At 62.6% G+C, this 56,776-nt stretch carries 54 protein-coding genes and 1 pseudogene (1 of these 55 running past the window's edge); 29 read left to right on the top strand and 26 right to left on the bottom strand.

The window, feature by feature from the left end:
• The 5 genes from F6X42_RS11985 to F6X42_RS11965 form a co-directional block, all read left to right on the top strand.
• Positions 1-785: the 3' portion of a tetratricopeptide repeat protein gene (locus F6X42_RS11985; RefSeq protein ID WP_187634417.1), read on the top strand. The gene continues 691 nt to the left of window position 1, outside the view; 785 of the gene's 1,476 nt are visible here — the last part of the coding sequence; its start codon lies beyond the left edge, outside the window; the stop codon is at positions 783-785.
• Positions 786-839: 54 nt separating this feature from the next.
• On the top strand, positions 840-1,322 hold the full coding sequence (locus F6X42_RS11980; RefSeq protein ID WP_187634416.1) for a glycoside hydrolase family 108 protein: 483 nt from the start codon (positions 840-842) through the stop codon (positions 1,320-1,322).
• Entirely contained in the window at positions 1,322-2,014 is a 693-nt protein-coding gene (locus tag F6X42_RS11975) for a hypothetical protein (protein ID WP_187634415.1), read from the top strand. Before F6X42_RS11980 ends, F6X42_RS11975 begins: the two co-directional genes overlap by 1 nt.
• Before the next feature lie 150 nt (positions 2,015-2,164).
• Positions 2,165-3,709 (top strand): alkaline phosphatase family protein, encoded by a 1,545-nt coding sequence (locus F6X42_RS11970; protein ID WP_187634414.1) that lies wholly within the window; start codon positions 2,165-2,167, stop codon positions 3,707-3,709.
• 973 nt (positions 3,710-4,682) lie between these two features.
• Positions 4,683-4,997 (top strand): DUF4148 domain-containing protein, encoded by a 315-nt coding sequence (locus F6X42_RS11965; RefSeq protein ID WP_187634413.1) that lies wholly within the window; start codon positions 4,683-4,685, stop codon positions 4,995-4,997.
• A gap of 281 nt (positions 4,998-5,278) precedes the next feature.
• Here the strand turns inward: F6X42_RS11965 and F6X42_RS11960 are convergent, their stop codons facing one another.
• A complete protein-coding gene (locus F6X42_RS11960) occupies positions 5,279-5,527 on the bottom strand; it encodes a hypothetical protein (RefSeq protein WP_187634412.1) in 249 nt (82 codons plus the stop codon).
• A 184-nt stretch (positions 5,528-5,711) separates the two neighbouring features.
• Complete coding sequence (locus tag F6X42_RS11955; protein ID WP_187634411.1) at positions 5,712-6,758, bottom strand: phytoene/squalene synthase family protein; 1,047 nt, start codon at positions 6,756-6,758, stop codon at positions 5,712-5,714.
• A 316-nt stretch (positions 6,759-7,074) separates the two neighbouring features.
• Between F6X42_RS11955 and F6X42_RS11950 the strand changes: the two are divergent.
• Positions 7,075-7,729, top strand: a pseudogene (locus tag F6X42_RS11950) (SLAC1 family transporter).
• Between the two features lie 51 nt (positions 7,730-7,780).
• Here F6X42_RS11950 and F6X42_RS11945 read toward each other — a convergent pair.
• The gene (locus tag F6X42_RS11945) at positions 7,781-8,272 is read right to left on the bottom strand and encodes a DUF4126 domain-containing protein (protein ID WP_187634410.1); all 492 of its coding nucleotides are present in this window, start codon (positions 8,270-8,272) and stop codon (positions 7,781-7,783) included.
• A gap of 340 nt (positions 8,273-8,612) precedes the next feature.
• On the opposite strand from F6X42_RS11945, the gene F6X42_RS11940 reads away from it, so the two are divergent.
• Positions 8,613-9,491, top strand: coding sequence for a LysR family transcriptional regulator (locus tag F6X42_RS11940; RefSeq protein ID WP_187634409.1), 879 nt, complete (start codon positions 8,613-8,615; stop codon positions 9,489-9,491).
• Between the two features lie 4 nt (positions 9,492-9,495).
• Here the strand turns inward: F6X42_RS11940 and F6X42_RS11935 are convergent, their stop codons facing one another.
• Both F6X42_RS11935 and F6X42_RS11930 read right to left on the bottom strand, forming a co-directional pair.
• Positions 9,496-9,747 carry a hypothetical protein gene (locus F6X42_RS11935; protein WP_187634408.1) on the bottom strand — a complete coding sequence of 84 codons (252 nt, stop codon included), beginning with the start codon at positions 9,745-9,747 and terminating at the stop codon, positions 9,496-9,498.
• Positions 9,748-9,788: 41 nt separating this feature from the next.
• Complete coding sequence (locus F6X42_RS11930; protein WP_187634407.1) at positions 9,789-10,310, bottom strand: lecithin retinol acyltransferase family protein; 522 nt, start codon at positions 10,308-10,310, stop codon at positions 9,789-9,791.
• Positions 10,311-10,761: 451 nt separating this feature from the next.
• Here F6X42_RS11930 and F6X42_RS11925 point away from each other — a divergent pair, with 451 nt between their 5' ends.
• Entirely contained in the window at positions 10,762-11,049 is a 288-nt protein-coding gene (locus tag F6X42_RS11925) for a hypothetical protein (RefSeq protein WP_187634406.1), read from the top strand.
• A 5-nt stretch (positions 11,050-11,054) separates the two neighbouring features.
• Positions 11,055-11,825, top strand: coding sequence for a PP2C family protein-serine/threonine phosphatase (locus F6X42_RS11920; protein ID WP_187634405.1), 771 nt, complete (start codon positions 11,055-11,057; stop codon positions 11,823-11,825).
• 23 nt (positions 11,826-11,848) lie between these two features.
• Here F6X42_RS11920 and F6X42_RS11915 read toward each other — a convergent pair whose 3' ends face one another.
• The 9 genes from F6X42_RS11915 to F6X42_RS11875 all read right to left on the bottom strand — a co-directional run bounded on the left by F6X42_RS11915 (position 11,849) and on the right by F6X42_RS11875 (position 24,549).
• On the bottom strand, positions 11,849-13,201 hold the full coding sequence (locus F6X42_RS11915; protein WP_187634404.1) for a sigma-54 interaction domain-containing protein: 1,353 nt from the start codon (positions 13,199-13,201) through the stop codon (positions 11,849-11,851).
• On the bottom strand, positions 13,198-16,266 hold the full coding sequence (locus F6X42_RS11910) for a peptidase domain-containing ABC transporter (protein ID WP_187634403.1): 3,069 nt from the start codon (positions 16,264-16,266) through the stop codon (positions 13,198-13,200). Before F6X42_RS11910 ends, F6X42_RS11915 begins: the two co-directional genes overlap by 4 nt.
• Before the next feature lie 39 nt (positions 16,267-16,305).
• On the bottom strand, positions 16,306-17,058 hold the full coding sequence (locus F6X42_RS11905) for a peptidylprolyl isomerase (RefSeq protein ID WP_187634402.1): 753 nt from the start codon (positions 17,056-17,058) through the stop codon (positions 16,306-16,308).
• 37 nt (positions 17,059-17,095) lie between these two features.
• Complete coding sequence (locus tag F6X42_RS11900; protein ID WP_187634401.1) at positions 17,096-18,469, bottom strand: beta-barrel domain-containing protein; 1,374 nt, start codon at positions 18,467-18,469, stop codon at positions 17,096-17,098.
• Complete coding sequence (locus tag F6X42_RS11895; RefSeq protein WP_187634400.1) at positions 18,447-21,053, bottom strand: FHA domain-containing protein; 2,607 nt, start codon at positions 21,051-21,053, stop codon at positions 18,447-18,449. Before F6X42_RS11895 ends, F6X42_RS11900 begins: the two co-directional genes overlap by 23 nt.
• Positions 21,054-21,296: 243 nt before the next feature.
• Positions 21,297-22,673, bottom strand: coding sequence for an efflux transporter outer membrane subunit (locus F6X42_RS11890; protein WP_222945572.1), 1,377 nt, complete (start codon positions 22,671-22,673; stop codon positions 21,297-21,299).
• A gap of 350 nt (positions 22,674-23,023) precedes the next feature.
• Positions 23,024-23,311 carry a hypothetical protein gene (locus F6X42_RS11885; protein WP_187634399.1) on the bottom strand — a complete coding sequence of 96 codons (288 nt, stop codon included), beginning with the start codon at positions 23,309-23,311 and terminating at the stop codon, positions 23,024-23,026.
• 250 nt (positions 23,312-23,561) lie between these two features.
• The gene (locus F6X42_RS11880) at positions 23,562-23,999 is read right to left on the bottom strand and encodes a DUF4399 domain-containing protein (RefSeq protein WP_187634398.1); all 438 of its coding nucleotides are present in this window, start codon (positions 23,997-23,999) and stop codon (positions 23,562-23,564) included.
• Between the two features lie 46 nt (positions 24,000-24,045).
• Positions 24,046-24,549, bottom strand: a complete 504-nt coding sequence (locus tag F6X42_RS11875) for a DUF4399 domain-containing protein (protein ID WP_187634397.1) — start codon at positions 24,547-24,549, stop codon at positions 24,046-24,048.
• Between the two features lie 312 nt (positions 24,550-24,861).
• Here F6X42_RS11875 and F6X42_RS11870 point away from each other — a divergent pair, with 312 nt between their 5' ends.
• On the top strand, positions 24,862-26,853 hold the full coding sequence (locus F6X42_RS11870) for an SUMF1/EgtB/PvdO family nonheme iron enzyme (protein ID WP_187634396.1): 1,992 nt from the start codon (positions 24,862-24,864) through the stop codon (positions 26,851-26,853).
• A gap of 27 nt (positions 26,854-26,880) precedes the next feature.
• On the opposite strand, the gene F6X42_RS11865 is transcribed toward F6X42_RS11870, so the two are convergent.
• Entirely contained in the window at positions 26,881-28,929 is a 2,049-nt protein-coding gene (locus tag F6X42_RS11865; protein WP_187634395.1) for a serine/threonine-protein kinase, read from the bottom strand.
• A 433-nt stretch (positions 28,930-29,362) separates the two neighbouring features.
• Here F6X42_RS11865 and F6X42_RS11860 point away from each other — a divergent pair, with 433 nt between their 5' ends.
• From F6X42_RS11860 to F6X42_RS11835, 6 genes are all read left to right on the top strand, one after another.
• Positions 29,363-29,629, top strand: coding sequence for a hypothetical protein (locus F6X42_RS11860; protein ID WP_187634394.1), 267 nt, complete (start codon positions 29,363-29,365; stop codon positions 29,627-29,629).
• Positions 29,630-29,717: 88 nt separating this feature from the next.
• Entirely contained in the window at positions 29,718-30,014 is a 297-nt protein-coding gene (locus F6X42_RS11855) for a hypothetical protein (protein ID WP_187634393.1), read from the top strand.
• A 194-nt stretch (positions 30,015-30,208) separates the two neighbouring features.
• Positions 30,209-30,427, top strand: coding sequence for a hypothetical protein (locus F6X42_RS11850; RefSeq protein WP_187634392.1), 219 nt, complete (start codon positions 30,209-30,211; stop codon positions 30,425-30,427).
• Positions 30,428-30,781: 354 nt separating this feature from the next.
• Complete coding sequence (locus F6X42_RS11845; RefSeq protein ID WP_187634391.1) at positions 30,782-30,988, top strand: hypothetical protein; 207 nt, start codon at positions 30,782-30,784, stop codon at positions 30,986-30,988.
• A gap of 225 nt (positions 30,989-31,213) precedes the next feature.
• Positions 31,214-31,369, top strand: a complete 156-nt coding sequence (locus tag F6X42_RS11840) for a DUF3309 family protein (RefSeq protein WP_018423731.1) — start codon at positions 31,214-31,216, stop codon at positions 31,367-31,369.
• A gap of 105 nt (positions 31,370-31,474) precedes the next feature.
• Positions 31,475-32,275 carry an SDR family oxidoreductase gene (locus F6X42_RS11835; RefSeq protein WP_187634390.1) on the top strand — a complete coding sequence of 267 codons (801 nt, stop codon included), beginning with the start codon at positions 31,475-31,477 and terminating at the stop codon, positions 32,273-32,275.
• Positions 32,276-32,498: 223 nt separating this feature from the next.
• Here the strand turns inward: F6X42_RS11835 and F6X42_RS11830 are convergent, their stop codons facing one another.
• Positions 32,499-32,846, bottom strand: a complete 348-nt coding sequence (locus F6X42_RS11830; protein WP_187634389.1) for a DUF4148 domain-containing protein — start codon at positions 32,844-32,846, stop codon at positions 32,499-32,501.
• Between the two features lie 277 nt (positions 32,847-33,123).
• Complete coding sequence (locus tag F6X42_RS11825) at positions 33,124-34,167, bottom strand: alpha/beta fold hydrolase (RefSeq protein ID WP_187634388.1); 1,044 nt, start codon at positions 34,165-34,167, stop codon at positions 33,124-33,126.
• A gap of 101 nt (positions 34,168-34,268) precedes the next feature.
• Between F6X42_RS11825 and F6X42_RS11820 the strand changes: the two genes are divergently transcribed.
• The 3 genes from F6X42_RS11820 to F6X42_RS11810 all read left to right on the top strand — a co-directional run bounded on the left by F6X42_RS11820 (position 34,269) and on the right by F6X42_RS11810 (position 36,636).
• Positions 34,269-35,198 (top strand): LysR family transcriptional regulator, encoded by a 930-nt coding sequence (locus F6X42_RS11820; protein WP_187634387.1) that lies wholly within the window; start codon positions 34,269-34,271, stop codon positions 35,196-35,198.
• 180 nt (positions 35,199-35,378) lie between these two features.
• A complete protein-coding gene (locus F6X42_RS11815; RefSeq protein ID WP_187634386.1) occupies positions 35,379-36,095 on the top strand; it encodes a cytochrome c biogenesis CcdA family protein in 717 nt (238 codons plus the stop codon).
• 1 nt (position 36,096) lies between these two features.
• Entirely contained in the window at positions 36,097-36,636 is a 540-nt protein-coding gene (locus F6X42_RS11810; protein WP_187634385.1) for a thioredoxin family protein, read from the top strand.
• Positions 36,637-36,664: 28 nt separating this feature from the next.
• On the opposite strand, the gene F6X42_RS11805 is transcribed toward F6X42_RS11810, so the two are convergent.
• Positions 36,665-37,531: a MipA/OmpV family protein gene (locus F6X42_RS11805; RefSeq protein ID WP_187634384.1), complete on the bottom strand. Its 867-nt coding sequence runs from the start codon at positions 37,529-37,531 to the stop codon at positions 36,665-36,667.
• A gap of 646 nt (positions 37,532-38,177) precedes the next feature.
• On the opposite strand from F6X42_RS11805, the gene F6X42_RS11800 reads away from it, so the two are divergent.
• A complete protein-coding gene (locus F6X42_RS11800; RefSeq protein WP_187634511.1) occupies positions 38,178-39,500 on the top strand; it encodes a metal-dependent hydrolase family protein in 1,323 nt (440 codons plus the stop codon).
• A gap of 60 nt (positions 39,501-39,560) precedes the next feature.
• On the opposite strand, the gene F6X42_RS11795 is transcribed toward F6X42_RS11800, so the two are convergent.
• Positions 39,561-41,777, bottom strand: a complete 2,217-nt coding sequence (locus F6X42_RS11795) for a beta-glucosidase family protein (RefSeq protein ID WP_187634383.1) — start codon at positions 41,775-41,777, stop codon at positions 39,561-39,563.
• Positions 41,778-42,500: 723 nt separating this feature from the next.
• A complete protein-coding gene (locus F6X42_RS43975) occupies positions 42,501-42,731 on the bottom strand; it encodes a hypothetical protein (protein WP_246530060.1) in 231 nt (76 codons plus the stop codon).
• Between F6X42_RS43975 and F6X42_RS11790 the strand changes: the two genes are divergently transcribed.
• The 5 genes from F6X42_RS11790 (at position 42,730) to F6X42_RS11770 (ending at position 46,112) form a co-directional block, all read left to right on the top strand.
• Positions 42,730-43,614: a M23 family metallopeptidase gene (locus F6X42_RS11790; RefSeq protein ID WP_246530059.1), complete on the top strand. Its 885-nt coding sequence runs from the start codon at positions 42,730-42,732 to the stop codon at positions 43,612-43,614. The genes F6X42_RS43975 and F6X42_RS11790 overlap by 2 nt on opposite strands.
• Before the next feature lie 104 nt (positions 43,615-43,718).
• Entirely contained in the window at positions 43,719-44,306 is a 588-nt protein-coding gene (locus F6X42_RS11785; RefSeq protein ID WP_187634381.1) for a helix-turn-helix domain-containing protein, read from the top strand.
• Positions 44,303-44,830: a GNAT family N-acetyltransferase gene (locus F6X42_RS11780; protein ID WP_187634380.1), complete on the top strand. Its 528-nt coding sequence runs from the start codon at positions 44,303-44,305 to the stop codon at positions 44,828-44,830. The genes F6X42_RS11785 and F6X42_RS11780 overlap by 4 nt, the downstream gene beginning before the upstream one ends.
• A gap of 97 nt (positions 44,831-44,927) precedes the next feature.
• Complete coding sequence (locus F6X42_RS11775) at positions 44,928-45,383, top strand: MarR family winged helix-turn-helix transcriptional regulator (protein ID WP_187634379.1); 456 nt, start codon at positions 44,928-44,930, stop codon at positions 45,381-45,383.
• Between the two features lie 84 nt (positions 45,384-45,467).
• Positions 45,468-46,112 carry a trimeric intracellular cation channel family protein gene (locus F6X42_RS11770; RefSeq protein ID WP_187634378.1) on the top strand — a complete coding sequence of 215 codons (645 nt, stop codon included), beginning with the start codon at positions 45,468-45,470 and terminating at the stop codon, positions 46,110-46,112.
• A 133-nt stretch (positions 46,113-46,245) separates the two neighbouring features.
• Here the strand turns inward: F6X42_RS11770 and F6X42_RS11765 are convergent, their stop codons facing one another.
• The 3 genes from F6X42_RS11765 to F6X42_RS11755 all read right to left on the bottom strand — a co-directional run bounded on the left by F6X42_RS11765 (position 46,246) and on the right by F6X42_RS11755 (position 49,125).
• Positions 46,246-47,109: a MurR/RpiR family transcriptional regulator gene (locus F6X42_RS11765; protein ID WP_187634377.1), complete on the bottom strand. Its 864-nt coding sequence runs from the start codon at positions 47,107-47,109 to the stop codon at positions 46,246-46,248.
• Between the two features lie 95 nt (positions 47,110-47,204).
• The gene (locus tag F6X42_RS11760; protein WP_187634376.1) at positions 47,205-48,287 is read right to left on the bottom strand and encodes an ABC transporter ATP-binding protein; all 1,083 of its coding nucleotides are present in this window, start codon (positions 48,285-48,287) and stop codon (positions 47,205-47,207) included.
• A 64-nt stretch (positions 48,288-48,351) separates the two neighbouring features.
• Positions 48,352-49,125, bottom strand: a complete 774-nt coding sequence (locus F6X42_RS11755; protein WP_187634375.1) for an SDR family oxidoreductase — start codon at positions 49,123-49,125, stop codon at positions 48,352-48,354.
• A 319-nt stretch (positions 49,126-49,444) separates the two neighbouring features.
• Here F6X42_RS11755 and F6X42_RS11750 point away from each other — a divergent pair, with 319 nt between their 5' ends.
• From F6X42_RS11750 to F6X42_RS11740, 3 genes are all read left to right on the top strand, one after another.
• Positions 49,445-50,677 (top strand): ABC transporter substrate-binding protein, encoded by a 1,233-nt coding sequence (locus F6X42_RS11750; RefSeq protein ID WP_187634374.1) that lies wholly within the window; start codon positions 49,445-49,447, stop codon positions 50,675-50,677.
• Between the two features lie 174 nt (positions 50,678-50,851).
• On the top strand, positions 50,852-51,742 hold the full coding sequence (locus tag F6X42_RS11745) for a carbohydrate ABC transporter permease (RefSeq protein WP_187634373.1): 891 nt from the start codon (positions 50,852-50,854) through the stop codon (positions 51,740-51,742).
• Positions 51,739-52,590, top strand: coding sequence for a carbohydrate ABC transporter permease (locus tag F6X42_RS11740; RefSeq protein ID WP_187634372.1), 852 nt, complete (start codon positions 51,739-51,741; stop codon positions 52,588-52,590). Before F6X42_RS11745 ends, F6X42_RS11740 begins: the two co-directional genes overlap by 4 nt.
• A 47-nt stretch (positions 52,591-52,637) precedes the next feature.
• Here the strand turns inward: F6X42_RS11740 and F6X42_RS11735 are convergent, their stop codons facing one another.
• The gene (locus F6X42_RS11735) at positions 52,638-52,931 is read right to left on the bottom strand and encodes a DUF1330 domain-containing protein (RefSeq protein WP_187634371.1); all 294 of its coding nucleotides are present in this window, start codon (positions 52,929-52,931) and stop codon (positions 52,638-52,640) included.
• 166 nt (positions 52,932-53,097) lie between these two features.
• Between F6X42_RS11735 and F6X42_RS11730 the strand changes: the two genes are divergently transcribed.
• Positions 53,098-54,249: a peptidyl-alpha-hydroxyglycine alpha-amidating lyase family protein gene (locus tag F6X42_RS11730; RefSeq protein WP_187634370.1), complete on the top strand. Its 1,152-nt coding sequence runs from the start codon at positions 53,098-53,100 to the stop codon at positions 54,247-54,249.
• A 91-nt stretch (positions 54,250-54,340) separates the two neighbouring features.
• Here F6X42_RS11730 and F6X42_RS11725 read toward each other — a convergent pair whose 3' ends face one another.
• On the bottom strand, positions 54,341-54,781 hold the full coding sequence (locus F6X42_RS11725) for a hypothetical protein (protein WP_187634369.1): 441 nt from the start codon (positions 54,779-54,781) through the stop codon (positions 54,341-54,343).
• 203 nt (positions 54,782-54,984) lie between these two features.
• Positions 54,985-56,691 carry a fibronectin type III domain-containing protein gene (locus tag F6X42_RS11720; RefSeq protein ID WP_187634368.1) on the bottom strand — a complete coding sequence of 569 codons (1,707 nt, stop codon included), beginning with the start codon at positions 56,689-56,691 and terminating at the stop codon, positions 54,985-54,987.
• Positions 56,692-56,776 lie beyond the last annotated feature (85 nt).

Genomic DNA, 56,776 nt, shown 5'->3' with positions numbered 1-56,776 from the left:
AGACCAAATGCTCGGTCGCGCATTGCGACTATCGCGAGATCGTCGGCATCTATGACGAAGTCCTCGCGCTGCCCGCCTCGGAGCAAGCCGAATGGGCGCTCGCGGGCAAGGCGTGGTTGCTTAACAGTCAGCGGCGGTCGAAAGAAGCCGAGCAGCAGATCCGCGAAGCGTTGACCCAGCACAAGCACTCGGCGGTGCTGCGCGCGAGTCTGGGCATTGCGCTCGAACAGCAGAACCGCATCGACGATGCACTGAAGGAACTGCGGGCCGGCGCGAACGAAAAGTCGCGCACCGCCGAAAACCTGCGGCTACTCGGCGATGTGTTGTTGCATGCGAACCGCGATCGCGAAGCACTCGACGCATTCAGCAAGGCCGCCGACCTGAAGCCCGACTCCGTCGACACGCTGCACGACTGGGCCGAGGCGCTGGTCAAAACCGGCCACGACGACGATGCGATCGACAAGCTCTCGCACGCTGTCGCGTTGCGTCCCGATCTCGCTCCGTCCTTTGTGGAATGGGGCCGCGCGCTGGAACACAAGGGCGCGCTGCCCGAGGCGGCGCGCAAATACGCGCAGGCATTGCAGCTCGACGCCAGCACGCTGTCGGCGCACGAACGCGAGCTCGCGCGCTCGGCGGGCGCATCGCCGGACGCAGACGACACGCAGACCTCGAGGCCCGACCTGCGCGTCGAGCCCGTTTCGAATCCAATGATGACGCCGTATCCGCTCCGGGCATCGCTCGATACGGTGCGCGACGCCGGAGGGCAAGCGATGCAAGCGGCTTGAGCCGCGCGCATTGCCGATTTCAGTTGTCGGCACAGCCGAAGAGGAGACAGATCGATGGACAGCTTCGAAGACGCATTCAAAGCCTTGATCGGAAACGAAGGCGGATACGGCTTCAATCCGGCCGATCCGGGCGGCGAAACGATGTGGGGCGTGACGGCGCGCGTCGCGCGCAGCGAGGGCTATAACGGCGCGCTGAAAGACCTGCCGCTCGATACCGCCCATCAGATCGCCAAGCGCAGGTACTGGGACCCGTTGCATCTCGACGAACTCGATCCGCGCGTGGCCTTCCAGATTTTCGATGCGAACTACAACGGCGGCCTCGTCGTGCTGTGGATGCAGAAAGCTTCCGGCGCGAGGGAAGACGGCAAGTTCGGCCCCGACACGCTCGATGCGGTCAAGAACGTCGATCCGATGAAGTTCGTGATGCGCTTCGCCGCGTATCGCCTGCGGTACCTGCGCAACCTGCATTCGTGGCCGAATTTCAGCCGCGGCTGGACCGAACGCATGGCAGCCGATCTTCTCCTGGGAGCAGCATGATGGACTGGTCTAAAGTAGCGACGAACATCAACAGCACCGCCCCGCTTCTCGCCGGGCTCGTGGGTGGTCCGGTCGGCCTCGGCGTGACCGCTGCCGCCGCGATCATCTCGCACGCACTCGGCACGCCGAGTGATCCGACCTATGTGGAACGCGCGTTGAACGACCCCGGCGCGCTCGAAAAGATTCGCCAGGCCGAAAACGCCAACTCGCTGCAATTGCAGCAGTTGATGGTGACGGCGGCGCAGTCGAGCCTCGCGCACGAAAGCGACATGGCCCGCATCGCCACGAGCGACATCGCAAGCGCACGCGCGATGGCTGTTGCCAATCGCGACTGGGTGCCGAAGGTACTCGCGATGGCGGTCACCACCGGCTTCTTCGGCATTCTGCTGCTGATGGCGTTCCAGCCTCTGCCGGGCACCAACAAGGATCTCGTCAATGTGATCGTCGGCGCGTTGGGAACCGCGTGGATCAGCATCATCGGCTATTACTTCGGCACGTCGGTCGGCTCGAAGCGCAAGACCGAGCTGCTCGCGAAGCCGAGTGTGCCGGTCACGGCCGATAGCGCGTTGACGCTGCGCGAACCGGCGTCGCAGTCGGGTTCGCCCGCACCGGCGGCGGCAGCGCCGTCCGGCGACACGTTCCCGTCGTTCGCGCCGGGCGCTCAAGGTCCGATCTTCTCGGGCGGCAGTTGAGTCGATCCTACGTTAAGCGAATCAAGCACGTGACGAAATACGCTGAGCGTCGCGCGCAGGGTCGTCTGGAAGCGAGGCTCTTTCGCAAGCGCGCGTTTTACGCTAACTTTGCAACGCGAAGTCCATCCCGTCCCGAGTGGAGCAATAAAAATGAGTGGCGTCGAGCAGAACGCGCAGAACGATGCGATCGAACACGTCGTACTGCTGCTGATGGAGAATCACTCCTTCGACCAGATGCTCGGCTGCCTCGACGCCGTGCACGACAAGCTGGACGGCGTGCGCAACGCGGCCGGCAAATTGAACGCCGACGGTCAAGGCAACGCCTTCTATCCGCGTGAGACGCGCGAGCGGCAGATGAAGCACGATCCGAATCACGAGCACAAGGCCGTGATGGAACAGATCGCCGCGGACAACAGCGGCTTCGTGCGTTCGTTCGTGAACGGCTATCCGAAGAGCAGCCTCGCCGCCCGGCAAGACGTGATGGGCTATTACCCGCTCGGCTTTCTGCCCGCGCTGCACACGCTCGGTTCGCAATTCACCGTGTGCGACCGGTGGTTCTCGTCATTGCCGGGGCCGACGTGGCCGAACCGTTTCTTCGCGCTGACAGGTACGTCGAAAGGCGAGATAGAAATGCCCGCGGGACTCGCCGGGCTCAACCCGCGCTGGTACACCGAGCAGGATCAGGACACCATCTTCGATCGGCTGAATGTCGCGCACAAAACATGGAGCGTCTACTTCTACGACTTCCCCGCTTCGCTGCTGCTGAAAAACCAGCGAAGCGCGGAAAACCTCGCGAATTACCGCTCTTTCGACAGGTTCTTCGAGGACGCAGCGGGACCCGCCGATCGATTTCCGCACTTCGTACTGATCGAGCCGAAGTACTTCGGCGAAGCGCAGAACGACGATCATCCGCCGCATAACATCATGAAGGCGGAGAAGCTGATCGCGGATACCTACAACGCGCTGCGCTCGAATCAGGCGCTGTGGGAGCGCACCTTATTGGTGATTCTCTACGATGAGCACGGCGGTTTCTACGATCACGTATCGCCTCCGGCCGACGCCGTCGCACCCGACGAGCACACTGCAAGCTTCGATTTCAAGCGACTCGGCGTACGCGTTCCCGCGATCCTGGTGTCGCCGTGGTGCGAAGCTGGCGTGTGCAACGAACGATTCGATCATTGCAGCTTGCTGAAGCACCTGTGCGACAAGTGGCAAATGCCGCCGCTCGGCAAGCGCACCGAGGCGTCCGCCAACATCGGTGTGGCGATTCGCCGTGGCGGCGGCGCGCGAACCGATACGCCGGCGTTTATTCGCGTGCCCAATCAATCGCTGATTGCGGAGCACGTCGAGCTGGAGCGCAAATCGTCGAACGGCAATCAGCATGGCCTGCATCATTTCGCCGACTATCTGCACGCGGAGCTGGACCGGCTCGCCGCGGAGTCGGTCGAGGCGGCCGCGCAACTGGCGCGCACCGGCAACGCTTGGGTGCGCTTCAAGAGCGCGCTGGGCTCGCTGATGATGAGTGTCGGCCAGTGGCTCAGCAAAGACTTCTACGACGCACGCGACCAGCGCGATGCACGCACGAGTCAGGCGTTCACACGCTTGCGGCAATCGGTTCGCGGCGCGACGCCGGGCATCGCCAGAAACGATGCGCAAGCAACGGCCTCGTCCGTCAGTCCGGTGTCGGAGAAATAGCACTCGGCAAAGCCGCTGGCAGCGCAAAGCGTTGTCGGATGCCGGAGTTCATGAAATCGGGACTCTGGATTTCTTCGACTATTCCAATAGCTCTGACGCAGTGCACGGTTGGCCGTCACGGTATTGGTGAAACCGAAAATTTCGGGTGGGGACCGCCGCAGCGCAGCGCCGCCGGCTATTTTCCCGGCGACAAGCTTCATCGGCGGACAACGGCCAGCTACGGTCGTTCGCGTCAAGTGTCCAGATCGTTGCCAATCGCTGTTTGACCGCACAGGACCGGTCAGTGTCGGCAATTCCCGAGATCACTTCTCTGTATGCCACTCTTCATTCTCGATGGGCGAGCGCGCCTATCTTGCTTGTTAGGGCGGGAGAGGTTTTGAAAATCTGAGCAACAGATTGCAGCCGGCTTCCGCCTTTGCCAGACGCGAACGGCTGGTCTGGTCTCGGAAGGCCTGATTGGGCGGGTTCACCGCGCCTCCGGTCATGCAGTGCGTTTAAGCGCACCGAGTGCGGCCCCCATAAGCCTTGGCAACTTTGAATCGACCTTACCAAGGCAGCCCTTCCACACGGTTGCGAACGCTCGCATCCCATTGCCTCCCAGAACCTTCGCGACTTCAGCGGACTGTCTCGATTGTTCAATCTTTCCAAGGCGGCGGTTGAATAGAGAGGGGTTTCAGTTGTAGCGTCCTTGAACTTCATGCAACCAACGGCGACTTGACTCTCCGAAGAATCGTTGAGGTTTCGGTATTCCGACTGACCGCTGGGGGTCGATTTGAGGCAATCGCGGACCACCTTACTCCCGCAAGGGATGTCAGTATTAACCCTAAAGGTTCCGCGCTTTTATATCAAATATCGCAATAAACATTGCCTATATCGCCAGTTACTCTGTCCAGCTCACCAATCTACAATGCAATCACTGACTACGAACAAGCAAGTTCGCAGCAACAAAAACCCTGAACTGGAGGTAAGTATCATGAAATCGCTAATTCAAGCCGTTGTCATCGCCGTCGCTATCGCCGCTCCGGTCGCTGCGTTTGCGCAAGCCAACCAGCCCGTGACCCGCGCTCAGGTACGCGCCGAACTGGTCCAACTCGAACAGGCCGGCTATCAACCTGGTCACGCCGACCCGCACTACCCGGCTGACATCCAGGCTGCGCAAGCCCGCGTCGACGCGCAAAACGGCGTCGGCCAGGCCGCTACCGGCTTCGGTGGTGTGGAGAGCGGTACGTCGCAATCGAGCCATGCGGCTCCGACGGTTGGCCCGAAGTCGGTCTACTTCGGTCATTAAGCGGCAGGCAGCAAGCGGCTCGTTAAGCTCAGCAGTTGTGTCGCCCGAAGCCGTACGGCGGCGACCCGAACCGCCAGCGCTTCCGAACGGCGCGTCCTTGCGACGCGCACCCCCGATTCAAAATGAACTGGCCCGCAGCTCGGGTATCTCCGAGCGCGGGCCAGTTCATATGTGGTTACCTCCGTCATCGGGCTCCCGATGACTTCGCCCGGACCTTCACGGTCTGGGCGCTTTTTCGCGGCGCTCCACGTGCGCCGCGACGAATCTGTAGCTGCCGGCGCTCAGTCGCGCGCGATCAGATTGCCGACCTGGCCGCGCCCGGTCACGAGGCAACTCGACAGGAAGCTCTCGCTCTGCGCGCTCGCGCCAGCGTCACCAAAGCCCTTTTTCAATGCATCGGATTTGACGAGCGCCGCGCCCTGGTGACACGTCATCGTGCCGACCTCGCCCGCCTGCGCACGCATCAACGCCCGATCCGCCATCAAATAGCCAAGCAAAAGCACCAACGCAATATTGAACGCCTGTCGCATGGGTCGTCTCCTTTTCGAAGAGACTAACGCGAAGCGCGAATGCAGTGGCCTAGGGCTTTCCCGATTGCTGACTATTCAATGATCAAGCACAAACCGCGGGCGCTGCGTGCGATTCGTAGTGCGTTGAAGCGATTCGGTTTTATTCGATGCGCGTAGCCGTGCGTGCAACCGTAGGCGTTTACGCCTACAGCCGCGCCGCGATTCGCGCGATGCGGCTATTGATCGCATTTCGCATGAGCACATTCGACGGCACCAGCAGCAGCGACGACGCGATGATCCGATACACGCGATGGCGCGTCACCTTCGACACTTTCGCCGGATCGAGCCATGCGTCGTTGTCCGCGAGCAGCAGCAAGGTGTCCAGGCCGATCAGGATCGGCCACAGGCAGGCGAGCCGCAAGCGCACCGCGCTCGCCGGAATCGCGAGCGTATAGTCGAGCGCCGCGCGGAAATGATCGAGGGTCTTGCGCAGAAGCTCGGCGAGCAGCGGCCGCGCGCGCAACGAATTGGCCGATTGCAGCAGATCGCGCGCGTTCAGACCGTGGCGCTCGAGCATGCTCTGCGGCAGATAGCAGCGGCCGATGCGCAAGTCTTTGCCGCAATCGCGCAGCACGTTGGTCATTTGCAATGCCTTGCCGAAACGCACGCCACGCTGCTTCATCGTGTCGGGCTGTTCTTTCAGCGTGCCCGGCATGTGCGCGTAAGTCATCGTGGTCCAGAACTCGCCGACGCACCCCGCGACCAGATACGTATAGCGATCGAGTTCGTCGTATTCGCGCAGCGCCGCGATCTGGCCGGAGCGTTCGTCGGGGTACGTGCGCAAATCGAATTCCATGCCTTCGGTCAGTGTGGTGACGATCGCGCGCACCGCGTGGCGGTCGGACTCGCTCAGTTGTGCGAGCGCGTCGAGTGCGGGGCTCAACGATTCGAGCAGCAGCTTTTCATCCGACTGTGCCTGTTGATCCGCGAGTTCCGTGGCGATGCGCTGGAACGGCGCGCTGTCGACGGCCACACCATTGACCTGATCGCGCAGCGCGAGCAGCAATTCGAGGCGTTGACCCGGAGCAATCAGCGAGGTGTCCGCAATCGTATCGGCCGCACGCGCGAGCAGATACGCGAGGCCGATCGGATCGCGCATGCCGATGGGCAGCACGCGCAGCGTCAGATAGAAGGAGCGTGAAACGCCTTTCAGGAGCGGGCCGAGAAGGAAGGCCCGGGTCGGTTCCGGCATGGGTTGGGTTGGATTGGTTGGCAAATAGGCGGGGAAAAGCCCGCGGTGATCAGGCGCTGCCGTATTGTATACGGCCAGGCGCGGCTGATAACAGGACACTGCCGGGACTCTTGCGCGACATCCAGCGATGCGGGTGCGCATGGGCGCTCGACGGCCGCGTTCCTGCCCGTTTCCCCGCTGAAAACACAGCTTGAGACGCTCGCGCCATTGATCGAGCGTTTGCAGCGTTCTGCGATTGTCCGCGGCCTTTTACGGTAAGCCATCGATCGCGCCAAGCCAACACACCGGGAGCGCGTCGCAACGTTCGGAGGTCGTCATGAACAGCAATCGTGGTGCGGTTCCCGCTGGCTTCCTGGGGATCGCGGTGGGCACGTTGGCGCTTGCCAACCTGTGGCGTGTGGCAATCCGCCTGTGGCATCTGCCAGCCGTCGCGGGCAGCGTGGTGACGGTCGCGGCACTCGCCGTCTGGGTCATCGTGGCTCGCGCTCGAATCGATGATCCTGCATCGCGCCGCCGTGCATGAACCGCTGCCCGAAGCTCTGCGCCCGACCCTCGGCGTGCAACTCGCGCCGCCGGTCGTCGGTGGCGTCGCGTACATGAGCCTGACCACCGGCACGCCCGATCTGTTCGCCTACGCGCTGCTCGGCTAAGGCCTCTATCAGGCGCTGCTGTTACTGCGTTTGCTGCCGTGGATTCGCCGGCAGGCGTTCGTGCCCGGCTACTGGGCGTTCAGCTTCGGTGCGGCCGCATTGCCGACGATGGCACTGCGTCTGGTCGAACGTGGCCCGACGGGTCCGATCGAATTCGCGGCACCGGTTCTGTTCCTGGCGGCGAATGCGATCATCGCGATGCTGGTGGCGAAGACGCTTCAGCTACTGGTGCAAGGCAAGCTGATCCCGCCCGTAGCGGCGAGTTCGACGGCGGCTGCGGCGCCGGTCAAGACGGCCGCCCGAATCGCCCGGGTTCAATAAGCGGCCGCGTTTGCGCTTGTGTCCGTGTTTGTGTTCGTGTTTGCGGTCGTGTCAGAACCCATGCATCGACACGACGATCAACGCCGCGGCGACGATCCCGACCACGTCCTCGATCAACGCGGCGGGCGCATCGCGTCCGAACATGTTGGCAAGCGAGCTGCGCACTTTCGCGCCGCCGAGCGTGCCGATCACCGCGCCGACGGCGCCAACCACCGCGCCGAGCACCCCGACGATCGAGCCTCCCGCGAGGCCGCCATGCGCGCCGCTGATCGCCGCGCCGCTCAGCGCACCGAGCACGATGCGCGCGCCGAATTGCAGCGGCACCTTGCGGCTCGGCGTTTCGGGCAATTGATCCGTGACCAGTTCGATGACCGCCAGCACGGTGAAGATATACGGCGTGGCCGTGAAGCCGAAGAATGCGAGCGGGGTGCCTTGCAGCGGCAGCCATCCCAGACGCGCGGCCCAACTGACGGCGGCGGGGGCGATCATCGCGCGCAGGCCGGCGACGACGCCAATGAACAAGGCCAGAACATACACGGACATAGCGGACTCCCGATCGAGGGCAATGATGCAAGGTTGCACAAGCCGACGGCTTATCAGGACGAACGTCGGCAGAACATGTCGAGCATTCCATCTGGACAGTCAACTTCTCACCACCTACATCGAGGCAATTCGCAGTGGCCGTTCACGATTGCTCACGATTGCCAGGTCTTTGCCACCGACCCGCTGCCGCGCGTGTCGCGCGGCGCCGGGCGGGCGGTTGCCCCCGTCGATGTGGCCCTAGTGTCGCACAATTCGACAGACGGATAACACACGGGGAGTCCGCGAAGTGGGCCGAGGATGATAAGTTAGCCCACTCACAAGAAAATCTATTATCTGCACCATGAGACCGTATCTCCCGCTGAACGCGCTGCGCGCGTTCGAATCGTCCGCGCGACATCTGAGCTTCACACGCGCCGCGCAAGAGCTGAACGTGACTCAGGCCGCGGTCAGCCAGCAGGTCCGTTCGCTGGAGGAGCGGCTCGGCACGGCGCTGTTCAAGCGTTTGCCGCGCGGCCTCGCGATGACCGACGAAGGGCTCGCGCTGCGCCCCGTGCTGTCCGACGCGTTCGATCGCATCGAGGCGGCGCTCCGGCAGTTCGACGGCGGACATTTGCACGAGGTGCTGACGGTCGGTGTGGTCGGCACGTTCGCGGTCGGCTGGCTGATGCCGCGCGTGACATCGTTTCGGGACGCGCATCCGTTCGTCGAACTGCGGCTGCTGACCCACAACAACGTCGTCGACCTCGCGACCGAATGCCTCGATTTCGCGATCCGTTTCGGCGACGGCACGTGGCCCGGCTCGCTCGCCACCAAACTGCTCGACGCGCCGCTCGCGCTACTCTGCACGCCCGAGATCGCCGCGCGCCTGGCGCGGCCCGACGATCTCGCCGACGAAACGCTGCTGCGCTCGTACCGCGTGGACGACTGGATGAACTGGTTCGCGGCCGCGGGCATCGCGCCGCGGCCGGTGCGCGGGCCGGTGTTCGATTCGTCCCGGCTGATGGTGGAGGCGGCGATGCAGGGTGCGGGCATCGCGCTCGCGCCTGCGTCGATGTTCGAACGGGAACTCAAGACCGGGCGTCTGGTGCGCCCGTTCGACGTCGAGGTCCAGGCGGGCAGTTACTGGCTGACCTGCCTGAAGGGTAAGCCAATGACGCCGGCAATGGTGCTGTTCAGTCAGTGGATCGCGAAGGAAGCGGCCACGCCGGGCCGCGCATGAGTTTCTACGCGGCCGTGCGGCAATACCCGCTCATCGCGGGCCGCTCCGCTAGCGGCGGGAACACGTTCCATGAACCGTCGCCGTGGCGGAAGAAGAAAATCGACAGCAGTCCTTCCGGCTTCAACGTCTGCACGCACACATAGCGCTGCTGTTGCGACGCGCGATGGCAGAACCGCACGACGCGCGCGGGCATCGACGGCGTGGGCGCGAGCCATTTGTCGACGGCCCAATGCAAGCTCTTTTCTGCGGCAACCATGATGTTTCTCCTCCAATCGTCCGGTTCGTGACGCGCTGCGCTCACGCGAGTTGCGCGAGTGGCGCCACGCCGTGTTGATTCCTCGTCCCGCTGTCGACAAACGCCTTCACGAGGCACAGCAGCGCACGCACGCCCGTGCGCGGATGGCACAGGCAGCAATGCACCTGTTCGCTGCGGCTTTCGCCGAGCAGGCACCACGCGCAGAAGTGTTCGCAGTTGTTGGTCAGCAGGCGATAGCGGTTTTCGCCGAGGCGGGAGCGCGCGCGGCGCACCGCTTCCGCGCCGGCGTAGATCGCGCTCGGCGTCGCGCGAACCGACAGCGAATGGCCGGCGGCGAAGCGCGTCAGTTCGACTTCCTCGACGGGCCCGCGATGCGCGGAGCCCGCAAAGCCCGAGTAATGCACGACGCGGCCGTTGCCGACATAGATGCCGTGATGCTCATAGCCGTTGCGTTGCGTGACCAGATGCGAGCCGATCGGCAGATCGATCGTCGATGATGCGGTGTCGCAAGCCGCTGCGGATTGCGGGCCGTGGTCGCGTGTATCAGGCATCTGGATGTTCATGGCTGGCCTCGTTCGCATTTCCAACATGGTTGCGTCAGCTTTTGCATCATCCGGGCCATGCGCCGAAAAGCCCCTGTTTATAGGGTTGGCGGCTAATCCAGCGAGTTTCTGAAGAGGAAGATGTCAGTACCAGACCAACAGAAAACGCGCTGATCTGTTGGCGAGCGACGCTCATTTGCGAGCCGTGTCGCGCGGTGCTTTCACATCAATAGAGCGCGCGTGGGACCCCGTTGAATGTGTTGGGTCCCACACCTGTTCGAACGCGGGCTTGTTGGCCGCGAGCCGACCGCTTGCGTTGACCGCGGGCGAGGTGAAGCTGCGCAAACGCACGCCAGTCAACGGGCCGCGAGCTTCGGCTGGAATCCGCCCCCGATTGGCATGGTCTTTGCGCCATTAGGTGCAGAGTCCATTCAGCCGCGCGCATTGCGCACGCGACCAACCGGAGAACGACATGTCCTGCATCAAATTGAACGACCTCTCTTTGAACCTCGCGCTCGATCGCAAAGCAATGGCGGCGATTCGCGGTGGCGGCGGCGCGCCGTGGATCTATGGCTGGATTCAGCCGTTCGTGCCGCAAACCCCCAGCATCGGGCCCGTGGTCAATCTGTACGAGGTCTCCAACAACTTCTATGCTAACCAGATGATCAACCAGTTCCAGTCGGTCGACGTACGCAACACCGGCGCGAACGCGAACCTCAACGTGTCTCCGGACGCACGCAATAGAAACGACATGGTGTAGCCGTTGTGACCTGCGCGAGCCAATTTCGCTGGACCTCGTCCGCGCGTTCGGACGTGGGACGGGTGCGCGAAATCAACGAAGACGCCTGCCTCGACGAGCCCGAAGCGGGACGCTGGGCCGTCGCCGATGGGATGGGCGGGCACGCGGTCGGCGACTTTGCGAGCCGCACCGTGATCGAAGCATTGACTCAACTGGCGGCGCCGCACGGCCTCAGAACGCTGATCGCCGATGTACGCGCGCGGCTGCAAACCGCGAATCGCCAATTGCGCGACGAAGCCGCGCGCCGCCAGGTGCAGCGCATCGGCAGCACCGTGGTCGTGCTGCTTGCCTGCGATCGCTTCTGCGGCTATCTGTGGGCCGGCGACAGCCGCATCTATCTGTACCGCGCGGGACAGTTGCGGCAACTGACGCGCGATCACAGCCAGGTCGAAGAGTTGCGCTCGCTCGGCGTCATCTCCGACGAAGCGGCACGTCATCATCCCGCGCAGCACATGATCACGCGCGCGGTCGGTGCGACGGATCTGCTCGAACTCGACGACGACGCGATCGAAGTCGCCGACGGCGACGTGTTCCTGTTGTGCAGCGACGGTCTCAGCAATGAACTGAGCGACGACGAGATCGCCGATGTGCTGACGTCGGCGGAGCGTGAAAACGCCTGTTGCGAACTCGTCGACCTCGCGCTCGCGCGCGGCGGGCGCGACAACATTACCGCGGTGGTCGTCGAAGCGCAGGACCCCAATGCGGCGGACAAGACCTTGCTGAATCCGGCGCCTTGATGGTCTTCAGGTGGGCGCTTCACTCAACCTTCGTCTTCCTCGTCGCGTTCGTTCGCGCCGTTTTTCGCGGGCGGCGCATTGCGATTGCGGAAATCCTTCGAGTGCAGGCCGTGCTTTTTCAGCAGCATCTGCAAGTGCGAGCGATTCATATCGATGCGCCGTGCCAACTCGGCGACCGTCCCGCTGACTTCACGCAGTCCGCGTTCGAGGAACGCCTTTTCGGCGTCGTCGCTCGCGGCCCGCTTCGCGTCGCTCAACGACATCAGGTTCGCGACACTGATTGGCTGCTCGCCGCTCGCTAGCCCGCCATCCGTCTGAGCCGCCGCTGAACCCGGTGCAGCGGGTCGCATATCGAGCGGCAGATGCTCGACGTCGGCCATCTCTCCAGCCAGACATGAAATGCGATACATCACGTTGCGCAATTCGCGGATGTTGCCCGGATACGCGTAGCTCAACAGAAAGTCTCGCAAACGCGGCGTCAATCTGACCGGCCGGCGTTTCAGCGTGCCCGCCGCTTCGTCGCCGAACCACGCAATCAGCAACGGAATTTCGTCGCGCCGTTCGCGCAGCGGTGGCAGCGTCACGTGAATCACGCTGAGGCGGTAAAACAGATCCTCGCGAAACCGGCCTTCCTCGCTGAGCTTGCGCAGATTGCGATTGGTCGCCGCGACGATGCGCGTATCGACCGCGATCGTTTCGTCGGAGCCGACGCGTTGAATCTCGTGCGCCTCGAGCACACGCAGCAGCTTGACCTGGCCCGCGAGCGGCAACTCGCCGATTTCGTCGAGAAAGATCGTACCCGTATGCGCGCTTTCGAATTTGCCCTTGCGGTCGTTCGACGCGCCGGTGAATGCGCCCTTGCGATGCCCGAATAGTTCGGATTCGAGCAGATTGTCCGGAATCGCGCCGCAGTTCACCGAAATGAACGGCTTGTCCGCACGCGCGCCATTCGCGTGAATCACTTTCGCCATCAGCTCCTTGCCGGTGCCGCTTTCGCCATCGATCAACACCGGCAGGTCGGTTGGCGCGGCTTTTTCCGCGATTTCGAGCGATTCGAGCAAACGCGGATTGTCGCCGAACGTTCCCTCGAAAATAAAGCTGCGTTCGAGCAGCGCCTTGCGGCGGACCCCGCGCGATTGCTCCGCGCTCGTCTGCGGCTCGCCGGCCGTGGCCGCCTGCACGAAGCGCTCCTTGTGCGAGAGCTGCATGACTTCGTCGCGCAGCGACGTGGCTTGCCTCAGCAGCTTGTCGATATCGCCACGTTCGAGCCGCGTCGACCAGCGCAACGTGGAGCGCAGGATCTCGATGCGCTCGATCAGTCCCGCGTACGATATCGCGGGGCTCGCCTCTTCAATCTGGTCGAGTATCTTCATCATGATGCACTCAACTGTTTCTGCACGAGCTGGTAGTACATGCCGCCGCGCTGGATCAGCTCTTCGTGACGGCCCTGTTCGACGATCGCGCCTTCATACAGCACGAGAATCTTGTCCGCGCGCATGATCGTGCTGAGCCGATGCGCGATGATCACCGCCGTGCGGCCCTTCAGAATGTCGTGCATATTGCCGAGAATATTGCTTTCCGATTGCGAGTCGAGCGCCGATGTCGCCTCGTCGAACACGAGCAGACGCGGATCGTGATACAACGCGCGCGCAATGCACAGCCGCTGGATCTGACCGCCCGACAAACCGATGCCGCGCTCGCCGACGATCTGCTCATAGCCGAGCGGCATCTTGCTGATGAAGCCGTGCGCGTCGGCCATCTTCGCGACTTCCTCGATGCGGCGGCGCTCCGGCGCATCGTCGCCGCTCGCGACGTTCTCGGCGATAGTGCCCGAGAACAGCAGATTGCTTTGCATCACGTAGCCGATTTGTGCGCGAAAATAAGCCTTGTCGATCACGCCGGAGTCATAGCCGTCGATCGTCATTTTCCCTTCGCTTGGCTGATAAAAACCGACCAGCAGCTTCGCCAGCGTGGTCTTGCCCGACCCGCTGCGCCCGACGATCGCGACCAGTTCGCCGGGCTTGATATCGAAGCTGATGTTCTCCAGCACATAAGCGGAATCGTCTTCGCCATAGCGGAAATACACGCCTTGCAGGCTGATTTCGCCCTGCAGTTCCGGCAGCATCACGCGCGAGGGCAAATCCTGCGGCTTCTGTTCGGGCTCGATATCGAGCACATCGCCGAGCCGTTCCATCGCGACGCCCGCATCGTTGAGCATGCTCCACAAACCGACGAGACCCATCAGCGGACTCAATACGCTGCCCATGAACGCATTGAACGCGATCAGCTGGCCGATCGTCAATTCACGCGCGAGTACCAGATTCGCGCCGACCCACAGAATCGCAATCGTCGTGGCCGCATTCAGCAATTGACTGCCAAAGCTGACCAGAATATTGAAGGCGTGCGCGCGATACTGCAATTCGAGCGCCTTCGCGTATTTCTTCTCCCAGCGCAACCGCACCGGCCGCTCGATACCCATGCCCTTGACGGTCTCGACACCGGAGAGGGCCTCCATCAGGAACGACTTCGCCTCGGTCGACGCCGTGAACACCTCTCGTGCGTAGCCCTTGATCTTCGGCGTCGCGATCACCGTGAGTCCCATGATCGGAATCACGAACCCGATCAGCACCAGCGTCATCTTCACGTTGTACACGAACATGATCGTGAAGTAGATGAAGATCATCAACAGATTCAGCGCGGTCGTCACGGTGGATTCGGTCAGGAAAGCGCGGATCGTCTGGTTTTCCTGAAAGCGCGCGAAGATATCGCCGGTCTTGCGCTTCGCGAAGAACGAGAACGGCAGCGACAACGTATGCTTGAAGAACTGCGACATCATCGCGAAGTCCATGTTGCGGACCATGAAGTTCGCCAGATATGCGCGAATCGTTGACGTCAACTGCGTGAAGACGTTGGAGATGATGAGCCCGCCGATCAGCATATGGAGCAGACTGACGTTCTGATGCACGATCACGCCGTCGAGAATGTTCTGAATGATCAGCGGTGGAATCACGCCGAGCACCTGGATCACGAAGGTCGCGAGAAACAGATAGCCGAGTATCTTGCGGTACGGCTTCAGATAGCCGACAAAACGAATCCACGGCGAGCGCGCCGCCGACATCTGCAACAGTTGCGATCCGCCTGTAAATAACAGACAGGTACCGCTCCAGCCACGTTCGAAGTCCTCGACGCTCAGTTTTCTGAAACCGAGTGCCGGGTCCGCCACCCACACATACTCTTTCGACAGCCCGTACACGATCACATAGTGATAGCCCTCCCAATGCACGATGAACGGCAGATCGAAGCCGGCCAGCGAATCGAACGTGCATTGCACGCCGCGCGTCGTGAAGCCGAGCGACTCGCCCGCGCGCGCGAGGCTGTCGAGCGTCGCGCCCTGCGTCGTCACGTTCGCGAGTTCGCGCAGTTTTCCGAGCGTCATCGGAATGCCGTAATGGCGGCAGATCATCGCGAGGCACGCGGCGCCGCAATCCATCTCCTCGGCCTGCTCGACGAGCGCGAAACGCCGGATGATCTTCTCGCCCAGTTCCGGCTTGCTGTGCAAGTCGAGCAGCAACGGCAGCTTGCGCCGCTGTTCGAGCCGCTTTTGCCGCTGCAGTTCGCGGTCGCCATAGCGGATTCGCTCGTCGAGCACTTCTCGCAGTTTCGGATTGCGTTCGAGAATGAAATGAACGGTGCGCTCGGGAATGACCAGTAGCCGCGTGTCGGTGCTCGCGACGACCGATGCCATCTGTTCCTGGCGCATCAGGCACGCCTTCTCGCCGAAGATCTCGCCTTCGCCGAGCGTCGCGAGCGTATAGTCGTGGCCCTCCTCGTGCCGCACGATGCGCACCTGGCCTTGCCGCACCACATAAAGCCGCCTGTCGTCGCGGCCGTCCTGTTTGAGAATCTCCTTGCCGGCAGCCACCCGTTTCGCCCCGACGCTGCGCACGTATTCCTCGAGTTCCGCCTTGTTCAGCTTGCCGCGCAGATCGAACAGTTGCGCGACGAATCCGCCGGCCGAATTGATCGCGACATAGCTCGCGACGAACGCCAACGCGGCGGCGTTGGCCGCCATCACGGGTTCGATCGCGGCGCGCGGAATGAACAGCAATTCGGTCCTGGCCGACGCCCGTACCGACGCTTCGTGAACGTACGTGCGCAGCATCGCGATGTCGGCAAAGATCTCGCCCGACTTGCGCACGCCCATGCTGGTTTCCTTGCCGTGCTCCTCGGTGAAGATACGCACCGTGCCCGAGCGGATCACATAGAGACCGTCGGCCACTTCTCCCGCCGAGCACACCGTTTCGCCAAACGAATAGAACTTTGCCTGCGCGTATTCGGCAAGCCGCTCGATTTCGTCGCGCGAGAATGGCGACAGGATCTCCACCGAAGCGAGAAATTCGGCGGTGGAAGGCGCGGATGGTGCGGTCTGGGGGGCGTCCATGTAACGGCGAGCCTCGCTTTATCGGGCGCTAGACGGGTACTAGCGCGCTTCGATCACGTGTTCCTGGGCGCGGGCTATCAGCCAGCTCTCGCGCAGCAATCGGCGGATTTCTGTGGCCACTTCGGCATCGAGCGCGGCCGGATACTTGGCCGTCACCGCGAAAATCTCGAAACACGAACGGTCGGCCGACGGAAACGGCCCGAGCAGATCGCCGACCGCGGCATTGAAGATCTTCGCCTCGATATCGGGCTTCAGCGACCCACGCAGCACCTTGCCGATCACGCCGCCCGACTCGCGCGTATCGGCAATCGAATGCTCGCGCGCCATCTCGGCGAAGGCGTCGGGGTCATCGTGCAGGTACGAGATCATCTCCTTCGCCTTGCCTTCGCTATCGAGCACGATGTGACTGACTTCGAGCGCGTCGAACTTCGGTGAATTCAATGCGAAGTAATCGCGAATCGCCGCGTCGTTGCCGATCTCGTCGAGCATCTTCTCCTGATAGAGGCCGTCGGTAATGAACACCTCGAATTCGTCGAGGCTCACGCGCAGCGCGTCGAGATAATGATTCATGTCCGCCGCGCGATGCAGCCCGCGCACGCGGCGAAACTGGTCGGCGCGCTGCTGGATTTCGTCCGCGCTGACGGCGACGCCCTGCTTCTTCGCCGCGTGGACGGTAAGCTTGTCGCGCACGATCTGCTCGATCAGGCTCTCGAACTGGCCGGTCAGCTTCAGAAGACGAATGAACTCGTCCACGTCCACGACCTCGTCATCGATACGCACTATCGCGGTCATTTTCTCCGCTCCTTTCGTGGATGTTTGATTCGCGCGCTCAACCGGCCACCTGTCTGAACGGATCGAGACCGAGATCGATCAGGCGCCGCTCGCGCACGACGATTTCCGCATTGGCGGTCATGCCGTAACGCAGTGGATAACGCGTGTCGGCGACCTGGTAGTAATCCTTGTCGAGCGTGACGCGGCCCTCATAGACCGGCTGCTTGTCCTGCGCGGACGGCTTCGTGGCCGGCGAGATATACGCGAGCGTGCCGTTGATCAAGCCATAGCGCTGGTAAGGAAACGCGTTGAACTTCAATTTGACCGGCAGCCCTTCGTGCAGAAAGGCGCGGTCGTGTTCGGCGATTTCGATCTTCAGCACGGGCCGCGCGTCTTTTGGCGCAATGCCGCCGAGCGGCGCATTCGCCTGAATCTTGTCGCCGCGCTGCGTCGACGTGACGTCGGTAATCACGCCCGAAACCGGCGCGAGAACCAGCAGAAAATTGTCTTTATCGATGTTCTCGAAACGCACGCGCGCCGCGGCATCGGCTTCGAGGCGCGCGCTTTGCAATTGCACGCGCAGCTTGTCTTCCGCATCGGTGATATCGCGCACCGCCGAATCGTATCGCAGTTGCAGATCGGTGCTTTGCTGGCCGCTCGTCGCGAGTTGTGCGTTCGCCTGCGCATATTCATGGCTCAGCCGAAAGTCGAGCTCGGCCAGCTTCGATTGCGCGACACGATACGCGTTATCCGCCTCGAGTGCGGCCGTGCGTTTCTGTTCGACCTGCAATTCGGCAATGCCACCGCCGCCCGGCTGCGCGAACAGCCGTGAATAGCGATCGAGCTCCTGATTCGCCGCTTCACGCGTGCGGCGTGCGTTGTCGAGCGAACTGCGCGCTTCGTCGAGTTCGGCCTTCTGTCCTTCGGCCAGTTTCGTCGTGCCTTCGGAAACGCGATTCTCGTTCAAGCGCTCTTCGACGTCGAGTTGCGCCTTCAGCGACGCGGCCTTACGTTCCATCAACGCCTTCTTCTCAGGAAACTGCTTCCATTCGCGTTCGGCGTCTTCGAGTTTGAGTTGTGCCTGTAACGCATTGCTCGCTGCCTCGATCGCGCCGCGCGCGTTCAGGCGCGCGAGCACGTCGCCTTTCGATACCGGCTGTCCCTCGGCGATATATAGATCCGCGAGTTCGCCGTCGATCGGCGTATAGATGCGCCGCACTTCCGATTCCGGCGACAACGTGCCAGGCGCACTGACGATCACATCCGCGCGGCCGACGAACGACCACAGCAAACCCGAGACGACGAGCGCAACCATCGCCCAGATCAATGCGCGCGCAATCCGCACCGGCTCCGACGTCAGAATCGCGATGCCTTCGACGCTATGATCCTCGAGCGCCTCCGACAACGGTCTAGGGTGAGGGTCGCGTTTCACTCTCATCGCCTCCAATCAACGCGAGCTTCGCTTTCAGGAGCCCAGGGTCCAGCACCATGCGCAACTCCGTCAACGAACGGCGCTGCAAACTCGCCTCGGCTTCGATATCCGCGAGCAGGCGATCGAAATCGGCGGGATGGTCGGCCTTCAGCTGTGTATAGATGCGCATGCCCTGCCGCGCCGCCGTTTGCGCGTCGGTAAGCAGCCGCGCCTCGTTGCGAAAGCCCGGCGAGATGCCGGCTTCGAGCCGCTGCGTGCCGCCGATCGGGCCATTCGCGCGGTATTCCTTCCACAGGCTTTGCGCGCGCAGCAACAGATCTTGCGCATGCGAGAGTGCCTTGTCATGCAATGCGGCGACGTCTTTCTGGATCGCCTGCACGAACCATGCGTCGGTCCGCGGATCGAGGCTCGCGTAGAACGACAGCAGACGCTGGTCGTAGTCCTTTGCGCCATGCGGTTTCCGCAGATCGTCGTATTGATCGGACAACGCCTTCTTGTGCGCCGCTTCGGCCGCGATCACGTCGGACCACGGGCTTGCCGGCATCGACTGCAAATCGTTCAGCGCCTGCTGCGCGTCGCCGCGCTGCCACGCGGCATCGACCGCGTCCTGACGTTGAACGATTTCCGCCGCCGGCAAACGCCTAGCCGCCAGCTGCTGGAATTGCGTCTGAAAAGGCGGTGTACTGAAGCGCGCCGTTTTCATCATCGCGAGCAACGACGTCCATTGACGGCTCAGTGCGGCATTCAGCAACGCCGTATATTGGCGCAAATCGTCACGCACGCGATCGAGACCCGCGAGCCGTGGATAACGCTGCGTGTAATCGTCGAGTAGCGGCGGCAATGCGTCGGGTTGGTCGCGCGCGAGTTCAGTATGGATCACGCCATTCAGCCGGTCGATCGCGGCGACGTACACCGAATCGTCGCTTTCGAGCTTGCGCAGATGACTGAGCGCGTGCGCATAGGGCTCCGCGAAGTCAGGCACGTAGCTCGCAATACGGTCGAGCGCGCGCTGATGAGTCGTCGCATCGTCGTCCCAGCGATGCAGCAGATCGTTGATCGTCGCTTCGTCCACATACATGCGAATCGGGGCGTCGACGCCGCCGCGCGCCGCGACGAAGCGTTCGAGATCGCCGACCCATTGCAATTCGCCGACCAGCGACGCCATATCGGCGTTATTCACGCTCAACGCCTTCATGTTGTTCAGCAGCGCGTCGGCCTGGTCGAACTGCGCTTTTTGCAATGCTTCGAGCCAGCCCGGCAATTGCGCTTTCAATATCGCCTCGCTCGCGAGCGCCCGGATTTTCGTGTCCGTCGGATGCGTGGCCAGATAGCCGCGCGCGACCGTGACGGCGCTCGAATAATCACCGCTTGCGAGCAGGCTCTTCAACTCGCGTTCCGATGAACCGTGCAGATAGAGGCCCACGCCAAGCGCGACCACGATCGCGACACCGGCGCCGCCCCATGCCGCGGCGCGCCGCACATTGGTGTGCTCACCGTCCGCGAGCGCCTTATGCAGTTCGCCGGCGACCATCTTCCAACGACGCTGCCGACTCTTTGCGGCGCGTTTGCCGCTTTTATCGTTCGCACCGTCTTTCGTGTCCGCCGGATGCGCCCCTTGCGCGCCTTTTGCGCCCGGCACGCCATTTGCCGTCACTATTGCTTCGCGCTTCGCGCGCGCAGAGCCCGGTTGCGCCGCTTCGTTCACTTCGTCTTCGCGTTGCAGCGCCGGATCGACGCAAAAGATGTCGAGAAACGAATGCGCCGCGCCGACGAAGGTCGTCTTGTCGGCATCGGCGGCGCTGTCGGCAGCGGGACGAAGAGAAAGCTGGGTCACGGTGGGCTCGACGTCAGGGGAGTTCTGTAGCGACACCCTGTAGACGAAGTGGTCGCCGCCAAATGCAACCACATCGCCGTCCACTAGCGCAAGCGCCGATTCGCCGATCCGCTGTCCATTCACGAACGTACCGTTGGTGCTGCCGAGATCCTCGACATAGAACTCACCGCCCTTCAGAAACAGATGCGCATGGCGCCGCGAAATGTAATTGACCTGGTGCGGGTAACGGTTTTTATAGCGTGAGAAAACGTCGTCCGTTTTGCTGATCAGAAACGGAAAAGCCAACACGTCGACCGGTTGCAGACCCAGCTCATCGCGCTGCGGCACCAGTAATAGATGAGTGACGGGCGAAGCGCTTGCACCCGCGACGATACGCGCGCGCGGCTCGATGCCGACGCGATAGCACAGCTCGCCGCCAAAGCAGAGTTCATCGCCGGCGCGAATACGTGCGGGAGTTTGCCGCACCGCGATGCCGTTGACCGTCGTGCCGTTCTTGCTGCCCAGATCGGCAACATAAATCGCGCCATGCTCGATGAAAACGCGCGCATGCCGGCGCGACAGGCCGGCGGTACATTGCGCGGAATAGTCGTTGAATGGCGCTTCGCTGCGGCCGACCGCGAACAGGTCGTCGACGATGCGAATGGCGTCGAGCGCGGCGCGCTGCGCGCACGCAACCGGCGACAACACCACGTCGAAGGCAGCGTCCACTGTCGTGCGTCTTTCAGCAATCGGAGCTTCGCCGGTGGCCATTATGTCTGGATCGCTAAGCGTTTACCTGCCGCGGCGAGGACGCGGGGCGAACGGGACGAAGAACAACGGCGCAACATTGTTTGTTGTTGTTGAGCGCCACGCAAACGCCGACCCCTAGAGGATTGTAAGTCACGCATCGAGAGTGTCAATTTGGATATCGCCGGTTGAGAAGACCGCGGGGAAGTCGTCAGCGGACGAAATACCCGCCTGGTACGCCAACGCCTGGTTTAGCTGAATGCTTCGTTACTTCTCTTTCACTTGCGCTTCTACGTCGACACCTGGCCAGCCGCCGCCGAGCGCCTTATAAAGCGTTACCGTGTCGGACAGAATCAATTGATGGTTTTCCAGCAACGCCTGTTGCGCCTCCAGCAAGGTTCGCTCGTCTTCGAAAACTTCGAGTTGCGACACGACGCCAAGGCGCAATTGCGACTGGATCTGGTCCGCGACGATCTGCAGGCGCGCCACCTGCTGCTGCAATTCCGCGTGCTGCGCCTTATTGGCACTCAGATTGACGAGCGCATTCTCTACTTCCTCGAACGCGCCCATCACGGCCACGCGATATTGCTGCGCGGCGACTTTCGATTGCGCTTCGGTCACCTTCACATGTGCGCGCACGCCCGGATCGAACAACGGAATGTCGATACTCGGCATCAGGCCGAACGAGAACGACTTCAGCAACTGGTTGAGCGCGTAGCTTGCCGTGCCGCCCTGCGCGGTGAGGCCGATGGTCGGCAATTGGGCGAGCTTCGACTGTCCGACGAGGTCATAGGCCTCGAGTACCCTGAATTCGGCCGCCACCACGTCGGGGCGGCGCGACAGCAATTGCGCGGGCAGACCATCGGGCACGCCCGGCAACTTCACGCGGTCCTGCAAATGACCCGTTGGCACCTGGAACTCGCCGGCCGGCACGCCGAGCAGCGTACAGAGCGCATTGTTGGCGACCGCGCGCGCGCGGCGCTGTTCGAACAGATCGTTGGTCAGCCGGTTGATCTCCGCCTGCTGGCGCAAGACCTGCGTTTGCGGCACGAGCCCGTTGCGCGCCTGGCCTTCGTAGATCGTCAGGATTTGCTGGTTCGTGGCGATGGTCTTTTGCTGCTGTGCGATCTGATCGTCGAATTGCAGGATCTGGAAATAGGTACTGGCCACGTTCGCGACCAGTTCGAGATACCCCGCACGCCAATCCGCCTCGCTCGCGTGGAACTCGGCCTTTTGCGCCTGCACGCCTTTTTCGACCTTGCCCCAGATGTCGATGTCCCAGTTCACCTGCAACGCGAGGTTGTACGTCCTCGTCAAAGGCTGGCCGGTCGACTTCTGGATATTGGCCCCGGCACCGAGGTCCACGGTCGGCAATGCGCCCGCTTGCGTCTCGCTGATCTGCGTGTGCGCGACTTCGATACGCGCGGCCAGCACCCGGATATCGAAGTTGCCGTCGATCGCCTTGTCGATCAGCGTATTCAGATACGGGTCCTGGAAGCCCTTCCACCAATCGCGCTCGATCGTCTCCGCAGCCGATACCGGCGCGCCCTTGCGATCCGACCACGATGTCTTGGCCGGCGTGTCCGGGCGTTGATAAGCCGGCATCCTCACGTCGACGCACGCTGTCAACGCAACCGCGCACATCGTCGCCGCGCCGATGCCGCGCAGCACACGCCCGATACGGCGTGGCGTCCCGATCGCGGCGGAAACCCGCTGAAGGTCCTGCGAATCACGCGACAAATTGGGCGGTGATTCCGGCAATGCTGACACGATGATCTCCAATTGCATCCGCCCGTTTCACGCCAGTGCCCGGCTTCAGGCCTGGCCGTTTTTCGCGCGGCGTCGGCATGAAGCGGCGGAAATGTCGATGCGGGGAGCGGTGGATACGCGAAGGATGCGTGGAAAGGACGATTGAATGAACGGTCTTTTTGAGCGACCAGCCTATTGCAGGGCGCGCACGCGCGGCCGCTCGGGCCGCGCGCGCGCCGCGTCGCTCAGGACACGGCGGAGTAGTTGCTCGAGTTCACGCACGGTACGATCGTCGTCGTCGCACCCCCGCTGAACGCGGTGTTGTTGCCGTTCGCGCTTTGGATGTTGATCTCCGTGTTGATCATCTGCGTCGTGCCGACGTTCTTGATGCTGGTCGGCGCATAGACGGGCGTGTAGCTGAAGTACGACGGAGACATCGGGCAGTAGTAGCCGTTGCCGCCGCGCACGGCGCTCATCGCCTTGCTGTCGAGTTGTTCGGTGTTGGACAGGTCCTTGATCATCAGCGTGTTCATGGCAAATCTCCTGGAAGGGGGAAGCGCATCGTTGTGCGTCGGGTTCGAGCAACTTGTCTGCTCGGGCGCTACTAACGCATGGGCTATGCCAGGAGTGCCTCGCTGTCGTCATTCGCGTTCCGAAAGCCATATGGCAAGGGCTTGGACGACCGCGCCCGCTGCTCCGTCATGAACGACCGGCAGCGCGAGTCTCGTGAATGGTGGATGGCAGCCAACAGCGCGCGCGACATTGTTGGCTGCATGATGACAGTCAGCGCGCGATCACCGTGATCTTCTTCGAATACACCGGCGGGTTGTGCGGCATATGCATGTCGTCGCCCATCAACAGCTGCAACGTATGCTTGCCCGGCGGCAATTGAATCATCGTTTCCGTTTCGCCCGCGCCGAAATGCAGATGGTGGCGATCCGAGGGTATCTCTTGATCCATCGGCGGCAGGTCGGTATCGATCAGAAGATGATGGTGGCCTGTGTTCGGGTACTTGACGCCTTTTGGCGCGACCCCCATGAAACGCAGGCCGAACCATACGCGAAAGGGCTTATTGGCGGGCACCACCTGGCCATCGTTCGGATAGCCGATGTACGCGTAGGCGCCGGGGGGCGCCGGCTCCGCTGCAAACGCGCGTTGCGGTGCGGTCCATGCCGCCAGTGCCGCTGCGACGAACGCGGCGGCCGCAATGATCTTTTTCATCAGGACTCTCCGTTCCGGCTCGACCAGTTCGAACGAACGGATCGCGTTAGTCTTTTAGCACGGTGATGGTGATCTTTTTCGAGTACACGGGCGGTACGTGCGGCACATGATGATGGTCGCCGAGTATCAGCTGCAGCGTGTGCTTGCCGGGCGGCAACTCGATGCGTGCGTCGGTTTCGCCCGCGCCGAAATGCAGGTGCTGGCGATCCGACGGAATCTCCTGATCGAGGGCGGGCAAATCCGTGTCGATCAGCAGATGATGGTGGCCGGTATTCGGCAACGCGACACCCTTCGGACACACGCCCATATTGCGCAGTCCCATGCGCACCCACAGCTTGCCGCCGTGTATCACCGCGCCATCCGACGGCCAGATGATGTACTCCTCGGCGCCCGGCGGTGACTGCGTCTGTTCGGCGCGCGCGACGCCGCCAGTTCCGATACCGAAGCAGAGCGCGACGAGCGTCGCACATACCGCCGTGCGTAATCCGCCGCAATGCGCTTGCGCCAGATGACGCCTAATCAAAAGAAGGGGAACACGGGTTCTTCGCATAGCGCACTCTCCCGAACAGGAGTCATGGCTGGGCCCGGCTATCGATGACCTTCCGGGTGTTCGAGCGGCATGTCGCGCGTTGAAAGCGACGCACAGCCACCTAGTTAAAACGACCGTGGGACGTGACTTTGTGAATCAGCTTAGGACGTAACTTGCCAAAAAGATACGCAATGATCGTTAACCGTATGACGCGTTAAGGACTCCCGGACAGTTGTGACGCAAAGCGCGTGCTATCGTTAAGAAACAGCGTGGGCAGCGCGAACCTGGTGCACGAATGGCCTGAATACTGTCCGGTACAAACGGGATATGAAGATGTGGCGACGATTCCTGCTGGTGTGCGTGGTTGGGGCAATCCAGGCGCAGTGGGACGGTGCTGGTGCCGCGACGCAGCGTCAAAGCATCGAGCCGAGCGCGGCTTGGGTGACGAGTCATCCGGGTCGGCCGGCTGATACCGCTTTGCTCCTCTCACCATTTGCTTTGTCGCGTGACCATACCCATTCTCGGCGCGTGGCGCTCGTGATCGGAAATGGCGAGTACGGCGACGCGACTAACCCGATCCGCGCGAATGCGCCGCGCGACGCCGACTCGATCAGCGATGCACTCCGTGCGCGGGGTTTCGAAGTCATCACGCGAACGAACGCTACGCCGCCGCAAATGCGCGCGGCCATCGACGAATTTCAACGACGTCTGCAAACAGGTGATATCGCACTGTTCTATTTCGCCGGACACGGCATGCAGATAGGCCGGCAAACGCTGCTGTTGCCGGCGGCGAGACTCGATGCGCGAGCCGATACCCGCGCGCCGGTGTCACTACTGAATAACGGCGTCGATCTGAAGACCGTTTTGCATGCGATGCAGTCCGCTCGCGCTGGCCGGCTCAATCTCGTGATTCTCGATACGTGCCTCGACAATCCATTTACGCCCGCCGCCGTCGCGATCGAGCAGCCGGGGATCCCGGCCGCCACTGTGATTGCCTATGCAACCTCACCGGGCGGTTTCGCGGCGGACGGTCCACGGCATGGCGTCTATACCGGTGCGTTGCTGCAAGCGCTCAATGACGCCGACGCATCGTCCCAATCGCTGACCGTGCTGTTCCGGCACGTCGCCGACGAAGTACGCGCCGCAACCCGCGGAACGCAGCAACCGTGGCTCTCTGTCGCGCGTTCTTCTATTCCCACGAGTGACGAAATCGCAATCGCGTCGTCGAATACATCAGACGATCGCGCCGTCACGCTGCGTAGTCGCGGCATCATGCCCAAAGAAAGCGGCGAACAATACGAAATCACGTTCTGGGAGTCGATCAAGGACAGCAACTACCCGGCCGATTACGACGCTTACCTGAAGTCCTACCCGAATGGCCGCTTCGCTACACTCGCGCATGCGCGTATCGATCGATTGCGCTCGGCGGCATCGACTCCCGCGGTGAGCGCCACGCCGGCTGCCCAGCCCGCTCGCCCCGCGACGCAAGCCAGCGCGGCCGCCCCGCCCCCGCCGCACCCCGCGGCCGCGCCAGCGCCAGCGCCAACGCCGCCGACCACGGCCGCCGCAGCGCCACTCGCGCAAAAGACCGTCGCCCATCCGCCGACCGCCGGTGAGATCCGCGACTGCGCGACCTGTCCGATCATGGTCGCGGTACCCGCCGGCTCGTTCGCAATGGGCAGCAATACCGACGACCCCTCGGAAAAGCCTGTGCATCACGTGAGCATCGGCGCGCCATTCGCGATCGGCAAATTCCCGGTGACGGTCGAGCAATGGAATGCGTGCGTCGCCGCCAATGCATGCCAGAAGCTGACGCCGGAGAGCAACAGCAACAAGGCCGCACCCGCGCGCGATCTCAGTTGGGACGACGCGCAGCAGTACGTCAAATGGCTCGCCAAATCGACCGGCAAACCGTACCGTCTGCCTACCGAAGCTGAATGGGAATACGCGGACCGCGCCGGCACCACGACCGCGTACTGGTGGGGCCAGCAGATGCGCAAGGGCACCGCCAATTGCAAGGACTGCGGCGACCCGTGGCACAAGGAAGGACCGGAAAACGTCGGCACGTTCGCCGCGAATCCGCTGGGCTTGTACGACATGAACGGCGGCGTCTGGGAATGGACCGCCGACTGCTGGCACAACTCCTATCAGGGCGCGCCCCTCGATGGCCAAGCGTGGGACTCGCCCGGCTGCGAGATGCGGGTAATTCGCGGCGGCTCATGGCGCGAAGGCGGCGACTACATGCTCAGCGCGACACGCTTCAAATACAGCGCCGGCGTGCGCCAATCGCAGGACGGTTTTCGCGTCGTCAAGGATCTGCACTGACGGCGTTTCGATGGGCTCTGTGACGGATCATCGCGTGGCGGGTCTGGTCGTAATCGGCGCGAAGTCCGCCAATACACGATCCTGCCCGTATTGACCGCCGATTTGCTTCAGCCGCGTTTCGAGTGCGCGCAGATAATGGTCGCGCGCTTCGCTTTGCGGGCGCAGCTTGTCGAATAGCGGCACCGGCGTAATCACCAGTACCACCATCTCGGAGCCGAATGGCTTCGCTACGATCCAGTCGCCAGCATTGCTGCCGATCGTGTACGGACCGCCGTTCGGCTGCATCTGGTTGTCCGGCCACAGATGACTGGGCACCATATGCACGACGTGGCCGTCGAGCTGGTAGTAGTCGACGGTCGCAAAGGAATCGAACGGGGGCGCTTTCAGGTCGACCACCAGCGAGTCATTCTCGGTCAGCAAACCGCTTGGCGGACGCATCTGCAGCGACGCTACGCGCCCCGCCTGCCAGTTGCGCACCACAAACGGCGCGAGCGTTTTGACGAAGTCGCATTTATCGTCGGCGAGCGGCCGCACGTCGAGCGAAACCGTATCGACGCCCGGCAGCGCCGCCAACGTCTCCTTCAGATGCGCGGCACCATAGCGCTGCGACAGGAAACCGCGAACCGTCAATGCGTGGTCCTGCACCGCACCCGATAACGCCGAACACGGCACCTGGGCGAGCGTGGGCATGATCGCGGCGAGCGTCAACGCGGGCTTCGGCGCGGGCGCGACGGCGGACGCCCCACCCGCCCGATCGACCTGATCACCCTGGGTTGCCGCCGCCACGGTTTGCGCGGCTTGCCGCCGGTTGGGTCCAGAGCGAACAGCGAACACGCCCACCGTGACCGCGCACACGACGGCCAGCGTAGCGAGCCCGAACCACGCGAGCGTTCCGGACTTCTCCGCGCGCGCTTCGTTGTCGAACTCGGCGATAAAGCGCACCACGCTCGGCATCCGCGTATCGCGATCGAACGACAATGCGGCACGCAACGCGCGCCACTGTCGGGCATCGAGATTCGGCGGACGCTGCGGCTTGAAATCGGCATTGCGCGCCTGCGTGGCCGACAGCCGATCGAACGGATGATGTCCCGTCAGCAGTTCGTACGTGATGCAGCCAAGCGCATAGATATCGTCGCGCGGGTCCGGCTCGCGATGCTCGATCATCTCCGGGCTCGCATAGGCGGGCGTCAACGCGCCGAGACTGCCGGGATCGAACACCGTCGCGTCGCTCTCCTCTTCCGGCCGCTGGAATACGCGCGCGATGCCGAAGTCGATCACTTTCACTTCGGCATTCGTGGTCAGAAACACGTTGGCGGGTTTGAAATCGCAATGGACGAAGCCGCGCTCGTGCGCGTACGCGAGCGCCGCGCACATGCCGCGCACGATCGGCAACGCGGCCCGGACCGGCATGCCCTGATAGCCGGGCGTGCGCAGCAGCTGACTCAGCGGTTTGCCGCTCAGGTACTCCATCGTCAAATAGACGATCGGCCCGTCGCGGTCGAAGTCGTACACGGTGATGATGTTGCGATGCGCGAGTACCTGCGCCTTGCGCGCCTCGCGCTGCAACGCCACCAGCGAATTCGGATTGCCGCGGAACTGGACGTTCAGCACCTTGATCGCAAGATACGGCTTGCGATCCGACGCTTCGAGCTTGCGCAGATCGAGCGCCTTGTACACGGTGCCCATGCCGCCCACGCCAAGGCACTCTTCGAGCACGAAACGATTGTTCAGCGTATCGCCGATGCCTTTGATGGTCTCGTGCGCGGCGCTTCCGGCAGTGTTCGCGCTGCCCGCGCTCGACGAACGCAGCGACGGCACTTCGATCGAGGTCTGTATGCCAGTTTCCTCGCCGCCCGCCGCGACGTTCGACACGCGCAGCTGCTCGATGCGCCGCCGCACTTCCAGATAGAGGTCTTCGGGCAACGGCGCCTGATGATGCGCGGCGTACAGCGTCTCCAGCAGCCGCGTCGGACCGAGTTGCTCGGTCGCCAACGCGCTGTCGAGCTGCGCGACGAACTCGTCCCGCGACAGCTCGCCGCTCTGGAAGTCGAGAATCACACGCGCAAGGCTAGCCATTTGTGCGAAGCACCGCCGTTGCCGCTTGACCGTGTCGCATGCGACCGAAGCCACGCGGGTCGATAGAAAACCTGTCGTAACCGGTTACATGTGCCGTTTCGATACTAGCTCCCGATCCGCGCTTTCGCAAACCAGGCAAAACAGGCATCAGCCGCGCGCCGCGCCGCGTGCTGGCTCGCGCAATGTCGTGTGCCATCCAACAGGGCTCGCCGCGATGTCGGGCGGCGGCCACCGTTCGACGCGCGTCGACGCACGTCGAGTTCGCCGGCACGGTGGCCGACGCGGCCGCAAATCCCTTATACGACAAGGATTCGTCGACTTTCTCAGCAGACTTGAATAAAACTGGCACAACCTGTGCGTTAGTGATGTCCGAGCAAACGGATTGCTCGAAACCACTCGCAACACTGCGAACACTTCCTTCAGGAGACTCACCATGAAAACGCTGATGATCAAAGACCTGTCCGTCACCGAACAACTCGACAGCAAGGCCATGCGCGCCGTACGCGGCGGCTTCGGGCCGAGCTACTACAACTTCAGCCCGGTCTATGCGCCGACCAAAATCAAGAACACCGACACGACGCAACTGATCACTAACGAACTGAACTTCCAGAACGCCAACGGCAACAACGTTGCGTTCTCCGACGGCAGCACGTCGACGTTCATGCCGTATATCAATTCGAGCAACAGCAACAACTCGTAATGCGTGGCGCGGCGAGCCGCCCGCTGTAGCGTGCCGCTTCGCCGCGTGCCATTCATATCCGCGTTCCTTACGTGTTTGGAGAAATGCCATGTCATCCCTCATGATTCGCGATCTGTCCGGCACCCGCGAACTCGACCGCCGGACCATGTCCGGGATCGCCGGCGGCACCGGCAGCCATGTGCCCACGCCCTCGGACGGCTATGGCGGTCTCGGCAGCCTTGCCGGCATCGCCAACGTCAACGTCACAATCAATCAGAACCTGGTTCAGCAGCAAAACGTCGATGTCGCAGCGCTCAACAATGTCGGCGTGATCGGCGCAGGTTTCGTGCCGCTGAAGCTGAACGTCGACCCCACGCTGTGGGGCGGCAATTATTCCGTCGTGTAAGCCGAGGCAGCAGCGGGGAACGGGGTTTCCTTCACTGCCACGGCAACACTGCGTCCATGCGCGCCGCGAACGGATTTCCTATACTAATAGTGCGTCGAGACCTGAGTGCAACGAACGACACACCGAACACATTCCGAGCACGGCGGCCGGAACCCGAATGGGTCTGGCCGCCGGCGCATTTTTCTGGAGCCGTCATGGCGAAGCTGTGCATCAAGGATCTGACCGAAAGCGTCGAACTGGACCGCGAGGCGATGGCCGCGATCCTCGGCGGCGCCCGTGTCGGCGCGCGCTCGAGTCTCGCCGCGCCGCTGGTGCCGGCCGCGACGCGCGTCGTCGAGTACCCGCCGGGCTTTCCGGCCGCGCATCTGCGTATCGCGGAAGCAGCCTCGCCGCGCAAGCGCCGACGCCGCTAGCACTGCTAACACCGCCGGCTGAGGCGTATCACCATCACGGCACGCGCACATCGCGCGTGCCGTTTCTGTTTGCGCTTCCCGTTGAGTGTTGCACGCGTGACTTCTCGATGCGCGGCGCTGCGCTGCGCCCCAACCACTCGCACGCGACTCGTGGGACGCGCACGAACACTTCGACTCGCAATCGCGATCGTGTCCCTTGCGATTCAACGCGCCTATAGCGCGGATGCTTGCCAGGCTTTGCATTGCGGCCCCCGCTCCATTTTCGGCTCATGCTCCGCCACATTGGCATAGGCCTTGCAGAAACCGGAGCGGGCGCCGCACTGTGCCCGCCTTTCCACGTCAAGGAGAAATGCCATGAAAGCCAATGTGATCATCAAAGACCTACCGCCTGGCGCGGGCGACCCACCCGGCGAGAAAACGCTGACCGTCGAACAGATGAAGACGCTGCGCGGCGGCCGCTCGGTAGTCGTCAGGGTGAACGGTGGCGGCACGGGTACCGTCGACGATTGGGACATCAACACCGCGATCTTCGAAGGCCGCATCGGCGGAACTTACCTATAGGACGCGCGATGTGTCCGCAATTGGAAAACGGCACCCTACCGACGTTTTGCACGCGCCGGGTGCCGTTTCAATCGACTGCTGCATCTCCGCACGCGGCGCGCGCCGCCCTGGCGATCCGACCGAACGATCAGTCTTGGGCACATGCCTTGCTCCCGAGGGATAATCCCTGCGGCCCTGGCCAACGTAGGTCAAGCAGGTGTGTCGAAACCAGGCGGAGGTCACAACATGCTAGGAACTATTCTTCTCATCGTGCTGATTCTGCTGCTGATCGGCGCTTTTCCGGCGTGGCCGCACAGCCGATCGTGGGGCTATGGTCCGACCGGTGGACTCGGCATCGTACTGATCGTCGTGATCGTTCTGCTGGTTGCCGGCGTGATATAGGCCACGCGTAGTGGACTGGAACCCCAGGCGGGCCGCCGTCTGCCCGCGCGATGTCGCGCGCTGGTGGGCGGCGGTTTCGCTATTTCGTCGTTGCCGGAGCACGCAATGGAAAAATTGCTGGCCAATCAGGTCGCGCTGATTACCGGCGCGAGTTCGGGAATCGGCTATGGTGTCGCCAAAGCACTCGCGGATGCTGGCGCGGCGGTCGTGCTCAATTATCATTCGCACGCAAAACCTGGTGAAAAACTCGCTGACGAAATCGAAAAGGCCGGTGGATCGGCGATCGCAATTCAGGCGGACGTGTCGGATCCCGCTCAGGTCGCAAACCTCTTCGATATGAGTCGTGCGCGTTTTGGTGGTGTCGACATCGTGGTTGCGAATGCGGGACTGCAGAAGGACGGCCCATTCGCCGACATGACGCTCGACGATTGGCAGCTCGTGCTGTCGACGAATCTGACCGGCCAGTTTCTGACCTGCCAGGCTGCGGTAAAGGAATTCCGCCGACGCGGTCCGACGACCGCATCGAAAGCGCTCGGCAAGATCATTTGCATGAGTTCGGTTCACGAAGTCATTCCGTGGGCTGGTCACGTCAATTACGCCGCGTCGAAAGGCGGCATTCAGATGTTCATGAAATCGCTGGCGCAGGAAGTCGCGCCCGAGCGCATTCGCGTCAATTCGATCGCTCCGGGCGCAATCCGTACGCGGATCAATGAAGACGCGTGGGATTCACAAGCAGCACTCGACAAGCTGCTGCAGTTGATCCCCTACGGACGCGTCGGCGCGGTGGAAGATATCGGCAAGGCGGCGGTATGGCTTGCGTCCGATGAAAGCGATTACGTGGTGGGTACGACGCTATTCGTCGATGGTGGAATGACGTTGTATCCGGGCTTTTCCAATAATGGCTAGACCCCGATACGGTTCGAGCCGGGCATGCTGCCTGCTGAAACTCCTACGTAGTCGAACTTCAATACGAAAGGAGACGACATCATGCCTTACCTGCTTGGCTGGCTGCTGGGTGTTCCGTTGATCGTACTGATCATCCTGTACCTCATTTTTCATTGATATCGCACGGTACAGGCAAACGCGTCCGCGCGTCGATGCGCGCGGACGGCCTGCTTGATTGCATCGATCACGAATGCGCGTAGATCGAACCGAGGCCGACGATATTGGCGCCGTCGTTCGCGCGATCCGCCGCCGCATGCTTCATCGGCACGTGCGAGCCCGCAACCGAATTGCCGTTCGAGACGCCACCGTAAGCGGCCGCGTCATGCCCCGCGCTGATGCGCGCCTGTGCCGCCTCGATGTTCTGCGGGTATTGCGTGTTGTCGCTGGCCGGGTTGTAGCCCGCCTTTTCCAACTGGACCAGCTCCGCGCGCACTTCAGCACGCGTGAGCGCCTGTTGCGGTTGCGATTGCGCGAACGAAACGACGGGAGCGGCAACGAGTGCGGCGACGATCAGCGATTGAATGAGTTTCATCAGTCTTCTCCGGGTATCAAAACCATCAGGGGATCAAAGGATTGAGCGGGACGCGAAGTCATCAACGCAGATACACTGTCATGTCCCGCCTGATTCACACGCAACGTTGTGAATCGACCTTGCGTGAAGACATTAGAACGCGCCAACGTATCTGCAATGTTTTCGTCACCCCCCATTTGTGCAAGCCTGTTTGTCTGCGTACGGTGTCGATACATTGCGATACAAAACCTGCTTTCGGACATGCCGTGCAGGGCCGGCATTGCACGCGCCGCCTAGATCAAAGCCGCGTGACGTCGAGAATCGCATCCGCAAAGGCTTTCGGCGCTTCCTGCGGCAGGTCGTGGCCGATACCGCCGCTGATGTTGCGGTGCTGATACTTGCCAGTAAACTTCTTCGCGTATGCTGCGGGCTCGGGATGCGCGGCGCCGTTCGCGTCGCCTTCGAGCGTGATGGTCGACACCGCGATCGTCGGTCCGGTGGCGAGGCGCTTTTCGAGTTCGTCGTATTGCGGCTCGCCCTGCGCGAGTCCCAGACGCCAGCGGTAATTGTGAATCACCACGGCAACATGGTCCGGGTTATTGAACGATTCGGCGGAGCGCTCGAACGTAGCGTCGTCGAAATTCCATTTCGGCGAGGCGGTATGCCAGATCAGCTTGTTGAAGTCATGACGGTTCGCTTCATAACCCGCGCGGCCACGCTCGGTGGCGAAATAGAACTGATACCACCACGTGAGCTCGGCCTTCGGCGGCAACGGCGCGCGGTTCGCCTCCGGGCTGCCGATCAGATAACCGCTCACCGACACCATCGCCCTCACGCGTTGCGGCCACAGCGCGGCGATGATGTTCACCGTGCGCGCGCCCCAGTCGAAGCCGCCGAGCACGGCCTTGTCGATTTTCAGTGCGTCCATCAGGTTGATGATGTCGACCGCGACCACCGCCTGTTGACCGTTGCGCGGCGTATCCGCCGACAGAAAACGCGTGCCGCCGTAGCCGCGCAGATAAGGCACGATCACGCGATAACCGGCCGCCGTCAGCAACGGCGTCACTTCGGCGAAGCTGTCGATGGAATAAGGCCAGCCGTGCAGCAAAATGACCACCGGTCCGTTCTGCGGACCCGCTTCCGCGTAACTGACGTTCAGCGTGCCCGCATTGATCGAGCGAATGTTCTCGAACGACGCGATCCGCGCGCCCGCTTTCGCATTACCGGCCGTGTCGGCCGATTGTGCATGCGCAAGCCCGCTCAGTCCCAATTCGAGCAGGCTGAGGCCCGCGACCGTCGTTCCGAGAAAGCGGCGGCGGCGACTATTGATCTGGTCCGACATGGTTACTCTCCTTTTATCAAGCTTTGATACGGAATTGATCGGGTCCGCTCGCGCGATATCGCGCAGCCGCGTGCGAGCACCGCCTTCGCTATTTCAACGAGGTGCTCACTCACGGCACCATACGCGGCGCCGCCGAAAGCATCAATACGTCGCCGTCCGTGATTACGCGGCAGATCAAGCTGCTCGAGGACGAACTCGGCGCCGTGCTGTTCGAGCGGCAGGCGCGCGGAGTCAAACCGACCGAAGCGGCCACGCATCTGCTCGAATTCTGGCGCGGCTACCGTTCGCAGCAGGAGAAGCTCGAAGATCAGTTGCATGCGTTGAAAGGCCTTCAGCGAGGGCAGATCAGGCTAGCGGTCAGCGAAGGCTTCGTCGACATGCTGGTCGACGATGTGCTCGCGCCATTCTGTGTCCAATACCCGGAACTCGAAGTCGGCCTGGATATGCTCGCGGTCGACGCAATCCAGGAAGAAGTCGCCGACAGTCGTGCGCATATCGGGCTGGCGTACAATCCGCCGCCTCACACGCGTCTCGAGTATCGCGCGAGTTCTCCGCAGCCGGTCGTGTTGTTGTTGAGAAGCGATCATCCGCTCGCGAAGCGCAAAAGACCCGCGACGCTCGACGACCTGCGTGCATGGCCGCTTGCACTGATGCCGCCAACCTTTGGCATCGGTCATGTCGTCAAGATGACGGAGCTTGCGGAAAACATGTCGATTCCCGCGACGCTGACCACCAACTCCCTGAGTGCATTGAAGCGCTTCGTCACGGTCGACAACTTTATGACGCTGATCGGCGAATTCGCCGCCTACCGCGAAATCGCGAGCGGCGAATTGACGACGTTACCGATCGCGCATCCGCTGTTTTCCGGCGCGCAGGCGCGGGTGCTCGTGAAAACCGGCCGTCCGCTCGCGCCGGGACCGCTCGAATTGTTGCGCTGGATCGAGGAACGCATGCCGATTTTCTCCACGTCCCGCGTAAGCAGAGTCGCACGCGCAACGGGAACCGCGGCACGCAAGCGCAGGGCGCGCTGATCCCGCGTTCGGATAGCGCTGCCTCTACCTCCACGGGCATCGGCCGCTCAGCCGATTTGTGTCGCAATGTATCTGCGCGGCACGCAGACACACAACATTGCAAGCACGGCTGATCGCCGACACAAACCCGATACGTGTGGGCGTTCCAATACGGTCATCCCAGCCAACGGAACGCCCACCATGCACAGTACTCTCGAAACTCCGCTCGCCCTGCTCGCCGGGCTGCTGACGATTGCCTCTCCCTGCGTGCTGCCGGTGATGCCGATCCTGCTCGGCACGTCCGTCGAACAACCGAGCCGCACGCGGCCACTGTTCATCGTCGCCGGCTTCATTCTGACTTTCGCGTCTTTCGCGCTGCTATTGGGCGCGGTGTCGAGCACCGTGCATGTCGCGCAACAGGTACTGCGCAATACCGGCATTGCGTTGCTCGCACTGTCCGGACTTCTGCGTATCTGGCCGCGCCCCTACGACTGGCTCGTCGCGCAACTGCAGGGGCCGCTCGATCGCATCGGCGCGGTCATCGCGCCGGGCACGCAACCAGCCAGCGGCAACGCGGGTGGCTTCGTGCTCGGCATGTCGCTTGGCGCGGTATGGACGCCCTGCGCCGGCCCCGTGCTCGCGTCGATTCTCGTGCTAGTCGTGAAGGCTCAGGATCTCGGCTGGTCGGCACTGCTGCTCACGCTGTATGCGATCGGAGCGGCGATTCCGATGCTCGCGATCATCTACGGCGGGCATTACGTGACGCGTCATGTACGCGTCGTCGCACGACACGCTGAGCGCCTGCAACAGGTATTCGGCGTACTGGTGATGCTGACCGCACTTGCCATCTATCTGCAATACGACGTGCTGCTCTACGCGCGGCTCGCCGCCGTTTTCCCTTCACTCAAAGGACTTTGACATGACTACCCGCTTGAAAAGCTTCGCACTGTCCACCGCGTTTGCCGCCTGCGCGATGATCGCGACGAGTACGACCGCCATCGCCGCGTCCCCACAAAGCGGGCCGACCGCGCCCGAGTTCACCGGCATTTCGCAATGGCTCAATAGCGAACCGCTCAAGTTGCAGCAATTGCGCGGCAAGGTGGTACTCGTCGACTTCTGGACCTATAGCTGCATCAATTGCGCCAACACGCTGCCCTACGTGAAAAGCTGGAACCAGAAGTACAAGGATCAAGGGCTCACGGTGATCGGTGTGCATACGCCCGAATATCCTTTCGAACGCGACACCGGCAACGTCAAGACCGCACTCAAACGGCTCGGCATCAGCTATCCGGTCGCGCAGGACGACCAGTATGCGACCTGGAATGCCTATAACAACCAGTACTGGCCGGCGTTCTATCTGATCGACAAGCAAGGCCATGTCGTCTACACGCACTTCGGAGAAGGCGACTATGCGCAGACCGAGGCGAAGATTCAGGCGCTACTCGCGCAGAAGAATTGACGACTCGGCCTTCGGTGCGGGCGGACCACTAAAAGAGGTAATTGGCGAAAAGGCCGTACGTGACCTGACTTGTCTTCTCGGTGATCGGGCTGTCGGTCGCATCGCCGCGCAGCCACGCGAACGACATGCTCGCGCCGACATTCCAGCGCGTCGCAATCCTGTACACCCCATTGATCGAAAAGCGCAACTGGTTCAAACCGGAACTGGCCGAGTAGGTCGGCAATCCGGAGCGCCCGCTCTGCGCGGACGTCACGCCGAAATACGTCTGGTTGTACTTGTCGCTTCCCCACGTCAGGCCCGGCCCCGCGCTAAGCGTCAGTTGCGCAGTGGGTTGATAGCGGCCAAGCAGATCGAAAGTCGCGACGGTGCCGCGGTCATTGCCGGCAATATCGGTCAACACGCTCGCGCGCGCGGTGATGAATTCCCAGGTATAAACTCCGAACAGCTCCGCGTGCGCAGTGCGTTTGACGTCACCCAGTCCGTGCAACCGCGAGTCGTCGGACTCGCTGCGCGGTTCGATGAAATCGTAAGTCACCGCCGCGCCGACACGCCAGTTACTGTCGCGATACAAATACGCGCCGAGCGATAGCAGCGACGCCGCATCCGGATTCGCGCCGATAAAGAAGCGATCGTAATTCACACTCACCGACGGCACCACTTCCCATTTCGTGCCACTCGCGCCCGGAAATTTCGGCATGTTCACGACCCCCGCGCCGACCGCAAAGCGCCACGGGCTCGCATTCGCGGCAGGCGCCTGCGTGATTTCCGGCCCGCCGATCGAGAACACGCTTTCCGACAAACCGAGCGTATCGTCCGCCATCGCGGCGACGGCAAACAGCGACAAGGCGGACCCCGCCAATCCCCTGATCATGCGTGTCTTTGACACATCAATCATTTCTGTTTCTCCGTGGAAAAGTAAAAATGCTAAATGCGACTTTGGCGCTCTCGATATTTATTGGGCAGTGGTGAAATTGTGAAATAGTTGAATATCGCTTTCAGCGGTGCAAAAAGAATTCTCGCCGCGAGCGACGACGGCGGTGATAAATAGACGTGCTTGTATTACCCGATGCTTCCGCTTTACGGGGGACGTTTGTTTGGCCCATCTCGATTGCCAGCAGGGTTGAGTATTGCGCGTTATTCCGGGAGCTTCACTGACAGAATGAGTGACGTGAGCATAGCCCGTTCTTTTCGACCGTCGCAAGCAGATTTTTCTATTGTGCGCTGCAATGGCGTAATCGGTTAGTAGATGCAAGTTTAATGCTTGTATTCAGCCACACGAATTTGCCATCCCCGGTCGCACGGGATACTCTGTGCTGGCTTGACTTTCGCGTCGCCAATCGTGAACTGTAGTCAGACGGCGGCTTTCGATGCACGGTGATCTACGTTATGGGTGAGCTATGTCTTCAGGAAAGTACATCGGCAATAAGACGGTCAGTCCATCGTTTTCATGTCTTTGTGACAAGACTCAAGCGCAGTATGCAAACCGCCGTATCAGTGCCGACCTGTCGCGGCGCGGCTTTGTCACCGGTCTCGCGGCATCGATGCTGAGTCTGGTTCTGCCCGGACTCAGCCAGGCACAAAGCACCCAACCCCCAGCACCGCCCGCCAGACCGGTACTGTTCACGAACTTCCGTTTGTTCGACGGCAAATCGTCGACGTTACGCGATGGCCTCTATATGGTTGTCGAAGGCAACAGCATCAGCCAGTTGGGTCGCGGGCAGCCCGCTTCGACCGAAGGCAAGACACTCGTCGATTGCGGTGGCAAGGTGATGATGCCGGGCATGATCGACATGCACTGGCATGCGCTGCTCGCGGCGGTGCCAATTCAGGTCATCCTTCAATCCGACATTGCATTCGTCCATCTTGCGGCGAGCGCTGAAGCAGAACGCACGCTATTGCGCGGTTTCACGACGATACGCGATGCGGGCGGCCCTTCGTTCGCGTTGAAGCAGGCGATCGATAGCGGCCTGATTTCCGGGCCGCGCATCTATCCATCCGGCGCGATGATCACCACGACAGGCGGCCACGGCGATTTTCGTTCGCTATGGGAACTGCCACGCACCAGCAGTCAGGTCAGTCAAACGGAACGAGATGGCGGCACCGCGATCGCCGACACCGAAGACGAAGTTCGTCTGCGCGTGCGCGAGCAGTTCATTCAGGGCGCGACGCAGATCAAGCTGGTCGGATCCGGTGGCGTATCGACGCCGCGCAGTCCGCTCGACATGCTCACGTTCACGGAAAAGCAGCTGCGCGCGGCGGTCGAAACAGCGGCCGACTGGGGTACCTATGTCCTCTCGCATGCGTACACGCCCGAAGCGATTCAACGCTCCGTCGCGGCGGGCGTGCCGTGCATCGAGCACGGTCATCTGATGGATGACAAGAGTGCGGCGTTGATGGCGAAGAACGGCACGTGGCTGAGCACGCAGCCGTTCGTCAGTGAAGACGACGTGGGCCCGCTCGCCCCACAGAGCCGCGAAAAATTTCTTGCAGTGGTTGCGGGCACCGACAACGTTTTCAAACTCGCGCGCAAGCATGGCATCAAGGTCGCGTTCGGCACGGACCTGATCTTTTCGCAAGTCATCGCCACGCGGCAAGGAACGATGCTCACGCATATGAAGCGGTGGTATAGCGCAGCCGAAGCATTGGGTATGGCAACGAGCACCAATGGCCAACTGCTCGCGTTGTCCGGCCACCGTAATCCGTATCCGCGCAAGCTCGGCGTTCTGGAGGAAGGTGCCTACGCCGACCTGCTTCTCGTCGACGGCAATCCGCTCGAAAATCTCGACCTGATTGCGAACCCGGAGCAGACCCTGCGCATCGTGATGAAGGATGGGAAGTTCTACAAGAACACGCTGAAAGCATAATCAGCAATACATGCGGGCGCGCAACTTCGCGCGCCCGCATTCGCTACACTGTCACACTATTTAGCTGTGTCCCTGCAGACGGATGTCGCGCGACGATGCGCCGACGAACACCGAACTGCCCGGCACATAGAGCCAACGGTTGTTCGTCGTATCCCACACGCTCTGCATGCGCTGCGTCACGACCACGTGCACACGGCGCGATTCGCCGGGATTCAGACCCACCTTGTCCCAACCGACGAGACGCCGCGGCGGTTCGCCCTGATACGGCACGCCGAGGTACACCTGCGGCACTTCCGCGCCAGCGACGCGGCCATCGTTACGCACGTTGAACGACACGTCGATCAACCCGCCCGGCAGATGCTGGACCGACAGCCCCGAGTACGCGAAGTGCGTGTACGACAGGCCATAGCCGAACTCGAACATCGGCGTGATGTTCTGCGAGTCGTACCAGCGATAGCCCATATCGAGCTTTTCTGCGTAGACCGGGTTCGCCGCAAACGCGCCATTCGTGCCCCGCGTCGGCGTATCCTGGTCGTGCACCGGGAACGTGACGGGCAGCTTGCCGGAAGGATTGACCTTGCCGAACAGCACGTTCGCGATCGCGTTGCCGCCGCCTTCGCCCGGATACCATGCTTCGACGATCGCCGACACGCTATCCTTCCACGGCATCAACACCGGGTTGCCGCTTTCGACGACGACGACCGTGTGCGGGTTGGCCGCCGCGACCGCTTCGACGAGCGCGTCCTGGTTGGTCGGATTCGCGAGGCCCAGGCTCGGCAAATCGCCGATGTCCTCCCCGGCCGGCTGCGTGACCACCACGATCGCGACGTCTGAGTTGGCCGCCAGCGTCGCCGCCTGGGAGATCTGCTGCTGCGTGTAGGCGGCAAACGGCGACTGCTGATCGCTGTTGCCCGCGAAGGTCACCGTGGCCTGCGGCGCGAGCGCCTGAATCGCGGACACGATCGGCGTATTCAATTTCAGCCACGGATTGGTCCACCAGCTGCAGCCCGTCTCCGTGCCGAACGTCAAGCCGCCGCAACCGGCGAATGCGCCCGTCACCGGATCGCGCGTGTTGCCCGAACCGCCGCCCGTCAGCACCGCCGCGTCGGCGTGGCCGCCGATCACTGCGATACGCGACAGCGAACCGGCTGCGAGCGGCAACTGATTGCTGGCGTTCTTCAGCAATACCATCGATTGCTCTTCGACCGACTGCGTGAAGGCTCTCGCGGCCGAGAAGTCGATGGTCGCGCCACCCTTCGGCGGATCGTCCATCACACCAGTGCGGATCATCACGTAAAGCTTGCGCTCGACCATGTCGTCGAGGCGCGCGGTCGACACCGAGCCGTTCGCGATCGCCTGCTTGACCAGCGCAGGCGTCAGATAGACGGTCGAACCGACGTCTTCTTCCTCGTCGAGACCGGCGTTGATCGCGGGTGCCGTGCTATGCGCCGCGCCCCAGTCCGACTGCACCTGACCTTGGAAGTGCCAGTCGTTCTTCAGTACGTCGTTGAGAATGTGCGAGTTCTCGCACGCATAAGTGCCGTTGACCTCGTTGTAACTGCACATCACGCTGCCGGGCTGCGCGCGGCGCGCGGCGATTTCAAACGGCAGCAGATAGAGTTCGCGCATCGTGCGCTCGTCGATCTGGCTGTTGCCGCCACCGCGGTTATGTTCCTGCTCGTTGCCCATGTAGTGCTTGATCGTCGCGATGACCTTCTGGCTTTGTGTGCCGTCGGTGCGCTCCGCGAGCATTTCACCGGCCAGCACGGGATCTTCGCCGAGATACTCGAAGAGCCGGCCACCGCGCGGCTCACGCGCGAGATTCGTGCCGCCGCCGAGCCCCATGCCGAAGCCCTGCTGACGCAACTGGATCGCGATCTGCTTGCCGAAGTTCCACGACAACGCCCGGTCCCAGCTAGCCGCCACCGCGAGCGTCGCAGGGAAAGTCGTCGACGCCTGCATGGTGCTGCCCGAACCCGTGGCAGAGTCGACCATGTTCAGGTCGGGAATGCCGAGACGCGGCACGCCCTGAATGTAGCCCGCGCCGCCGCCCGGCACGGCCGACATCGCGTACTCCGAATGAATGAACTGCAGCTTTTCGTCGACCGTCATCTTGCTGACGAGCGTTTGCGCGCGCCGATGCGCCGCCGCCGACACGAACGCGTTCGGCACCGCCGACATGGGCGCGAAGTCGAGACCTGGAGTGGGGATTTCCGCGTGCGCAGCGGCGCTCACGGCCGCCGCTATCGCGACGGCCGGCCATAGTTTCTTCTGCATGGATGTCTCTCCGAAATTGTGCTTTTTGGGGGCAACGGAGCGCGTCGGATGGGTGAAAAGCGGACGCGAAAACAGGCGTGCAGCGATGACTGCAAACGTTTGCCTGCTGGAAGGCAGAATCGGCGCAACTGGATGGGCTGTAGCGACTCTCCGTGTTGAGTAATGTAAGAATGTAGTCTGACTACAGCATCAGTACTTTTACTAATACACGTAATTTTATGCGTAATGAGGTGTAAGTCCTTTCCTACATAAGCCAATTGAAAGTTGATTAATCCAATTCGCACAACGGATCGGCAATTTCATGCCGAATTTTTTATTCCTATCGTGAATGCGGAAGAATGTACGTCCAACCCCTCGATGCATTCGAACGACTGCGTGACGGTTTTGTGATACTTGCGATACCTGATGCCATGTACCCACTCGCTTGCGCGGGATGGGTGGCCGGCGTGTCGGGCGCGATCACCCTTGCCTACGCCGAACCTATCTCAAAAATCGGATTCTCCCCATATTCGTTGCTAGCCATGGTCCATAAACTAAAAGCTCCTCTTACCGGGTTGTGTAGCGCGAACGATTAACCCTCTCTGTCTATTGGGTTTCTGCTGTTCCAAGCCATGTCATTCAGGCCTGCAGCCCTTAATTCCGACTGCGAGGTTTCGCAATGATGCGCGCCCCCTATCTACGTCATGCCTGCTGCCGCGCTCGCACCATTTCCGCCGCAGTGGGTCATTCGATGAATTGCCGATTTATGTCTTCAGCGCGTGCCGTATTGCTGTGCGGCATCGTTGCGCTGCTGGGCACATCGGATTGGATTTCTGAATCGGAAATCGCGAGTCGCGTGAAAGCATCGAGCGCAACGCGATCGTCCCTGGCCTCGGAAGCGACCGTGCCGGCTGTTGACGGGCCTGTCAGCAAAACCAGAACGGGTGAGCTAGCTGACGCTGCGCCGATGGTCATGCCGGAGGCCGACAGCGGGTCATATGCGGGGCGCATCGAAGGCACGTTGCGTGACACGCTGGTGCGCGCCAGCGTGCCGGTGGATATACAGGAGCAAATCTCGCGCATTTTTGCGCATCGGCTCGACCTCGCCGCCCCCGCGCAGAAGGGCGACACCTACCAGCTTCTATACGCACGCGCCGATACGACGACAGAGCGCAAGCGTCTGACTGCGGTGGAACTCAGGTCGCGCGGTAACGTCTACCAGGCCGTTTGGTTTGTCGCGCCGGGGCACACCGACGGAGACTACTATGCATTCGACGGACAGCGGCTTGCCGCCAAGCCCTTTACGATGCCTGTCGATCACGTTCGGGTCAGTTCGCCATTCGGTTACCGGATCCATCCGGTCAAGGGCAAGCATCTAATGCACACAGGTGTGGACTTTGCAGCCCCGAAGGGGGCGTCTGTCGTCGCGGCCGGCTCGGGAACCGTGCGGTTCGTTGGCTTCAGAGGCGGTTACGGCAAGATCGTCGTGCTCAGTCATCCGCGAGGCTATACGACGCATTACGCGCATCTGTCGGCCTTCGCGCGCGATTTGCGCGTCGGCGCGCAGGTGACTGAGGGACAACCGCTCGGCGCGGTAGGCAGTACCGGCACGGCCACGGGACCCCATCTGCATTTCGAGGTGCGTGAGCATGATCAACCGATCGATCCGCTCACGTTGACAAGCCGAACCGGCGCTTCGCCGCTCACGACAAGTCAGCGGGTCGCGTTCGACAGCACGACGGGCGCCCTGCGCGAAAAACTCGCGGCGTTGCCCGTCGATACGCCGGCGCTCAGGATGGCGTTGAATGCCGAAGGCACATCGAATCCCGCTGCAAAGAGGAACGGCTCGTTAGTTTGACGCGCGAAACCAGCCAGACGAGAGGCCCACGCGCAGCCTCTATATTGACAACAAAAGAATCGACCTCTAGTTTACTGGAAGCACCGTCTCGTAAACTGGAACACATGGACATCAACACCCTGATCGCACGCCGGGTCAAACAGCTGCGCGACGCGCAAAACTGGTCGCTCGATGCACTGGCCGAGCGCAGCAAGGTCAGCCGCTCGAATATCTCGCTGATCGAGCGCGGGCAGAGCAGCCCCACCGCGACCGTGCTCGACAAGCTCGCGACCGCGTTGAACGTGCCGCTCGCGTCGCTGTTCGAGCAGGATGGCGCACCGGCCGCCGAGCCGTCGCCGCTCAGTCGGGCGAACGGGCAGGCGGTGTGGACCGACCCGAGCTCCGGTTACGCGCGGCGTCATCTATCGCCGACCGCGCGCTCGGCGATCCAGTTGGTCGAGGTCAACTTCCCTGCGGGACAACGCGTCAGTTACGAAACCGGCGCCCGCGCCGCCGACATTCATCAACAAGTGTGGATGCTCGACGGGTCGATGGAAATCACAGTCGGCGACACCAGTTGGCGGCTCAAGACAGGCGACTGTCTCGCGATGCGGCTCGATAGCCCGATCGTGTTCCGCAATCCCACTCGCAAACGCGCGCGCTATCTCGTCGCGCTGAGCACATCGCCAGTCAATGAACGGAGCAACGGATGATCGATGACGTGACCATACGGCGCGCCGGCGCGAACGAAGCCGCGGCCTGCGTCGAAGCACTCGCCGACGTGCTCATCGACTGCGTGGAAGGTGGGGCGTCGGTCAGCTTCATGCTGCCGATCTCGCGTGACACGGCGCTCGGGTTCTGGCGCAACGTCGCGGACGGCGTGGCGCGCGGCGAGCGCGCATTGGTGATCGCTGAAGATCGGGACGGCAGCATCATCGGCACCGTGCAGTTGATCACCGCGCAACCCGAAAATCAGCCGCATCGCGCCGACGTCGCGAAGATGCTCGTGCACACAAAAGCGCGCCGGCGCGGCGTCGCTCACGCCTTGATGAGCGAGCTCGATCGCATCGCGCGGGAAGAAAAAAAATCGGTTCTCGTGCTCGACACCGTGACCGGCGGCGATGCCGAGCGGCTCTATCAGCGCGCCGGCTGGCAACGCGTCGGGAGCGTGCCGAATTACGCGCTGATGCCCGATGGCGCGTTCTGCGCCACGACGTTCTATTGCAAACAGCTTTGACCGGGCAGGCAGTCCGATCCGCGCAAGTATTTGAAAGTTTCAACTACTTGCCTATAATGCCTGCACTGCGTATGACGGTCGACAGCGGAGCAAATTCTTGTACTCGGACTTCCTGACTTTCAGGCTCGATCTGACCAGCGCGTTGCTGATCAACCGCGCGAACAGGGTCTACCGCGAGCACTGGGATCTCGACGTGCGTGCGCTGCGCGTGCTGCGCCTCGTATGCGCGGAGCCCGACATCACGCCCAAGGCCGTTTCGCAGCGCGCGCTGATCGAAAAAACGCTGCTTTCCAAGGTCCTCGCCGAACTTGAAACGCGCGGCCTGATCAAGCGCAACATGCATGCGTCGGACCGCCGCAGCATCGCGTTGCGCGCCACCGCGCACGGCCTCGAAGTCGCGCAGGCGTCGGAAGCGGTGGGCACTGAACTCGAAGTCGAGCTCGCGAAGGCACTCAGCCGGAACGAACGCAAGATGCTCGAACGTCTGCTCGACAAGCTTTCGCACAGCCTGCTCGAAAGCGACTGCGCAAGCGCGCGATCAGCGAGATCCTGATCGACGATCCACATTCCGCCGCTTTCTTCCTGGCGGTCACGCTAACAAGAATCCCTGCTGGCTCGACCAACACGAAACCACTCAGTGAATTCACACGCCGTCTATACCATTCTCGACCTGATCGGTACCTTCGTATTCGCGATCAGCGGCGCCGTGGCCGCGCGTCAGCGACGGCTCGACCTGTTTGGCATCGTCGTGATCGCCTTCATGGTCGCGTGCGGCGGCGGCATCGTGCGCGACGTGTGCATCGGCGCGATCCCACCCGCGGGGCTGTCGAACTGGCGATATCTGGCTACCGCGCTGGCCGCGTCGGCGGTGACGATTCTCGCGTATCCGCAGGTGCGCCGGCTGCGTCAGCCGGTGTTGTTCTTCGATGCGATCGGGCTGGGCCTGTTCGCGGTGTCGGGCGCGCAGAAGACGCTCGTGTACGGCCACAATGCGGAACTCGCGATTCTGCTCGGGGTCGTCAGTGCGGTGGGCGGCGGTGTGATGCGCGACATCGTGCTCTCGCGCGTGCCCGCGATTCTCGAGCGCGAGATCTATGCATCGGCCGCGTTGTTCGGCGCGGCGGTGCAGGTGGGCTTTTCGTATGCGGGCTGGACCGACTGGTGGACGCCGTGGTTCGCAACGCTCGCGTGCGTGCTGGTGCGGCTCGCGTCGCTACGCTACGGCTGGCGGCTGCCGGTCTTCCTGGGCCGACGCACGGCCGAGACGCGCGACAATCCATAACGGGCGCTTCGTGCTTCAGCTCGCGCTTTGCGGAATCACACGCGCCGGGCAGCAGTGTCGGCAGGCGTTGGGCGGTGGTCGCAGTTGCAGCGCGCGATGCGGATGAATGGCAACGCTGCGAGCCGGTTCTGGATTACCCACCCGCACCTTCCGGCTGATGCGGCACGAGTCGCGCCTTCGCGTGGCGCATCTTCTCCAGCGTCTCGGGGCCGGCCTTCAGCGCGACACCGATCGCGAGCGCGTCCATGATGCACAGATGCACGAGCCGCGACACGCCCGGCGTGTTCGGGTCGATCGGGCTCGCCACGCGCAGCAGCAGCGGAATATCGACGAGCCATGCGAGCCGCGAGCCGACGTTGGTCAGCGCGATCGTCGTCGCGCCGCGCTCCTTCGCGATCTGGATGCTCTCGTTCACCTCGACGCTGCGCCCCGAATGCGAGATCGCAAACGCGACGTCGCCGGGCTCCATCAGGCCGGCGTAAAGACGCTGCAAATGACCGTCGGTAAACGCGGCCGCCGCGATGTCGATGCGCAACAAGCGCAACGCCGCGTCCTGCGCGACGAGCCCCGAGCCTGAACCCACGCCGAAGAAAAACACGCGCCGGGCGCTGGAAAGCGCCGCAATCGCGCTTTCGACCACGGCCGGATCGAGCGCGCCGCGCGCATGCGTGATGCCGTCGATCGCCGCTTCGCCGACCTTGTCCATCAAGGTCTGCACGTCGTCGTCGCGCGCGACCGCGGTCGATGCATACGGCAGCCCGCCCGCCACGCTCTGCGCGAGCTGCATCTTGAAGTCGCGCAGACCGTGCGCACCGATCGCGCGGCAAAAACGCGTGACGGAAGGCTCGGACACTTCGGCGCGCTGCGCGAGTTCGGTGATGCTCGCGCGCATCGCGAAGTCGACGTCGGCGAGCACCATGTCGGCGACCTTGCGCTCGGCGGGCCGCAGACTCGCGAGTGCGCTGCGGATATGGGGAATCAAGTTCGGTGCGGACACCCGGTGTTCCTTAGGGTCTGTTTACATATGGATCCGCGTCGCTCGCAGCTGCTTCGGCTTCGGTCGGCCTGATTCGAGTTCAGGCCGCGCGCGGTTCAGACCAGCCTGCGTCCACTCTCCGTATCGAATAGATGAATGTGTTCGGCCGGCAGACGCAGCGCGACACGCTGACCGGGATCGATCTTCGAGCGTTCGCGCGTGGTCACGCACCACGTGGTGCCGCCGATTTTCCCGTACAGGTGTGTCTCGGCGCCAGTCGGCTCGATCACTTCGACATCAAGCGCGGCATCCGGGATCTGCGTCGTGACCTCGATGTGCTCGGGCCGCACACCGAGCGTGACCTTCGCGCCGACCACGGCCGACGCGGGCGTGCGTTCGAGCGCGACTTCGCTGCCGTCCGCGAGCTTCAACGCGAGGCCCGCACCCTGCGTGCGATTGACGATCACGCCCTCGGCGAAATTCATCGACGGTGAGCCGAGGAAGCTCGCGACGAACAGATTCGCCGGCCGGTCATAGAGTTCGAGCGGCCGGCCGATCTGCTCGATACGTCCCGCGTTCATTACGACGATGCGATCGGCCATCGTCATCGCTTCGATCTGATCGTGCGTGACGTAGATCACTGTGTTCTTCAAGCGCTGATGCAGCGCCTTGATCTCGGTTCGCATCTGCACGCGCAGCTTCGCGTCGAGATTCGACAGCGGTTCGTCGAACAGGAACAGCGACGGCTCGCGCACGACCGCGCGGCCCATCGCGACGCGCTGCCGCTGACCGCCCGACAGTGCGCGCGGCAAGCGGTCAAGATAGCCGCTCAGGTTGAGCATCTTCGCGGCCGCATCAATGCGCGGCTTGAATTTCTCCGGGGATTCCCTACGAATTCTCGGACCGAACGCGATGTTTTCATACACCGACAGATGCGGATACAGCGCGTAACTCTGAAACACCATCGAGATGTTGCGCTGCTGCGGCGCGAGCGTATTCGCGCGCGTGCCGCCGATCATCAGATCGCCGCCGCTGATTTCCTCGAGCCCGGCGACCATCCGCATCAGCGTGCTCTTGCCGCAGCCCGACGGACCGACCAGCACGACGAACTCGCCGTCGTCGATGTGGAGATCGATGCCGTGCACGACCTGGGTGTCGCCATAGCGTTTGAAGATGCCGCTCAGTTGCACTGCTGCCATGCTGTCCTCATTGTCTTGCTGCGTGTTGTATTGCCGGTGTCGGATCGCGCACGCCGCGCGCGGCTCAGAACGACTCGAGCGTCAGCTCCTGCGCCATCAGGCGGTTGCCCGCCATCAAGCCGCCATCGACCGGCAGCGCGACGCCGGTGATCACGCGCGCTTGCGGCGACGCGAGAAACAGCACCGCGTCGGCGATGTCGTCGGGCGTCGCGAAGTCGCGCAGCGGATACCACTTCTTCAGTTCCTCGAACACCTGCGGGTTCTTGTCGACGCGCGCCTGCCATGCCTGCGTCTTCACCGTGCCCGGACACACGATGTTCGCGCGAATGCCGTAGCGGCCCAGTTCGATCGCGAGCGCCTTCGTATAGCTGATCAAACCGGCCTTCGCGGCGCTATACGCGGGATGGCCGAGCGCGGCGAGCCCGTTCACCGAGCCGATCAGCACGAGCGCGCCGCGCTGTCGTTCGATCATCGATGCGCGCACCGCCTCGACCGTGTGATACGTGCCGTTCAGATTCAGATGGATGTCGTGCTGCCAGCTTGCGGCGTCGGTGCTCGCGAGCGACGCGCCGAGCGCCGCGCCCGCGTTCGCGACCAGCACGTCGACCGGTCCGCGCTGCGCGACCGCGACGGCCACCGCCTGCTGCACCGCGGCGGCGTCGCCGAGATCGACCGCGACCGGCGCGATCTTGTCCGCGCCGAGCCGCGCGCTCAGCGCTTGCAGCGCGGCCGCGTCGATGTCGAGCGCGAGCACGGTGTCGCCCGCCTCGACGAAGCGCTCGCACAACACGCTGCCGATACCGCCGCATGCGCCCGTTACCAATACGACACGATCCATGTGATCCTCGCTCGTTCTCCTGGCTCTTTCAACCGCCTTGCCGTCGCCTTCCGCCACCCGGCTCGCGCCCCGCGCCACACTGTAAATTTCCTACATGACCGACCACCGACGGCTGTCGGGTTATCCCGAAGAGTGGGCTTTCGTACCATCGCACAATGCAGAATAGCCCATGCTTTACAGCATCTTATGCACAAAACCGTTCGGGAAAAAATATCGCAGACCCTACGTGACAAACTATTTTGCGTCATGTAGGATTTTTTCAAACAATTTACCCAAGGCGGCCGGCGACGGCAGCAAACCACCCACAGGAGAGAGAAAAATGTCGTTGCATGCCCGTGCTTCCCTCGCGCTAGGCAAAGTCGCCGTGGCGCTCGCGTTTGCAGGTATCGCCGTGTCGGCCCACGCCGACACGGTCCGCGTGACGGTCGCTCACTACAGCGACGCGACCGCGCCGTACTTCGAGAAAATGGCCCGCAACTTCGAGAAGGCCAATCCCGGCACGACCATCAAGATCGAAGACGTGAACTGGGACACGCTGCAACAGAAGCTGCAAACGGACATCTCCGGCGGCGCCAACGCCGACCTCGCGATCGTCGGCACGCGCTGGCTGCTCGACTTCGTGAAGGACGACGTTGCCGAGCCGCTCGACGGCTACATGGACGCGAACTTCAAGGCCCGCTTCATCGGTCCGTTCCTGGCGCCTGGCCAGATCAACGGCAAGACCTACGGGCTGCCGATCGCCGCTTCCGCGCGCGCGCTGTACTACAACAAGGATCTGCTCGCGAAAGTCGGCTACCCCAACGGCCCGAAGACCTGGAACGAGGTGATGGACGCATCGAAGAAGCTGAAGGCGCAAGGCGTCGCCGGCTTTGGTCTGCAAGGCAAGGAAATCGAAACCGACGTCTACTATTACTACGCGCTGTGGACGATGGGCGGCGACGTGGTCGGCAAGGACGGCAAGGCCGCGTTCAATTCGCCGGCAGGCGTGAAGGCCGCGACCATGTACAAGCAGATGATCGACCAGGGTCTCACGCAACCGGGCGTCACCGGCTATAGCCGCGAAGACGTGCAGAACCTGTTCAAGCAGGGCCGCGTCGCGATGGTGATCTCCGCGCCGTTCCTCGCGAAGCAGATCAAGAAGGAAGCGCCGAACCTGAAGTACGGCATCGATCCGGTGCCGATGGGCACGACGCACGCCACTTACGCGGTCACCGATTCGATCGTGATGTTCAAGAACTCGAAGGTGAAGAAGTCCGCATGGAAGTTCCTCGACTATCTGTTCACGAAGGAACCGCGCGTCGAGTTCACGACGACCGAAGGCTTCCTGCCGACCACGAAGGCCGAAGCGACGGACCCGGCGTTCAACGATCCGGACCTCAAGGCATTCATCGCGTTGCTGCCCACTGCTCACTTCGCGCCGACCGTGACCGGCTGGGAAGACACCGCGAAGGCCGTGACCGACGCGATGCAGTCGATCTACCTGAACAAGGCGCAACCGGCTGACGCGTTGAATGCGGCGGCTGCGCAGGCGAACAAGTCGCTCGGCCACTGATACGCGGCTTTTGGCAATAGCGAGGCGAACAGGGAACGCGCGGCGCCGTGACGACGACGTCGCGCGCTCCGCCGCGCCACCTGCGCAATCGAGCCGACGCGGCACGATGCACTCTCCGGCCCATTCCGTCGCGCCCGCCGCCTGAAGGCGGGCGCGTCTTACGATCGAGCACGCATGAGCCGTTCCGTTTCTCCGCGCGCGCGCGCGCCCTGGTTGCTGATTGCGCCGAGCCTCGTGCTCGCGCTGTTCATCATCAGCTATCCGATTTTCAACATCGTGTGGCAATCGCTGCATGAGGTATCGCGCTTCGGCGCGATCCGCGACTTCACCGGTGTACAGAATTTCATCAACGTGTTCGAGGACCCGGTGTTTCTCGCCTCCGTACGCCGCACGATCATCTGGACCGTGTGCGTGGTGGGCGGCACGGTGCTGATCTCGGTACCCGTCGCGCTGATTCTGAATCAGGACTTTCACGGCCGTGGCGTGGCGCGCACCATCGTGATGCTGCCGTGGTCGGTCTCGCTGACGATGACCGCCGTCGTCTGGCGCTGGGCCTTCAACGACGACTACGGTATGGTCAATGTCACGCTGCAGCGGCTCGGCCTGATCGGCGGCCCGATTCATTGGCTGGCGACGCCCGAGTTCGCGTTCCCCGTCGAAATCGCGGTCGGCATTCTGGTGTCGATTCCGTTCACGGTGACGATCTTTCTCGGCGGCCTGTCGTCGGTGCCGGGCGATATTTACGAAGCCGCGCGTATCGACGGCGCGAGCGCCTGGCAGCAGTTCCGTCAATTGACGATGCCGTTGCTGCGCCCCTTCATCAACATGGCGATCCTGCTGAACGTGATCTACGTGTTCAACTCGTTTCCGATCATCTGGGTGATGACGCAAGGCGGCCCCGACAACAGCACGCACATCCTCGTCACCTATCTGTACGAACTTGGCTTCCGGCTCGGACGCCCCGGCGAAGCAGCCGCCGTGTCGCTGATCATGCTCGTGATGCTGTTCGTGTTCTCGATCGCTTATCTGCGTCTGCAACCCGCGAAAGAAGGAGTGCAGTCATGAGTCTGAGCGCGAAGACAAAACGCTCGCTGTGGTGCTGGCTCGCGCTGTCGCCGCTCGTAGTCGTCGTGCTGTTTCCGTTCGCGGTGATGTTCTTCACCGCGGTCAAGCCCGCGTCGGAGATCTTCGTCTATCCGGCGCGCTGGCTGCCGGTGCAATGGCAGTGGCGCAATTTCGTCGACATGTGGGACGCGGCCAACTTCGGTGTCGCGCTGCGCAACAGCGCGATCATCAGCTTCCTGTCTACCGCGCTCGCACTCGCGGTGAGCCTGCCCGCCGCTTACGCGCTCGCGCGCTTCCCGTTTCGCGGACGCGGCCTGTACCGGCAGTTCCTGCTCGTCACACAGATGCTTTCGCCGATTCTGCTGGTGGTGGGCCTGTTCCGGCTCGCCGCGATGATTCCGTGGGGCGACGGCAACCTGGTCGATTCGAGGATCGGCGTGATCGTGTCGTATGCCGCGTTCAACATCGCCTTCGCGGTGTGGATGCTGTCGTCGTACTTTCAGACCGTGCCGCAGGATCTCGAGGAATCCGCGTGGCTCGAAGGCTGCAGCCGCATGCGCGCGGTGTTCAAGGTGTTTCTGCCGCTCGCGGTGCCGGCGATCGTCGTGACCGCGATCTTCACGTTCATCAATGCGTGGAACGAGTTCGCGGTCGTCTATACGCTGATCCGCTCGCCGGAGAATAAGACGCTGACCGTGCAGGTGACCGATATGGTGGCGGGCAAGTACGTGGTCGAATGGCATCTGGTGATGGCCGCGACGTTGGGCGCGACGTTGCCGGTTTCGATCGTGTTTGCGTGGTTGCAGCGTTATATGGTGAAGGGGCTCGCGCTCGGCGCGGTGAAGTAAGCTGCTGCGCGGCGCGTGCCGCGCAGTGTTCGCTTGCGGCTCGCGCGTCAGTCGGCGCCGCGCACGATCCGCAGATCGCGCTCGACGCCATCGCCCAATGCGGCCAGCGCCTTCTTGTACTCCTCGCTTTCATAAGCGGCCACGGCCTGCTCGTAGGTCGGGAATTCGATCACGACCGTGCGCTCCTTCAGGCCCTGCTCGCGCGCCTCGTCCGCCACACCGCGTACCAAGAACTTGCCGCCCGCCGCCGCTACCGCGGCCGGGGCCAGTTGCGCGTACGCGGCCAGTTTCTGCGGGTCGTTCGTCTTGCGGTACGACGACACCCAATAACCTTTGCTCATTCCAATCTCCTTGTTTGATTAACTAACGCGGGACCAAAGCAGTCGCGGGCTTACATGGTAGCAAAGAGGCGCAGATTCGTTCTTCGCGTGGTTCGCTATTGAACGTTTTGTGCACTAGGATTGCTTGTGCACATTTCAGGTGACGGACTATTCGAGGAGGCAGCGAATGAGCGAGCGATACGAGTCGTTTTGTGCTTGCTGTGGCGGTTCCGACCACCGGGCGATGAGCCGACGGACTTTCATCAGCCTGCTTGCGGGCAGTGCCGCCGGACTCGCGATGCCATCCGCGTTCGCGGCCGATACGCCCACCGTGCCCACGATAGCTTATGACTCGATTCCCAATCCCGTACGTTTGCCGAACGACATGTACTTCGGCGAATGCTCGGGCGTCGCGCTCAATTCGCATGGCCACATCTTCGTGCTGTCGCGCGGCAACACCAGCGGGCCCGCGTATGGCGCGGCCGCCGCGCAATTGCTCGAGTTCGCACCCGACGGACGGTTCGTGCGCGAGATCGGCCACAACCTGTATGCGTGGTCGTTCGCGCACACGGTGAAGGTGGACCGGCACGACAACATCTGGATCACCGACAAAGGCTCCGACATGGTGATCAAGTTCACGCCGGAAGGACGCGTCGCGATGGTGTTCGGCCGCAAGCAGGAGGCGTCCGATGAAGGCACCGCGCCGCTCAAGCATCCGAATCCGCCGCTGCCGTCCGAGCCCGGACGCTTTCGTCAGGTGACCGACGTCGCGTGGGACAAGGCGGGCAACACCTATATCAGCGACGGCTACATCAATTCGCGCGTCGCGAAGGTCGATCGCGACGGCAACTGGCTGAAGTCATGGGGTGATCGCGGCACGGGTCCGGGACAGTTTCATACGCCGCACAGCATCGCGGTCGATGCGAACGACCACGTGTACGTCGCCGATCGCAGCAACAGGCGCATCCAGGTGTTCGATACCGAGGGCACGTTCCTGCGCCAGTTCACGATCGACGTGCCGGTGCCGCCGGACGCGCGCCCCGCGATCGGCAACCTGCCGAGCGAAGCGGACATCGCGGCGGGCACGTTCGCGCCGGGCTCGCCGTGGGCGATCTGCATTTCGCCGGGACCGCACCAGGTGCTCTATAGCGCCGATGCGTTTCCGGGCCGGATCTACAAGATGACGCTCGACGGCAAAGTGCTCGGCGTACTCGGCAAAGCGGGCAAACAGCCGAAGCAGTTCGGCTGGATTCACCAGATGGCGTGTCCTGCGGCGAACGTTTTATTCGTTGCGGAGTTGCTGAACTGGCGTATTCAGAAACTGGTTCTGCGTGCGTAACGGTCGTAGGGCCGTGGGCCGTAGGGCCGCCGCGATGCGCGACGGGCGGCCCTTATTCTTCGCCGACCGGTCCCGTCGATGTCAAGCCGTCTCAGTCGTAGTGACGATGCTTGTGATGGTGCTTGCCCGATTGGTAGCCGCGGGAGTAGTCGTTGGCATATGAGTTCGAGCGCGAGACGTTGCCGCCGAGCGCCGAACCCGCGCCGCCGCCGAGCGCCGCGCCGACGAGCCCGCCGGTGCGGCCGCCCATCGCGTTGCCGGCCGCGGTGCCCGCCCCGCCACCAAGCGCGCCGCCGATGATCGCGCCGGTGCGTTCGCGGCGATTCGACGTGACCGCGCCGCCCGCCCCGCCGCCCACTGCGCCGCCGATCACCGCGCCGGTGCTACCGCCCACCGCGCCGCCGACTGCCGCGCCAGCGACGCCACCGAGCGCGCCGCCGAGCATGTTGTTCATATCACCGGCGAGTGCCGGCAACGACGCCGCGGCGCTCAATGCAGCCACGGCAACCATCTGGATGATTTTCTTCGACATATCGGGTCTTTGTTTTAGTGAGACGGCGCCGAGTATAGCGGGGCTTCGGAAAGGGCTTTGTAACCACGACAGTCCGTGGCGGTAAGACGTGTAACAAAATGAATGGGGCATTGTTTTTTGCAGGGACCATGGAAAAACAAGGGCCGCTCGTGATGAGCGGCCCCTGGAATTTGAATGCCGATCAGTGAATCAAATCTATCTTTCTACCCGCGCCGCTTCTTCCGCAATCCAATCGTCTCGAACAGTTCATACTCCGGTGTCGGCGTCTGATCCGCGCCCGGCGCATGGTAGTAGTTCATCGTGATCGTGGTGTCGCCGCCGGGCTGCCCGGGATCGTAATCGAACACCGCGATGCCGTAGCCGGTGCCGGTGTCGCGTTGCGCTGACCATATCGCGTCTTCGACCGCATCGGCGCTCGCGCGCACGAACGTGCCCGCGGTCGTCGACGGCATCGGGCGATTCGGCTTCGTGAAGATGCGCGCCTGCGGCAGGCCTGTGCCGGTATCGACGCCGTACACGTCGAGCGGCGCGCTCGTGCCGCCGCCGCCGAGAATCAGGTGGATCGTGCCGTGGCTCGTATCGAACGTCGATGCACCCGCCGATACCGCCGACATGATCGGCTTGGGCTGCAACGTATCGACCGGGCGCCCCGTCGCGATGTCGCTGCCCTTGTTGTGATTGCAACCGCGCACCGGATAGCTGCGCTCGTAGTCGTGATCGTGACCGCACAGCACGAGGTCCACACCATAGCGATCGAACAGCGGCAGCCACGCTTCGCGAATGCCCTTGTCGGAACCGTTGCCGGTCTTCGACGAACTGAGCGCGTCCTGATGCATCTGCACGATGATCCAGTCCACGCCGTCATCGTGCGACGCATGCTGTAGCACCTTTTCGAGCCAGCGCGTCTGCTCGCCATTGCTGTAGCCGCGCACGTACAGCGACGTGCCCGCCGGAATCGGCGGATTGCCGGTACTCGCCACCGGCGTCAGCGATGCCGGCCCGGCGACGAAAGCGGCGGCATCCTGATAGACGACGTCGTCCGCATCGAGCGAAATGAACAGCACCGAGCCGACGCGGAAGCTGTACCAGCGGCCCGGAAAACGCGTGTGATTATCGGGCAGCGCGTAGCGCGACAGATACGACGCAAGGCCTTGCTCGCCATTGTTGAATTCGAGTTCGTGATTGCCTGGACACGGCATCCACGGCCGGTTCGACGCCGACGTCTGCGCGTTGTTGCCGAAGTCGCGCCACACCTCGGGCTGGTGCATCGGGCTCAGATTCGCGTAGCACAGGTCACCGTTCAGCAGATGGAACAGCGGCTGGAAGCGCTCGACGGCCGCCACCGCGAAGCGGCTTTGCGGCGACGACAGCACCCAGTTCGTATTCGGCGTCGCGAGATCGCCGTAGCTCGTCCAGCGAAATGGCGCGCGGCCGCGCGGCGCGGTGCGAAAACTCGCGGTGAAGGGTTGCGATGCGTTGCTGTCGTTATCGGCCGTCACTTCGTACTGATAGCTCGTGTCGGCCTTGAGCTCACGCACGCGCGCGTGATAATTGAATACGACCTCGCCGTTGATGCCGTCGGTGTAAGTGCTTTGCACCGCGTGCACCGTATGTTTCGCGTGGTCCCCGCTGTTCACGCCGCTCACCCGAACCTGCGGATTGACTGCGGGCGCGAGCGACGACCACGACACGGTGACTTCGCTCGTCGGGTCGCTGCCCCAGGTCAGATGGATCTGTTCGGGCGTGCCATCGGGTGCGCCGCTATTCGCGCCGCGCGCGGTCGACGCGAGCGCGCCCGCCGCCGTCGCGAGACTCGATACGCCGGCGAACTTCAGAAAGCCGCGACGCGATACGATCGATGCGCCGTGTTCATCGGCAGGCGTTGTCTTGACGATTTTTCTGTTCGACATGTCCGGTATTGTTGTTCAGGTGGAAGAATGCCAGCGCACAACAACGCCCCGCGGGGCGAGCGCGGACGGAAAGTGACGGACGATC

This window comes from Paraburkholderia podalyriae, assembly GCF_014397785.1.
Taxonomy (GTDB): Bacteria; Pseudomonadota; Gammaproteobacteria; order Burkholderiales; family Burkholderiaceae; genus Paraburkholderia; species Paraburkholderia podalyriae.
The sequence above is the reverse complement of the archived record's forward strand: the minus strand, read 5'-3'. Positions and strand labels throughout refer to the sequence as shown.

Bases quoted from the DNA above. Each gene is read 5' to 3' on its own strand.
- F6X42_RS11980 (WP_187634416.1), top strand. From the start codon at position 840: ATGGACAGCTTCGAAGACGCATTCAAAGCCTTGATCGGAAACGAAGGC.
- F6X42_RS11975 (WP_187634415.1), top strand. From the start codon at position 1,322: ATGGACTGGTCTAAAGTAGCGACGAACATCAACAGCACCGCCCCGCTT.
- F6X42_RS11970 (WP_187634414.1), top strand. From the start codon at position 2,165: ATGAGTGGCGTCGAGCAGAACGCGCAGAACGATGCGATCGAACACGTC.
- F6X42_RS11965 (WP_187634413.1), top strand. From the start codon at position 4,683: ATGAAATCGCTAATTCAAGCCGTTGTCATCGCCGTCGCTATCGCCGCT.
- F6X42_RS11960 (WP_187634412.1), bottom strand. From the start codon at position 5,527: ATGCGACAGGCGTTCAATATTGCGTTGGTGCTTTTGCTTGGCTATTTG.
- F6X42_RS11955 (WP_187634411.1), bottom strand. From the start codon at position 6,758: ATGCCGGAACCGACCCGGGCCTTCCTTCTCGGCCCGCTCCTGAAAGGC.
- F6X42_RS11945 (WP_187634410.1), bottom strand. From the start codon at position 8,272: ATGTCCGTGTATGTTCTGGCCTTGTTCATTGGCGTCGTCGCCGGCCTG.
- F6X42_RS11940 (WP_187634409.1), top strand. From the start codon at position 8,613: ATGAGACCGTATCTCCCGCTGAACGCGCTGCGCGCGTTCGAATCGTCC.
- F6X42_RS11935 (WP_187634408.1), bottom strand. From the start codon at position 9,747: ATGGTTGCCGCAGAAAAGAGCTTGCATTGGGCCGTCGACAAATGGCTC.
- F6X42_RS11930 (WP_187634407.1), bottom strand. From the start codon at position 10,310: ATGAACATCCAGATGCCTGATACACGCGACCACGGCCCGCAATCCGCA.
- F6X42_RS11925 (WP_187634406.1), top strand. From the start codon at position 10,762: ATGTCCTGCATCAAATTGAACGACCTCTCTTTGAACCTCGCGCTCGAT.
- F6X42_RS11915 (WP_187634404.1), bottom strand. From the start codon at position 13,201: ATGATGAAGATACTCGACCAGATTGAAGAGGCGAGCCCCGCGATATCG.
- F6X42_RS11910 (WP_187634403.1), bottom strand. From the start codon at position 16,266: ATGGACGCCCCCCAGACCGCACCATCCGCGCCTTCCACCGCCGAATTT.
- F6X42_RS11905 (WP_187634402.1), bottom strand. From the start codon at position 17,058: ATGACCGCGATAGTGCGTATCGATGACGAGGTCGTGGACGTGGACGAG.
- F6X42_RS11895 (WP_187634400.1), bottom strand. From the start codon at position 21,053: ATGGCCACCGGCGAAGCTCCGATTGCTGAAAGACGCACGACAGTGGAC.
- F6X42_RS11890 (WP_222945572.1), bottom strand. From the start codon at position 22,673: ATGTGCGCGGTTGCGTTGACAGCGTGCGTCGACGTGAGGATGCCGGCT.
- F6X42_RS11885 (WP_187634399.1), bottom strand. From the start codon at position 23,311: ATGAACACGCTGATGATCAAGGACCTGTCCAACACCGAACAACTCGAC.
- F6X42_RS11880 (WP_187634398.1), bottom strand. From the start codon at position 23,999: ATGAAAAAGATCATTGCGGCCGCCGCGTTCGTCGCAGCGGCACTGGCG.
- F6X42_RS11875 (WP_187634397.1), bottom strand. From the start codon at position 24,549: ATGCGAAGAACCCGTGTTCCCCTTCTTTTGATTAGGCGTCATCTGGCG.
- F6X42_RS11870 (WP_187634396.1), top strand. From the start codon at position 24,862: ATGTGGCGACGATTCCTGCTGGTGTGCGTGGTTGGGGCAATCCAGGCG.
- F6X42_RS11865 (WP_187634395.1), bottom strand. From the start codon at position 28,929: ATGGCTAGCCTTGCGCGTGTGATTCTCGACTTCCAGAGCGGCGAGCTG.
- F6X42_RS11860 (WP_187634394.1), top strand. From the start codon at position 29,363: ATGAAAACGCTGATGATCAAAGACCTGTCCGTCACCGAACAACTCGAC.
- F6X42_RS11855 (WP_187634393.1), top strand. From the start codon at position 29,718: ATGTCATCCCTCATGATTCGCGATCTGTCCGGCACCCGCGAACTCGAC.
- F6X42_RS11850 (WP_187634392.1), top strand. From the start codon at position 30,209: ATGGCGAAGCTGTGCATCAAGGATCTGACCGAAAGCGTCGAACTGGAC.
- F6X42_RS11845 (WP_187634391.1), top strand. From the start codon at position 30,782: ATGAAAGCCAATGTGATCATCAAAGACCTACCGCCTGGCGCGGGCGAC.
- F6X42_RS11840 (WP_018423731.1), top strand. From the start codon at position 31,214: ATGCTAGGAACTATTCTTCTCATCGTGCTGATTCTGCTGCTGATCGGC.
- F6X42_RS11835 (WP_187634390.1), top strand. From the start codon at position 31,475: ATGGAAAAATTGCTGGCCAATCAGGTCGCGCTGATTACCGGCGCGAGT.
- F6X42_RS11830 (WP_187634389.1), bottom strand. From the start codon at position 32,846: ATGAAACTCATTCAATCGCTGATCGTCGCCGCACTCGTTGCCGCTCCC.
- F6X42_RS11825 (WP_187634388.1), bottom strand. From the start codon at position 34,167: ATGTCGGACCAGATCAATAGTCGCCGCCGCCGCTTTCTCGGAACGACG.
- F6X42_RS11815 (WP_187634386.1), top strand. From the start codon at position 35,379: ATGCACAGTACTCTCGAAACTCCGCTCGCCCTGCTCGCCGGGCTGCTG.
- F6X42_RS11810 (WP_187634385.1), top strand. From the start codon at position 36,097: ATGACTACCCGCTTGAAAAGCTTCGCACTGTCCACCGCGTTTGCCGCC.
- F6X42_RS11805 (WP_187634384.1), bottom strand. From the start codon at position 37,531: ATGATTGATGTGTCAAAGACACGCATGATCAGGGGATTGGCGGGGTCC.
- F6X42_RS11800 (WP_187634511.1), top strand. From the start codon at position 38,178: ATGCTGAGTCTGGTTCTGCCCGGACTCAGCCAGGCACAAAGCACCCAA.
- F6X42_RS11795 (WP_187634383.1), bottom strand. From the start codon at position 41,777: ATGCAGAAGAAACTATGGCCGGCCGTCGCGATAGCGGCGGCCGTGAGC.
- F6X42_RS11790 (WP_246530059.1), top strand. From the start codon at position 42,730: ATGCCGGAGGCCGACAGCGGGTCATATGCGGGGCGCATCGAAGGCACG.
- F6X42_RS43975 (WP_246530060.1), bottom strand. From the start codon at position 42,731: ATGACCATCGGCGCAGCGTCAGCTAGCTCACCCGTTCTGGTTTTGCTG.
- F6X42_RS11785 (WP_187634381.1), top strand. From the start codon at position 43,719: ATGGACATCAACACCCTGATCGCACGCCGGGTCAAACAGCTGCGCGAC.
- F6X42_RS11780 (WP_187634380.1), top strand. From the start codon at position 44,303: ATGATCGATGACGTGACCATACGGCGCGCCGGCGCGAACGAAGCCGCG.
- F6X42_RS11760 (WP_187634376.1), bottom strand. From the start codon at position 48,287: ATGGCAGCAGTGCAACTGAGCGGCATCTTCAAACGCTATGGCGACACC.
- F6X42_RS11755 (WP_187634375.1), bottom strand. From the start codon at position 49,125: ATGGATCGTGTCGTATTGGTAACGGGCGCATGCGGCGGTATCGGCAGC.
- F6X42_RS11750 (WP_187634374.1), top strand. From the start codon at position 49,445: ATGTCGTTGCATGCCCGTGCTTCCCTCGCGCTAGGCAAAGTCGCCGTG.
- F6X42_RS11745 (WP_187634373.1), top strand. From the start codon at position 50,852: ATGAGCCGTTCCGTTTCTCCGCGCGCGCGCGCGCCCTGGTTGCTGATT.
- F6X42_RS11740 (WP_187634372.1), top strand. From the start codon at position 51,739: ATGAGTCTGAGCGCGAAGACAAAACGCTCGCTGTGGTGCTGGCTCGCG.
- F6X42_RS11735 (WP_187634371.1), bottom strand. From the start codon at position 52,931: ATGAGCAAAGGTTATTGGGTGTCGTCGTACCGCAAGACGAACGACCCG.
- F6X42_RS11730 (WP_187634370.1), top strand. From the start codon at position 53,098: ATGAGCGAGCGATACGAGTCGTTTTGTGCTTGCTGTGGCGGTTCCGAC.
- F6X42_RS11725 (WP_187634369.1), bottom strand. From the start codon at position 54,781: ATGTCGAAGAAAATCATCCAGATGGTTGCCGTGGCTGCATTGAGCGCC.
- F6X42_RS11720 (WP_187634368.1), bottom strand. From the start codon at position 56,691: ATGTCGAACAGAAAAATCGTCAAGACAACGCCTGCCGATGAACACGGC.